This is a genomic window from Pseudomonas sp. MWU16-30322 (assembly GCF_020515535.1).
GTDB classification, from domain to species: Bacteria; Pseudomonadota; Gammaproteobacteria; order Pseudomonadales; family Pseudomonadaceae; genus Aquipseudomonas; species Aquipseudomonas fluorescens_H.
This window is the reverse complement of the sequence record NZ_JAIWYL010000012.1, coordinates 113776-166920: the sequence shown is the minus strand read 5'-3', so window position 1 is coordinate 166920 and position 53145 is coordinate 113776. Positions and strand designations below refer to the sequence as shown.

The window sequence follows — 53145 nt, the reverse complement described above, 5'->3', positions numbered from 1 at the left end:
CACCGAACCGGCATATCAGCCAAAAGCTAAGGGTATTTATCGATTGGATCGTGGCGTTGATGGCGCACCATGGTAATGGCCCGGAACTTGCTGAGCCGCGCTCCGGGACTGTCAAATAACTAACGAATAACGCCAACCATGACAGTCGCCAGCTGTGGATGCACCGCTATTCACTCAAGGAGCGTCACCCGTCATGAACATGTACATCGATATTGTCGGCGCGTGCAATTTAAGCTGCCCTTCGTGCCCGATGGGCAACTCGGAAAACGTCAACTTCAAGAAAGCCATGCAAGTCGACATGTTCCGCAAGATCGTCGAGAAGGCCCGCAACGAAGGGGTCGAGACGATCTTTCTGTACAACTGGACCGAGCCGTTGATCCACCCGCGAATCGGTGAGTTTGTCGAGATCATCAATGCCGCCGGTTTGCAGAGCGGTATCAGTTCCAACTTGAACCTGGCCAAGAACATGGAAACCGCCATGCTGGCCAACCCGTGGTTCTTCCGTATTTCGTTGTCCGGGTTTTACCAGGAGACTTACCAGCAGGGGCACGTGGGCGGCGACATTGAAGTGGTCAAGGCCAACATGATCAAACTTCATGAACTCAAGCAGCAACATGGCTTGAGTACGCGCATCGAGGTTTACTACCACCGTTATCTGGACAACATGGAAGAAGAGGGGCTGATGCGCGAATTCAGCCAGAGTCTGGGTTTCGAGTTCTCCACCGGGTATTCAGTGATGATGCCGCTGGAGAAAACGCTGGCGCTGATCGAGCGCGACCCTTCGGTGACAGATACCGATCATGAAACCCTGAAAAGGCTGGCGCTGCCGCCCTTCGACGATCTGGTCAATCTGGTCCGTCAGTATCCCAAGCAAGCGTGCTCGCTCAAGGATGACTGGCTGGTGCTCGACTGCAACGGCAATACTGTTTTGTGCTGTTCCGTTTTCAATCAGACCGAATACCAGGTCGGCAAGTATCTGGACATGCCTCTGGCGCAATTGACCGGCCTGAAGTCCACTCAGAAAAATTGCGTCGACATGTGCAATCGCTGCGCAAAAAACGGCTTGCACATCTACTCGACCCAATCCAACCGCGGACCGCTGGAGAGCCACGCCGTCAACCGCATTATCGACTTCCAGCGGCGCACGATCATGGGGTTGCCGGTCGAAAGCGAAAAGCTTGGGCGAACCGGCGAAGTCAGTGCGGAGAACTTCGACGAGGCGCAATACCTGCAGATGAACCAGGACGTAAAAAACGCGATTTCCACGGGTGCGTTCACCAGTGGATATCAGCATTACGTGCTGTTCGGTCGTCTGGAAGGCCGGCTCGGTGCGGGTTATCTCACGGTCGTCTGACTGTGCGGATCAGGTCCCGCCAGTTGGCTTGAAAGCCATTCACTGAAGCATCGCGCCATCGGGTCATTCTCGCTGTCGCGATGCGTCAGCAGCGCCCAGTTCGGGCCACGAATGGTTTGCTCCACCACGGGTTGCAGCAGCCCGTTTTCCTGCGCCTGACGGCTGAGCAACTGACTGACCAGCGCAATCCCCAACCCCGCCGCAGCGGCATCGAGCAACAAGCCCGGATCGGAAAAATTCAACCCCTGATCCTGCTGCCCGACATCGACGCCTGCCTCCACCGCCCAGTGGCTCCAATCCATTTCCCGCTCACCGTGCAGGGTGGTGCGCTGCGCGGCAGGTTGCGCCAAAACGCTGGGATGACACGCCGGAAACAGGCGGTCGGCATGCAGCACCTTGAAGCTGCATTCAGCCTGGGAGCTGATGTCGTCGCGCACCGCCAGATCGATGGTTTGCGTGGCCATGTCCGGCACTTCATCGGTGCTGAAAATCCACAGATCGACCTGCGGATGCTGGCGCCGAAAATCCGCCAGACGCGGCAGCAGCCAGTGCCGGGCAAACGCCGGCGTGGTGTTGAGCACCAGTTGGTTGGGCTTCTGATATTGCCCCAGACGCCGGATGCCGACCGCCAGTTGCTGCAGCATCGCCTGGGTGGTGCTGAGCAGATCGTGGCCGGCATCGGTCAGGGCGACGCTGCGACCGTTGCGAAAGAACAGTGGCTGTTCGAGGTACGCCTCGAGGCTGCGGATCTGCTGGCTGATCGCCGATTGAGTGAGGCTCAACTCATCGGCCGCCTTGTGAAAACTGCCGAGGCGCGCAGCCGCTTCGAAGCCGCGCAGCGAGCTGAGCGGCGGCCAGTGCTTGAGCATATCGATAAGTTCCTCTAATCAGTTGTGCGCTAAATCCATCGTTTGTTGGCGCGGTTTCAGCTAAGTAGCATTCACCTCAAGCCAAATCACGGCAATTTCCATTGAACACAATGGCTTAATCGAGAGGTGCTTGTCATGCCGCGCAACGAGAATAACAACAACGCTTGGATGATGCCTGCCGAATGGGTGACGCATGCCGCGACGTGGATGGTCTGGCCGCATAACCAGGCGCTGTGGGAGTCGGGATGGCGCGTGACCTTGCCGCTGGTGCAAGAGGATTTCGCCCGGGTCGCCAACGCCATCGCACGCTTCGAACTGGTGAAAATGGTCGTTGATCCGTCGGCGCTAGCGAGCGCCAAAGCCCTGTGCGGGCCGAACATCGAGCTGATTCCGCTGGCGGTCAACGACAGTTGGTGCCGCGACTCTGGCCCAAGCTTCGTCTGCCACCCGCAACAAGGGCTGGCCGGTGTCAGCTGGCGCTTCAATGCCTGGGGCGGCAAGTCGGCGCATGAGCTGGACGAAAGCCTCGCGCGGCGCGCACTCAATCATCTGGGGCTGGAATGCTTCGGTACACCGTTGAGCAACGAGGGCGGGGCGATTCATGTCGACGGCGAGGGCACGCTGATCACCACTGAGTCGGTGCTGCTCAACCCCAATCGCAACCCGGGGATCGGCAAGGTCGAGATGGAAGAAATCTTCAGCCGTCTATTGGGCGTGAAGAAAACCATCTGGTTGCCGGGCGATCCGGATTACGTCACCGGCGACATGACCGACGGCCACGTCGATGGCGTCTGCGCCTTCGCCCGTCCCGGCGTGCTGCTGGTGGATGCGACGCATGACCAGAGTTCGGTGTACGCCGAAGTGGTGCGGGAAAATCGCCGCGCATTGGAGTTGGCGACCGACGCCCAAGGGCGCAAGTTCGAGCTGATCGAACTGTTCGAAGCCAGCGAAGCGGTGGACAGCGACGCCGAAGTGTTCTGCGCCTCGTACACCAATTTCTACATCGCCAACGGCGCGATCATCATGCCGGCCTACGGCATCGAGGCCGACGAGGCGGCGGCCGAAGTGCTGGCGCAGGCGTTCCCCGGACGCGAAGTGGTGCCGGTGCGCATCAATCATCTGGCCCATGGCGGCGGCGGGGTGCATTGCATCACCCAGCAGCAGCCCGCCTGGCCGGTGGAGGGTTGAGCGATGAGCCATCTGACCATCGCCACCACCCAGATGCCGTGCACCTGGGATCTGCCGCGCAACCTCGATCAGGCCGAACAACTGGTGCGTGAGGCCGCCGCGAAGGGCGCGCAGGTGATCCTGTTGCAGGAGCTGTTCGCCACGCCGTATTTCTGCATCGAACAGAGCCACAAGCATCTGACGCTGGCCGAGGAATACCGCGACAGCCGCCTGCTGCAGCGTTTTGCCGCGCTGGCCAAAGAGCTGGGCGTGGTGCTGCCGCTGAGCTGGTTCGAGAGGGCCGGCAACGCCTTCTTCAATTCGTTGAGCGTGGCCGATGCCGACGGGCGTCTGTCGGGGGTGTATCGCAAGACCCACATCCCCAACGCCATCGGTTATCAGGAGAAGGAATATTTCAGCCCCGGCGACAGCGGTTTCCGCGTGTGGGACACCGCGTTCGGTCGCCTCGGCGTGGGTATCTGCTGGGATCAATGGTTTCCCGAGACTGCGCGTTGCCTGGCGTTGATGGGCGCTGAAGTGTTGCTGTTCCCCACGGCCATTGGCTCCGAGCCGGGATGCACGGGGCTGGATTCCCGCGATCACTGGCAGATGACCATGCGCGGTCATGCTGCCGCCAACCTGCTGCCGGTGGTAGCCGCCAACCGGGTCGGGCGAGAAGTGGCAACCACCGATTCGTCGCTGCAAATGAGCTTCTACGGCTCGTCATTTATCAGCGATCACAAAGGCCGATTGCTCGCCGAAGCCGGTCGCGACAGCAGCGGCGTGCTGGTGCGCCGCCTCGATCTCGACGCGATGCGCGAAGAACGCCTGAGCTGGGGCATCTACCGCGACCGGCGGCCGGACATGTACGGCGCGCTGCTCAGTCAGGACGGCCGCCACCTCCATGCACGCTGGAACACTCAAGGGGTTTGAACATGGCTACGCACCACAAAAGACTGCTGGGCGCGCTGGGTCTGGCGCTGACATGCGTGATCCCGTCGCTGCACGCCGAGGACAAAACCCTGCGGCTGTACAACTGGGCCGATTATTTTGCCGAAGACACCCTGAGCCGCTTTACTGCGGAAACCGGGATCAAGGTGATTTACGACGTCATGGACGGCAGTGAAACCCTCGAAGCGAAGATGCTCTCTGGCGGCAGCGGCTATGACCTGATCTTCCCCGGCGACACCGTGGCCGAGCGCCTGATGCGGGCCGGCAGCCTGTTGCCGCTGGATCAATCGAAGCTGACGGCGCTGGCCGACATCGAACCCGGTTTGCAGAAATTGCGCAGCCATTACGAACACTCAAGCAAAGCCACCGTGCCCTACACCTGGGGCACCATCGGCCTGACGTACAACGCGGCGCAGATCCAGCAGCGCATGGCCGACGCACCGGTCAACAGCCTGGACATGCTGTTCAAACCGGAACTGGCGGCGAAGTTTGCCGACTGTGGAATTTCGCTGATCGACTCGCCGGATGAAGTGCTGGCGGTGGTGCTCAATTATCTGGGCCGCGATCCGCGCAGCGCGAAACCGGCGGATCTGGCGGCGGCCAGTGAGGTGCTGATGAAGCTGCGGCCTTACGTGCGCAAGTTCCAGTCGCAGCCGGTGACCGATCTGGTCAACGGCAACCTGTGCCTGTCGCTGGGTTACAGCGGTGACATGACCCAGGCCCAGCGCACCTCGGACAGCGCCGGCAAGACCACCCGATTCGAATACCGCATCCCCCGCGAGGGCACCACGGTGTGGATGGACACGATGGCGATTCCGGTCGATGCGAAACACCCGGAATACGCCTACGCGTTCATCAACTTTGTGATGCGCCCGCAGAACATGGCGGCGATCAGTAACTTCACCGGTTACCCGACTTCCAACGTCAAGGCGCGGGCCGGCGTCGATGCGGCGATGCGCAACAACCCGGACATCTACCTCGATGAGGTGACCTACGCTCGATTGATCCCGGGCAAGGACATTCCTCAGGCCGATATGCGTGCACGGATGCGCACCTGGACCAAATTCAAAACCGCCACTCAGCCATGATTCAACCGCCGGCGCCCGGTCGCCGGCTCTTTTCAGGAAAACCAGATATGTCGACGCGTCGAGAGTTCATCAAACAGGTATCAGTCGCCGCAGGTGTCAGCGCTGCGGTCATGGGCCTTGGCCTGACGTCGGGCAAATTGCTGGCGGCCAGCGCGGGGGATTGGTTCATGCCGGACGAGGGCGACAAGCACGAGCGCGCCTTCATCGCTTTCGGCGCACAGGATGCGATCTGGGAAGATTTCACCGCGGATGTGCAGGCTGCGCTGGGCCGCATTGCCCGCACCATTGCCCGTTATGAACCGCTCACGGTGTTTTGTCGCAGCGGCGAACGCAGCCTTGCCGAAGAGTACTGCGGCACCCGCAACGTCACCTACGTGACCGCCGCGCTCGACGACATCTGGATGCGTGACATCGGCGCCAATTTTGTCATCGACGACAGGGGCGGACTCGGTGCCGTGGACTTCAATTTCAACGGTTGGGGCGATAAACAGCGGCACAGCAAGGATGCAAAAATCGCCGCGCGAGTGGCCGCCGACGCACAGGCGACGTACCTGCGCAGCGAGCTGGTGGGCGAGGGCGGCGGCATTGAAGTCGACGGTCACGGCACCGGGATCATGACCGAGAGCAGCTGGGTCAACAGCAACCGCAATCCGGGCTGGAGCAAGGCCGAGGTCGAGGCTGAATTGAAGGCGCGTCTGGGTCTGCGCAAAATCATCTGGCTGCCGGGGATCAAGGGCAAGGACATCACCGACGCTCATGTGGATTTCTATGCGCGGTTCATCAAGCCCGGTGTGGTGATCGCCAACCTCGACAGCGACCCTGAATCCTACGATCACCAGGTCACGCTGGCGCACCTGGAGATTCTCAAGAAAGCCACCGACGCTGATGGTCGCAAACTGCAGATCCACACGATTTCGCCGCCGCTCAAGCCGCGCAAAAGCAAGTTCAATCAGAACAACCCGGATTTCGCTGCCGGTTACATCAACTACTTCGTGATCAACGGCGCTCTCATCGCCCCGGAATTCGGCGACAAGGCAGCCGACCAGAAGGCTTACGACCTGCTGTCGAAGCTGTATCCGGAGCGCAAAGTCGAGTTGCTGAACATCGATGCGATTGCTGCCGGTGGCGGCGGGATTCACTGCGTGACCAGTCATCAGCCGCAAGCGTGATTGACTCTTTGGCCCGGCAAGCCAACTATCGGCGGATAACAACATGACCGATGGGCCAGACCTTGATCGAACGACGTCAATTCAGCGGAGGCATGAAGGGTAAAAACCTCCGCTATCTGAATGAGCAAGCCGCCGAGACCCGCATCACCCGCACCGGTTTCCTGTTGCTGGAGCACTTTTCACTGCCGGCCTTCACCCAGGCGCTGGATACCATCATCACCGCCAATCTGTTGCGCGCCGGACTGTTCAGCTCGCGCACGTTCGGTCTGGGCGAGGGAGAGGTGATCAGCGATCTGGGACTGGTGATTCGTCCGGACTCGCGGATTGACCCGGCCAGTCTTGCTCAGCTGGATCTGCTGGTGGTGTGTGGCGGCTACCGCACCGAGCTGAAGGCCAGCGAGGAGTTGATCAGCCTGTTGCGCTGCGCCGCAGAGCGCGGTGTCGGTCTGGCCGGATTGTGGAACGGTGCGTGGTTTCTCGGCCGCGCTGGGCTCCTTGATGGCTATCGTTGCGCTATCCACCCGGAACATCGTCCGGCGCTTACGGAGATTGCCAAAGCCACCCAGGTCAGCAGCGAGCCGTATGTGATTGATCGTGATCGACTCACCGCGTCGAGTCCGTCCGGGGCTTTCCATATGGCGCTGGACTGGATCAAGGGCCTGCACGGCAAGGCGCTGGTCGAAGGCATCGAGGATATTCTGGCGTTCGAGGAGTCGCGGTACCGGCGGATCAAACCGGACGAAAACCTCTGCGTCAGCGCGCCCTTGCGCGAGGTGGTCAAACTGATGGACGCCAACCTCGAAGAGCCGCTGGAGCTGGAGCAACTGGCGGTGTATGCCGGTCGCTCGCGGCGGCAGCTGGAGCGCTTGTTCAAGGAGCAACTGGGCACCACGCCGCAGCGCTATTACCTGGAATTGCGCATCACCGAAGCCCGGCGCCTGCTGCAGCACACCGAGCTGTCGCAGATGGAAGTGCTGGTGGCCTGTGGTTTCGTTTCGCCGAGCCATTTCAGCAAATGCTACAGCGCGTTCTTCGGCTACCGACCGTCCAGGGAAAAACGCCTGGTCAAATAACCCGTGCTGTTTCTACTGCCAGTCACAGACCTACCCCTGTGGGTGGTGTCAGGTCCACTGGCTTAGCGCAGACCAATGTGGGAGCGGGCTTGCTCGCGAAAGCGGTGTGTCAGTCAGCATATGAATTGGCTGACGCGGCCCCTTCGCGAGCAAGCCCGCTCCCACGGTTTTAATTGGGTGGTGTCAGAACCACTGGCTCAGCGCAGGCCAATGTGGGAGCGGGCTTGCTCGCGAAAGCGGTGTGTTAGTCAGCATATAAAGTGCCTGACAGGGCCTCTTCGCGAGCAAGCCCGCTCCCACAGGTTTAATTGGGTGGTGTCAGGTCCACTGGTTTAGCGCAGGCCAATCAAGCTATAGGCCAGTGACGCTTCATCGGGCCCGCAGCAACTTGCGGTAATCCACCGGTGAGATCCCGCGTGCCTGTCGGAAGGAGTGGCTAAAAGAACTGGCCTGCGAGTAACCCAGCATCAGGGCGATGTTCATGATGCTGGTCTCGGTCCGGCGCAGGTAATGGTCGGCCAGTTCCATGCGCATGGTTTCCAGTACCTGATTGAAGTTTTCCCCTTCGGCCGCCAGTTTGCGCTGCAAGGTGCGCGGTGAAATCGCCAACTGCCGGGCCAGGCTTTTCAAGCTGAAATCGCCGGTTGGCAATTGTTCGGTGAGCAATGCACGCAAGCGATCGGTTACGGAAAATGCCGGGTACGTCAGACACAACTGCCAGTCGGCTTCCAGCAGCATGCTGCGATGCATGCGCGGGTCGGCGCCCTGGATTCGCGTCGAGAGCGTCGACTCGGCAAACACCAGTGCATTGCTCCCGGCCTCGAACTGCACCGGACAGCCAAAAAAGTCTTCGTACAGCGCCGGCTCGCCGACCGCCGGATGCATCATCCGGACCTCCAGCATCGGCTGGTTACTCGCGATCAACCAGCGACCGAACGCTCCCCAGCCGACCATCAGGGCTTCCTGATGCAGGGCGCAGTAAGGCTCCAGTTCACTGATGCGCTGATCTTCGAGAGTCACGCGACCGTCGCCGATGACGATCCGGGTCTGGCTGGCAGGGCTGTCGTAAACGATCTTGCCGAAGCGCAGAATCATGTTCAGTGATTCGCCGAGCGTCGCGCTGGTCATCAGCACATAACCCAGCACACCGTAGGTGCCCGGGCGCGCGGCGGTGCCGACCAACAGACCGAAATGCGGCAGGTTGCTGCTGAGCGCCGCCAGTTCCAGCAAGGCACGCAGTTGGCGCATGGGAATGCGCACAATCGAGTCGGACAACTGCTCGCGTGAGAGTCCGGTCTGCTGCAACAGCCAATCGCCATCGCAACCGTATTGTTCGGCGACATCGAGGACGTGGTTAACAAAAGCAGCGCTGGAAGTGGCGGGTCGCATGGGGGGAGGGGAAGTCCGGTAATCCGGTGATCTTGCTTTTCCGAAAGGTGAAGAAAGCGACGTCGCCAAGGCGCGCGGCGTCAATAGACCCTACATGCGCCCGATCACCGGAATGCCGGTGCCGGTGACGGCCGACGCTTGTTCCGAGATCAGAAACAGAATGACCGCCGCCAGTTGCGCCGGTGTCACCCAGCGCTGATGTTCGGCGTCGGGCATGGCCTCACGATTTTGCGGGGTGTCGAGAATGCTCGGCAGCACGGCATTGACCGTGATGCTCATGTCCTTGAGCTCTTCGGCGAGGCTTTCGGTCAGGCGCAGTACGCTGGATTTCGACGCAGCGTAAGCGCCCATGCCCAGCCCGGCTTTGGCCGCCATGCTCGCACCGATGTTGACGATGCGTCCTGCCGAGGATTGCAGCAGCAATGGCAGCAGGGCTTTGCTGGCATTCAATGCGGTTCGAAGGTTCAGCGAGTAGAGCCGATCCCAGGCCTCTATCGCACCGCCCAGCAACGGCTCCCACGCATAGCCGCCGGCGCCGTTGACCAGCGCATCAAGGCGACCGAAATAGCGATTGATCTGGTGGGCGACTTCCTGGCAATCGGCAAAGGAAGTCAGATCAATCCCGGACAGGACCAGTCGATTGTGCGAACTGGGCAGCGTAATCATCGCCCGATCGATCAGCACCAGATCTGCGCCCTGGGCTGCGGCCATGTCCGCCAGGGTCTCGCCGAGATTCCCCAGGGCGCCGGTAATCGCCACAACGCGCCGTGAGAGTGACTGAGTCATCAAGAGTCCTTTCCTTTTTAAGGGCGCATACTCTAATGATATCGGTGACCCGTGGCATGCTTTTGGATGTCAACTTGTTGTGCAAAAGTGCCAAAATTTTATGCCTGGCAAAACGGGGTAAAAGGGTCGTGAAACAGGCGTCAGAAAGTTGGCTTTGGGGTTGCGCAGCCCTGTCAAATCCTGAAAGCCTGGCGACGGTTTGGACTGGCATTCTTGTCGTGGTTTTTGCGCTACATAATCTATCCGCCGCTGCTTGTATTCTTGTTCAAAACAAGGACAAATGGCCGCCGCCATTGCGTCGATCCACCAGTCGTTGAAACGGAAAACCGGACTTTCCCAAAGGTAGTAATGTGAAGCGTGATACCCACCTGGTTGTGCTTTTGTTGTTGGTGATCGGTTGTTCCCTCGCGTCACTGACGGTGTGGAAAGTGTTGGCCTCCCGAGAGCGGGCACTGGAGGAAGTCAACGTTCATGGCTTGAACCTGACCCAGGCGCTGGCGACTTACTCCGAAGGGATCGTCCGCCAGAGTTCGTTGCTGCTGCTTGGACTCGTCGAACGCCTGGAAACCGAAGGCAGTGGCCCTGCGCAGATCCAGCGTCTGAGCGCGCTGGTCAATCGTCAGGAGCCGCTGATGCCACAGCTCAGCGGCATTACCATCTACGACAATCAGGGCCGATGGTTGATGTCGTCCAACCGACCGATTCCGGCCGGGGCCAACAGCAGTGATCGTGTTTATTTCATCCATCACCGTGACGATCCAGGCCGCGAGACTTTTATCGGTCCGCCGATCCAGAGCCGCTCCAATCAGGAGTGGGTGATTACCGTCAGCCGCCGTTTCAATGATGCGCACGGCGAGTTTGCCGGGGTGGTGGCGGTGACCCTGGGCGTCGAAAACTTCCTGCGTCTGTTCGGCAAGATCGATGTGGGGCAGGAGGGCGCCATCGGCTTGTCCTACACCGACGGTACGTTGCTGGTGCGCTATCCCTTCCGTGAGCAGGACATGGGCCGCAACTTTTCCAAATCGCCGATCTATGAGAAGTATCTGGTCGATCGATCCGTCGGCACCGCGTCGTTTACTTCCAGCCTGGATGGCGTCGAGCGGCTCTATGCGTTCCGCAAGAGTGACCGGCTGCCGCTGATTACTACCGTCGCACTCGGCAAGCGCGAGGCCCTCGCTGCGTGGCGCATGGAAGCATGGCTCTCGGCAGTAGTCGTCATCGGGCTGCTGGGACTTACCGGGCTCATCGGCTGGTTCCTGATTCTGGATATCCGCAGGCGTACCAGGGCTGAAGATCAATTGCGCGGTACGCAGCAGCAATTGCTCGCCTCCAATCGCCAGCTTGAGTTGCTGGCGATGAAGGACGCGCTGACTGGTCTGGCCAACCGGCGCTGCTTCGATGAAAGCCTCGCCATGGAAGCACGGCGCGCGCAGCGTGACGGCACGACGCTGGCGTTGCTGATGATCGATATCGACTACTTCAAACTGTTCAACGACTCATTCGGGCATGTCGCCGGCGATGCCTGCCTGCAGAAGGTCGGCAGAATCCTTGAGGGATGTGTGCGGCGCCCGTCGGATCTGGTGGCACGTTACGGCGGCGAGGAGATGAGCGTGATCATGCCGGCCACCGACAGTGAGGGTGCCGCAGTGGTGGCTCAGTTGATCCTCGAGCGCTTGCAACAAGAGAACATCTCACATCCGTCCAGTCCGTTCGGACGGCTGAGTGTGAGTATCGGCATCGCTACGGCCACGGGGTCGCAACTGGAAAGCCTGCAAGGGGTGATCGAGGTCGCAGATCAGGCGTTGTACAACGCCAAGACGCTGGGGCGTGACCGGTTTGTGCAGGGACTCTGGTGATCTGCGTCGTTGCCGACCCGATGAACTCGTCGATCTGGATTTCGTCATGGTGCATGACTAAAACCGTTGGTCAGCTTCCAATGCAACCTGGCTGCCAAGCGACTACTTTTGTGGCTCGGTCGTTAAAGTGACAGGAGGTACCACACAGTATTTAAACGTTGATTCAGTTGGCCTCAATGACGTTGATTTCAGGAAGGATCTTGAATAAGGCGCGGTGCATCGCTCTGGCGAATGTGTATCCAGACTCCCGGTCTGTAACGCAGTGCCCGCCACCTTTTGCTTGTTAAGGAGAACACAGATGGCAATCAGCCGAGTACCCGAAACATCCGATAAAAGCGCGCTCGTCGAAGCAGAGGTATACCGTTGGTACAACCTCTTTTTCCCGTGGTCACGCGGTGTGGCTTCGCAATCCGAGGGCGCCATCAAACCCTTGTACGATGCGCTGGCGAGTGACTTCCGAGTGGTACTCACGGATGGTCAGATCATGGATCGGGCGGACTACTGGGAGCGACTTTGGGGGCTGTACGGGAAGCGTGTTGGCAGCCCCGAATCGCACATCATCAATCTTTCGATCACGCCTCTGCCGGGCGACCTCTTCCTCACGGTTTTCGATCTCGTCAAAGACGGAATCACCAAGAAGAAAGTCGATTCGGCGCTTATGCGTCTGGACCCCACGTCGCCATCGGGAATCTCGTGGGTTTATGTTCATGAAAGCGAGCATGAGAGTGCGGCTGCATAGTGGCTGAGGACGCACTAGCCATTTTGATTTGCCGCCATCCAGATGCGCCTGGCAGAAACAACAAAGCCCTGATTATTCAGGGCTTTGTCGTATATAGATGATGTATGCGATGGGGTTTTACGTTAAGTATTTCTAATCATCGATGAAATCTACTTCGTTTTACTTCTTTTAAATATGGATCTGTCCAATCATGTCCTATGCCGCCTCGATAAGGCAATACGGCCCCTCTCTTCGCCTCGAGCCATAGGTTTCCGGGTTCTCAAGAGTTTCATGTTTAGTTCAAGGTCTGCGCAGTCGAATGCTTCTGTTAATTCGATGGCTGTTACCTGCGTGGGTTTTGAGCAGGGAAATATATTATGGACGTTTGTCTCCAAGGGATTTTAGAGATTGAAGTTGTAAAGGTGTTGCAAAATGAAAACCGAAAAAGTGCTGGTCCTGAGAACATGCGCCAATAACATGGCCGACCACTGTGGTCTGATATGGCCCGTTTCAGGACCGGTGGAATGCAGGTTTTGGGAGCCGACGAGAAAACTTGAAAATGGGCTGACTGGCTTGCTTTGGGGCCAAGGTACAAACGCCCATTTGAGCATGCAGGCGGATGCGCGATGGGTTGTGTGCGAAGTGGCGGTACGCGACTTGATATTTCTCGAGGACGACGAAGGCGTCAAGTTTTCCCGTGCAGAAGTCGTTCACGTGGGGACGCGAAATAGCGCATTGGATTACATCGCCGATAATGCGGCTGATTATGAAGCGTCGACGAAGAACTTGATTGAGACTTTTGAGTTTCCTGAGGTGCAATCCGAGACAATCGAGACACTTCCCGGGCTCCCGGTTATTGCTGGCAGTCTTCCCGATGTCATCAGTCACCGTACAACTGTAAGGGCCACGCAAAAACTCGAAACAGCGGTTTACGGCAGTACGCTCACTGGCGCCAGTCAGAGCCAGCTGATTGCAGGCTACGGCAGCACTGAAACCGCCGGCGATAGCAGCACGCTTATTGCGGGATACGGCAGTACCGGGACTTCGGGGTCCGACAGTTCGATCATTGCAGGTTATGGCAGTACACAAACCGCCGGAGATGAAAGCTCGCTGATGGCGGGTTACGGCAGCACACAAACAGCCAAGGCAGGTAGCGATCTCACCGCCGGTTATGGCAGCACCGGCACCGCCGGCTCCGACAGTTCACTGATTGCCGGCTATGGCAGTACGCAGACTGCAGGTGGCGAAAGCTCTCTGACCGCTGGTTACGGCAGTACGCAAACGGCTCAGGTGGGTAGCGATCTCACCGCCGGTTATGGCAGCACCGGCACCGCTGGCTCCGACAGTTCACTGATCGCCGGCTATGGCAGCACCCAGACTGCCGGCGGAGAAAGCTCCCTGACTGCCGGTTATGGCAGTACGCAAACCGCCCAGGAGGGCAGTGATCTCACCGCCGGCTACGGCAGCACAAGTACCGCAGGTTCGGACAGTTCGCTCATAGCTGGCTATGGCAGTACACAGACTGCCGGTGGCGAAAGTTCTTTGACCGCTGGTTACGGCAGTACGCAAACCGCTCAGGTGGGTAGCGATCTCACCGCCGGCTACGGCAGCACCGGCACCGCCGGTTCCGACAGCTCGCTGATTGCCGGCTATGGCAGCACGCAAACGGCTGGCGGAGAAAGCTCCCTGACCGCCGGCTATGGCAGCACTCAGACAGCCCAAGAGAGCAGTGATCTCACCGCCGGTTACGGCAGCACCAGCACCGCCGGTTCCGACAGTTCGCTGATCGCGGGTTACGGCAGCACGCAGACGGCCGGCGGAGAAAGCTCCTTGACCGCCGGTTATGGCAGCACCCAGACAGCCCAAGAAGGCAGTGATCTCACCGCCGGTTACGGCAGCACAAGTACCGCAGGTTCGGACAGTTCGCTGATTGCCGGCTACGGCAGCACGCAAACGGCTGGCGGAGAAAGCTCGCTGACCGCGGGTTACGGCAGTACACAAACCGCGCAGATCGGCAGTGATCTCACCGCAGGCTACGGCAGCACGGGCACCGCCGGCTCCGACAGTTCACTGATCGCAGGCTACGGCAGCACGCAGACTGCTGGGCAGGAAAGCTCGCTGACCGCGGGTTACGGCAGTACGCAAACTGCCCAGGAAGGCAGTGACCTCACCGCCGGTTACGGCAGCACGGCCACCACTGGCCCCGGCAGCATGGTGACTGCCGGTTACGGCAGCTCGCAAACCGCCGGTCACGGAAGTGCGCTGATTGCAGGCTACGGCAGCACCCAGACTGCCGGTTACAAAAGCATTCTGACCTCGGGTTATGGCAGCACTCAGACCGCCCAGGAAAGCAGTGACCTGATTGCAGGCTACGGCAGTACGGAAACCGCGGGTTACGACAGCTCGTTGATCGCCGGTTACGGCAGTACTCAAACTGCCGGACACGGCAGCATTCTGACTGCCGGTTACGGCAGTACACAGACCGCACAGGAAGGCAGTTCGCTCACAGCCGGATATGGCAGCACGAGCACCGCCGGCCCTGACAGTTCGCTGATCGCGGGTTATGGAAGCACGCAGACCGCAGGACACGAAAGCACCCTGACCGCGGGCTACGGGAGTACCCAGACTGCTCAGGAAGACAGTTCACTTACTGCGGGATATGGCAGCACTTCGACCGCTGGATTCAACAGTTCGTTGATCGCAGGTTATGGCAGCACTCAAACAACGGGGTATGAAAGCACCCTGACTGCCGGATACGGCAGCACGCAAACCGCGCAGGACAATAGCTCACTGACCACTGGCTACGGCAGTACGTCGACGGCGGGCTATCAAAGCTCGCTGATTGCCGGTTACGGCAGCACCCAGACCGCAGGCTACGAATCCACGTTGACGGCGGGTTACGGCAGTTGCCAGACAGCTCAGGAGCAAAGCTGGTTAACGACCGGCTACGGAAGTACCTCGACCGCTGGCTACGAAAGCACACTGATCGCCGGTTATGGCAGTACGCAAACCGCTGGCTATGGCAGCACCCTTACCGCCGGCTACGGCAGTACGCAGACCGCCCAGGAAGAAAGTTCGCTGACCACCGGTTATGGCAGCACTTCAACGGCAGGCTATAGCAGCACGCTGGTTGCCGGTTATGGCAGCACGCAAACCGCCGGCTTCAACAGCAGCCTGACGGCGGGTTATGGCAGCACTTCGACCGCAGGGTACGAGAGCACCCTGATCGCCGGATATGGCAGCACCCAGACCGCGGGGTACGACAGTATCCTGACGGCGGGGTATGGCAGCACGCTCACTGCACTCGACAGCAGTACCCTGACCGCAGGCTACGGCAGTACGGAAATCGCAGGATTTGGCAGTTCGCTGATGGCCGGCTACGGCAGTTCGCAGACTGCCGGTTACGAGAGCACGCTGACCGCGGGTTATGGCAGCACCCAGATGGCGGCGCGCGACAGCACACTCACCGCCGGGTATGGCAGCACCGGGGTTGCAGGACAAGACAGCTCGCTGATCGCCGGTTACGGCAGCAGCTTGACCAGCGGCGTTCGCAGCTTTTTGACCGCCGGTTACGGCAGCACACTGATCAGTGGACTGCACAGTGTCCTGACTGCCGGGTATGGCAGCAGCCTGACCTCCGGAATGCGCAGCAGCTTGACGGCCGGATATGGCAGCAACCAGATCGCCAGTCATAAGAGTTCCCTGATCGCGGGCCATGAAAGCACGCAGATTGCCGGGCATAAAAGCATGTTGATCGCCGGCAAGGGCAGCTCGCAAACAGCGGGTTCTCGCAGCACGTTGATCGCCGGTGCCAACAGCATCCAGATGGCGGGTGATCGCAGCAAGCTGACTGCCGGTGCCGACAGCACCCAGACAGCCGGCGACCGCAGCAAACTCCTGGCCGGCAGCAACAGTTACCTGACGGCTGGCGATCGCAGCAAACTCACGGCCGGCGACGATTGTGTGCTAATGGCAGGAGATCGCAGCAAGCTGACCGCCGGCAAAAACTGCGTGTTGACCGCCGGTGCCGACAGCCGACTCATCGGGAGCCTCGGCTCAACGCTTTCAGGCGGGGAGAATTCAACCCTGGTCTTCCGCTCCTGGGATGGCAAGCGCTACACCAACGTGGTCGTCAAGACCGGGATCGACGGGGTAGAGGCTGACGTTCCGTATCAGATTGACGAGGACAGCAATGTGCTGGTCAGGGCTGAGGACAACGATGAAGGTGGGGTCGAGGCTTCGCGGATTCCAACATAAAATCCTGCTTGGTTGCGGGCGTGAAGATGTCAGGCCATTGGGTGATAAAGGGCCCGCTCCAGGCGGGCCATGACTTTTCGTACAGATACTGGCTGGCAGCAGGACGTTCAGTGCACCACTGACGGCTGGGTAGCGACCGAGACGGTGAAGATCACCACGAACAGCAAGACGAGTACCCAGAACATCACCACGACTGTCAGCATGACGGCCCTCAAGCTTCGGTAAAGCCAGCGCAACCAATGGCCCTCGGGCTTTGCTTCTGCGTGGGTTCTGAGCACGCTTTTCAAATAAAAGCCGAGGAGGGCAAGCAGCGCGCCGTCAATCAACAGCGCAGGCAGGCCGGCTTCTGGGAAAATGCTGTCCCATCGATAGAAAGGCGACCGGCTCAAGAACACTACATAACAAGTGAGGCCACCGTAGGGGATGGCTCTCCACCAATTACCGGCCAGTGCTCCAACCATCAGGCACATGACTACCATAAACGGGTTGAGGAGAATATCGACCATCCATTCCATGACGTTGGGGAAGTAGCCCGGTGAATGGATGCTGCGCCAAATATGTTCCAACATTGTTCAGATTCCTGCCTTCCTTGGAGTAAGTGCTGCTGCCGTGATTCGGTGTCCCTGCACGGTATCGGCATCTTGTCAGTTTACACACGCGACAAATGAAACAGCCCTGAATATTCAGGGCTGTTTTTTAGTTATTCGCTAACGCCTTAGCCGTTCTTGCTGTAGCCGCTGCCGGCCTCTGTCAGATTCGAGTAGAAGATGCAGCCGATCAGTCTCGCGAACAGGCCTAACGTGTCCGCCAGATCCGGGTCGTCGAAAATGACGGCCCTCGAGTCCAATGCACACAACGCGCCCCAAAGTTGTCCGTCAGGAAGAAAAATAGGCGCCCCTGCGTAGCTTTCAATCAAATATTGCTTCACCACAGGACGTGCGGAAAACCTGCCGTCGCGACTTATTTGTGGCACGAAAAGCACCTGCGGGTCTCTGCGAAACTCACTGCAAAGTGTGGTCTCGAGTTCCAGGGTGTCGCCGGTGTTGATCCCAAGCTCGATCGGATCGTAGGCGGAACAGACTATCCAGTCCGTCTCGGTGAATTTTGCGATCGCCGCGAAGCGCGTTCCGGTCATGCGTGTGACGAGCTGCAGAATATTGGTTGTAGCTTCAATTTCAGCGATAGAGGAACGTTCCTCTGCGCTTAGCAACGCTCTGTGAATGGTCTCACTGAGAGGCATGCATTGTTCTCCGGTAATGAATGATCGAGCTGGCGACTGCTAAACGCGCTTGAAACTGCCCGTTTTGATTCTAAACATAACGGAGTCGTTCACTTGAAAGGTTCCTGATGGCTGCCATAGCGAAGGATCATTGGCATCAGACGCCAGGGATCATCACCAGCGTTTTAGCTTTGATCAGGCGGGTAATGTTCGGTAATTTATTGGATATCACACTGAATATAAGGGTGAGGAAGTGGAAGGCGTAGTGTTGAACGAAAAGATGCGGCGTGAAGCTGATCGGCTTCTGGCGCAGGTTGTCCGGGCAGACTCGATGATCATCGCGGTGAAGGCAGGGGCTCGCGCAGATGGCTTCGTGCTTGGGTTGGAAACCAGTGGGGTTTTGCGTGCCGGCGATGCTGAAAAGCTGTACGTCATTTTTGAAGCGGCGTTGGTAGATCGTCTGAAAACGCTTTCACGCCCTTGAACGGCCCGTCAGCCTCAGCTTGAAGTGAAGGAAGCAGCGCCTGGATCAACGCAGTTGACGAACACATCTTAGAATTACAGAAACGACAAAGCCCTGAATAATCAGGGCTTTGTCGTACAGAGGAAGGGAGGGATCAGAGGTTTTTTGAAGCTACGGCTACTATCGATATGAGTCAGTTATTGCGGTGGGCCAGATGCTCAACGAGACAGATAATGTTGGACAAACGTTCAAGCGGGCGTTTTTCCGGGTAGATGGCGTGACGATGTATTTTTTTTGGGCTGTTTGGCTCGGGCTAACTATCTGGACGTTTTTTGACCCGGCTCCTTTGAGAATGGCCGCTTGGGCTCTTTTTTTGCTCGGCCTGATGTTGAACCCTTTCATCTACGTTCTACTGGGTGTCATGCGCTCACCTGGGCTGTTGACGGCGCTTATCATCATTTTCTTCAATGTTAAATTCCTCCTGATCTTCGTCTGACTTTGAAGGGGAGGGAGTTACGGGTCACTGCGGGAGTTTGCCGACGTGGTCTTCGAGGAACTGCTCGGTGAAGGGCTGACCAGACATTTCAGTCGCTGGTGGATGTGATGCATTCCACTGGTCGAAAGCCTTCTGCGTCGTAGCCGCTTCGATCTTCTCGTCGCACTGGTTGCACGCCGCCACACCGCCCGACGCACCGACATCGCGGTGACCTTGCTTGCATGGGTTCATGTGCCAATCATCATCCTGTTCCGGCTCGGTGCTGGCTGAAAGCTGGGCATCGATATCAGCCATAAGCTCCGCAGGAAGATCGAAATCCGCTTCACCCGGATCACATTGCTGCTCGCTAACGGCCATCACACAGCGCTGCAGCAGCCCTGCCTGATCATCAATCCGCTGATCCGCTGCGTTCAGGCGCAGTTGCAGAGCGTCACGTTCATCCTGCACGGGCTTGAAGTCCGGCCACATCACTAGCTCGTCGTCTTTCGGCTCCCAGGCTGAGGAGCATCTGAACAGGTAACCGTCGCCATTCACCCAATACGGATTACTTCGTTCATCCTGCAATCTCCATCGATATCAGATCATGGGCACTCACGACCGCCATTCCGAGCTCGCGGGCAATGTGAACCTCTAGCCGGGCGCCTTTCGAATTCTCACAGCCTGGCAGCACCGCCACCTGACCGCACAAGCCCAGCCGCGTCAGGTCGTAGGCCATGTAGTCCGCCCAGTCCGCACCGTCGACGGCGCCATGCTCTGCTGGGTTCTCGACCACGTAGCCGCGGGCGCGCAGCTCGGCGGCCATCTTGTTGAAGGCGGGGAAGTTGAAGTCTTCGAAGCCAGTCATGGGGCCGGGCAGGTACAGGCGGTTGGCGCGATCGACGACGAGCGTCACTCCAGTCACTGCTGGTGCTGGCGAAAGGTCGTGCCAGGTGTCTACCTCAACTCCGCTGCCGCAGCCCAAGGTGTTTGCCGTTTGGCAGCGCCGCCGCGACGGCACCGTGGCTGTTCGTCCACACAAAATACGATTGGCCGACCGTGGCCCCCGGTACATCGCCCTTGATGTAGGCAAGCCCGATGCAGGGCATTGGGTCGGCGGTGACGATCTTCAGCATCCGGACAGTGCACGGGACACGATTACCAAACGGGTAGCTGTTGCTGCGCTTGTGTAGTGCTGGGCAGTTAATAAGGTTTCCTGTGGGCATGGGGCGTCCTATGCCGGGGCATGCCCGGGCGGTGCAGGGTGATAGTCAAAGGTCTAATCAATGGACTTAGATCAGTTCAAACTGACATGATCTTTGTCTTTTAGATGAGGCCAGCAGTCGTGGAGAGAAGAACCATAGGGATAGTTTTGGCTCTTGGGCTTACCGGCCTCGTCGGGAAGGGGATGATCGATAGTAAAAATCGACCAGACTCCGAAAGAGTCTCCGCAAATGTGACGTATAGATCGCAGAGTTCAGAACAGTCCCTTGAGCAAATGTACCCGGCGCCATGGATCAAAGCTGAAGAATTCAGCATCTCGCGTGCGCTTAGCGAAGCAGGGATCAAGGGCTGCCATAGATACCGATATCGTGTGAGCAGCGGCAGCAATACGGAATTTTTGGTTTATTGCACCAGCGGTGGCGAAGCCACTAGAGCGTTTATGGTTTGGCCTAACATACAAAAAGTGCTTGGACCATATCCTCCCGATCCCTCTCTTCCATAATCCTCGCCGGCTGGCGTGATTCGTAGAAGTGGGGTATTAAAAGGTATTGTTTTGAACAAAATGGGGTGGTTGAATGGTAGAAGGGGATTGCAAACTATGCGGCGAACATCGGGAGTTGAAGTTGAGTCATTTCATTCCAAAGTTCGTTGGTAAATGGGTGAAGGACTCTTCAGCAACAGGGTATATACGGTTAAATCAAAATATAAATAAGAGGGCGCAGGACATAGCTAAAGATTATTGGCTTTGCGAGTCGTGCGAGCAATTGTTCTCGGGTTGGGAACGAGAGTTTGCAAACAAAATATTTTATCCATTTGTGAAGAATGAAGCGGATAGCGCTCGCTACGGCGAATGGTTGGCAAAATTTTGCGCATCTCTTAGCTGGCGAACATTGAGTTATATACGTTCAGTTAACCCACGATCAGATGAGAGCATTGACGAGATCGAAATGGCAATTTTGCAAGGGTTGTCATCGTTTATTCTTGGGAATAGTAGCAATCTCGGCACCTATGAACAGCATCTTTATCCGTTGGACGTGATCGAAAGTGCGAGCGCTGGGGTTGGTCTGCCAGAAAATATAAATCGTTACTTCCTTAGGACTATGCACATGGATGTGCTGGTTGGGGAAGGTCAAGTTATGGTTTATACCAAACTGCCGAAATTTATTCTTCTTGGACTCGCGAATCATAGCGAATCAAAGCAGATGAGATCTAGTCGCGTTTCTCTAAAAGAGGGAAGGCTTTTTCCGCAAAGTTACTATTGGCCGAAGGGTTTTGCGCAATATATTTTCGGCAAGGCAAAGGAGATCTCTCAGTTGTATAAGGAAATCAATCCAAATCAACAAGCGGTTATTGAAAAAGCTATAGCTAAAAACCCCGAGCGAGCAGCTGCTTCCGGAACCATTGCGGCGTTTCAACACGACCTAGAAATGTTCGGTAAAGCGGCATTTTTACCAAGAGATTCAGAGGATTCAGAATAGAGCTGGTATCTATTGTGCTGACAGTAAATTGCTTCAGACTCCGACTTTGGCGAACTCTTCAAGCTGCCGCGACCACTTTTCCTTAATCACCAATTCCGGTCGCGACATGCTGGCGAAGCGCGCCGATTCATCAGCTGGCGCGCCGGCCAGATTGATGATGAACGTCGACACCGTCTCCTGCCATTCCCTCGAAGCCGTGGCGCTCGCCGAGAACCAGCAAGGCGTCATCGAGCGCTTTCGAAACAATCAGCGAACGCTTCTCGGCGCCGATCCGCTCGAGCAGCGCCTTCTCCTTGGCGCGCTTGTCCTTCTGCAATTCTGCATTGCTCTTGGCCATGGCCCACCTCTTCAATTCCGCTGGCCGGCAAGTCCAGCCAGGTCTGTCGGCGGCGCTGGTGCACACGGTTGAAGATTTTGGTGGCACTCGGATCGGTCGTGTTGACCTGATCCCAGCTCCGCGTATTCGTGGACATGAGTAATCCTTGCCGCGCGGTGCGCAGCGATTGAATGCTTGGTTTATTGAGTGATGCGATCGGCGAGGGCGGTGAGCAGCATAATGAATATGAAAACGCCGAGGGAAGAGAACGCGCCGCGCCAGGTGATCAGGCGGCGCGCCCATTGGCGACCGGTCACGGCCGAACTCTCACTGCAATTCGCTTGCCCTTCATGGAAGGCGCCAGGCGCTGCGGGAGATTGGCGACCAGATCCTCGCGCTTGCAGCCGATCACCTCGTTGAAGGAGTGGAGGCAACTCATTCGCTACGCTGGGTCGATACTTGATCGCGCGGATGGGAAATCGGAGGGCGGGACTTCTGAGATCAGGCACTCTGAGGGCTTGATCGATCTTCGGGCCTTAGACTGCGAAGACCCGAAGATTGGAGCTTTTTTTAGATCCGATGGATCTGAGTGATGTGCGGCTTGCCATTAATTGGCGCGTAGATTTCTACGATCGCTTGCCAGCCGTTTGGCGAACCCGGAAGCGTAGCTTTCGACTTGTAGCGATAGTTGGTGCCATTAACGACTTGGCTGGAAACCTCTTCGGGCGTGTAGCTCACGCCAACGAAGCCGGCCAGTGCTTCTTTGAAGACTTCCTGATCCTTGGGAGTCAGTTTGTGGTAAGGGGTCCATCCACCAACAAGATGTTCTTGAGCTGTCATGAATTAAATCTCCCTATTTAAATTCCTACTCGTTTGGCTTTTCGGAGTACGCCCCGTTTATTCAATGGTTTCCGGAATCCATTTCCTGAATAGTTTTCCGTGCATCCCTGACTGCATTGAGATGATTGTCCAGGAAAACACCGATACGAGCTTACTGCCGGTGCCGGGGAGTGTAGGTGAAGAGGGGGGGAGGTCAAGGCGATTGCAGCGAAGAGGTCAGGGCGGCGTCTTGTAAAAAAGGCAATCGGAGCTGGCATATGTCGAATTGGTATTAGCGCTAACCGCGAGCGTCTATCAGGAAAGCCTTTCCTCCCAAAAGGAAGGGTTAGCGCATGACAGACAACTATCAAAACTGAATTGTCCCAGCTTTTGCAGACACTTTATGACCTCTTTTGGCAGATAACGGTCGTTCGTGAAGGCCCGGGAACGGTCAAAATCTTTGCGTCACAACAGACGGAAATGACTCAAAAAGCTCATCCTGGAAAACAACAAAAAGAGAGAGGGACTTTTGGCTTTTTTCAGCGTCTCGCAGACAGCTGTTGCGGCGCCAGAAATGCATCGTGGAAATAATTGCGAAACGCGTGCATCGCCGGGCTGAACTCCTGTTCACGGTGCCACGCCAGGCCGACGCTCATTGGAGTGACCTTGTCGGTGATGGTCAGGGTTTCGATGCGTTTTCCTTCCAGCGACCAGGGGCGGTGCACCAAGTCCGAAAGGATCGCCACGCCGCTGCCATTGGCGACCATGCTGCGCACCGCTTCCACCGAACTGGTGCGCACTCGCACGTTCGGCTGCTGGCGCGCGTTTTCCCAATAGCGCATGGCACTTTGTTCGGCCTCGTCGACGGTCAGCAGAATGAACGGCTCCTTCGCCACATCGGCAAGGCTGACCGCCGAACGTTCGCACAACGGGTGGTGGCTCGGCAGCCATAACCGGCGCTCGGAGTTGAAGAGTGTCTCGGAGACGATGTCCGGATGAGTGAGGTTGGCGGTGAGCACCACGGCCATGTCGAACCGGCCTTCGAGCAGGCCTTGTTCAATGGCTTGCCGTTCCTGTTCGTGGACTTCGATGATCACGTCGGGATGCCAGTGCTCCAGTCGCTGCAAATGGTGCGGCAGGAAGTAGCCGAACACGGTGTAGCTCGCCGCGAGGCGCAGCACGCCGCTCGCGCGGATGTCCGGCAACGGACTGTTCAGCGCGTCATCGACACTGCGCAAAATCACATAGGCCCGATTCAGAAAGTGCCGCCCGGCATCGGTCAGGCTCATGCCTTGCGCCGAGCGCTGGAAGAGCAGGGTGCCGAGTATACCTTCCAGTTCCTTGATCGCCGTGGTCACCGCCGATTGGGAAATGTTCAGATGAATTGCGGCCTGGGAAATTTGCCCGATCTCGGCGGTGGCGACGAAATAGCGCACTTGGCGCAAGGTCAGTGACATGAACACTCCGGTCGACGCGGTCGTCGTTTTCTTCAGGCTATCTGTTTTTCAGAAGATGGCCTATCTGTTAATAGATCTTCCCAAGGGGTGATCTGGAATTTACTTTGGCCTGCATGAAGTCACAAGCGTCAGGAGCAAGCGTCATGCAAGCAGTAGATTTCAACTCGGACATGGGCGAAGGCTTCGGCCCATGGACCATCGGCGATGGCGTCGACAACGAACTGATGGGTTTCATCAGCTCGGCAAACGTCGCCACCGGTTTTCATGCCGGCGATCCCGGCACCATGCGCCGCACCGTCGAACAGGCCAAGCGTCTGGGCGTGGCGGTCGGCGCGCATCCGGGGTTTCGTGATCTGGTCGGTTTCGGCCGTCGGCACATCAACGCTCCGGCCCAGGAACTGGTCGACGACATGCTTTACCAGTTGGGCGCCCTGCGTGAATTGGCTCGGGTTCAGGGCGTGGCGCTGCAACACATCAAACCCCACGGTGCGCTCTATATGCACCTGGCCCGGGACGAGGAGGCCGCGCGTCTGCTGGTGGAAAACCTGCAGCGTCTGGAACCGGAACTGCTGCTGTATTGCATGCCCGATTCGGTGATCTGGCGAGTCGCCACAGAACTCGGCCAACCGGTGATCCGCGAGTTCTACGCCGACCGCGAATACGACCTCAGCGGCTCCATCGTCTTCACCCGCAACGTGCGCGCCTACGACCCGGAGCAGGTCGCTACGCGGGTATTGCGTGCCTGTCAGCAAGGCGTGGTGCGCACGGTCGAGGGTGAAGACCTGCCGATCGAGTTCGATTCGATCTGTTTGCACAGCGACACCCCGGGTGCGCTGGCGCTGGTCGAGGCCACACGCCAAGCACTCGATAACGCCAGGATCAAGGTGCGCGCACCACGCTGAATTCTTGAGAAAACACCTGGCACACAGACGCCAGGGTTTGCCCAACGCTGCATTTTTTGCCTGCCTTTCTACAACTATTCCAAAAGGAACAGACATGGCCGAACACACTGTAATCACCCCGTTGCCAGGGACCTTCTATCGCAAAGCCACTCCGGACTCGGCGAACTACGTCGAGGTGGGCGCGCAGGTCAGCGCCGACACGGTGATTGGCCTGATCGAGGTCATGAAGCAGTTTTCCGAACTGACCGCCGGGACGGCCGGTCGCCTCAGCGCATTCCTGGTAGAAGACGGTGATCCGGTGGAGCCGGGTCAAGTCATCGCAACACTCGACGACGAGTGAGGACGCGATCATGACCCAAGGTATTCATAAATTACTGATCGCCAACCGTGGCGAGATCGCGGTGCGGATTATTCGCGCCGCCAAGGAATTGGGGATTCCCACTGTTGCCGCGTGCAGCGAGGCGGACGTCGATTCCCAGGCAGCGCGCATGGCCGATGAGGTTTACATCCTTGGCCCGGCCCGCGCCGATAAAAGTTACCTGAATGTCGAAGCATTGCTTGGCGCCTTGAAGGCCACGGGTGCCGATGCGGTTCACCCGGGTTACGGCTTTCTTTCGGAGAACGCGGATTTTGCCGAAGCTGTTGTGGCGACCGGGGCGATTTTTGTCGGGCCGAGCGCAGAGACGATCCGCCGAATGGGCGATAAAGCCGAAGCCCGACGCACCGCGCAAGCGGCGGGGGTGCCGGTGGTGCCGGGTTCACCGGGTGAACTGTTCGACGTCGAATCGGCACTCAAGGCTGCCGAAACCGTTGGTTTCCCGCTGTTGATCAAGGCCTCGGCCGGTGGCGGCGGGCGTGGTATTCGTCTGGCGGAAAACGTCGAGCAACTGCGCGAAGAGTTTCCCCGTTCCCAGCGCGAAGCCCAGGCCGCGTTCGGCAATGGTGCGGTGTATCTGGAACGGTTTATCGGCAGAGCGCGGCACATTGAAGTGCAGGTGCTGGGCGACGGTCAGCACGCTGTGCATCTGTTTGAACGCGAGTGCTCACTGCAGCGTCGCCGGCAGAAAATCTTCGAAGAAGCGCCGTCGCCGGTTCTCAGTCAGCAGCAACGCGAAACTCTTTGTGCCAGCGCCGTGCGCCTGACCGAAGCCCTGGGCTACAAAGGCGCCGGCACTCTTGAGTATCTGTATGACGACGCCTCCGGCGAATTCTTCTTTATCGAGATGAATACGCGGATCCAGGTCGAGCATCCGGTCAGCGAACTGATCACTGGCATCGATCTGGTTCAAGCCATGTTGCGCATTGCCGGCGGCGAGCCGCTGGGCTTCAAACAGAGTGACATTCAACTCAACGGTGCCGCGCTGCAGATGCGCCTGAACGCCGAAGACCCGGAGCGGGATTTCTTCCCCAGTCCCGGGCTGGTTGAGGAACTGATCTGGCCGCAGGGCGAAGGCATTCGCGTCGACACTCATCTGTATCAAGGCTACCGCGTGCCGCCTTACTATGACTCGCTGCTGGCCAAGCTGATCGTGCACGGTGCTGATCGCGCCGAAGCCTTAAGCCGGGCGAGGGCGGCGGTAGAGCAAACCACATTGTCCGGCATGGCCAGCACCTTGGCGTTGCACGGCGAATTGCTGGAACAACCGTGGCTGCACAGCGCCGACTTCCACACCGGCACCCTGGAAACCTGGCTGACTGCGCGCCGCAGTGGAGGTGAAGCATGAGCACGCCGATCCGTTACAGCTTCGGCGCCGACGAGCATCTGTTTGCCGAAGTCAGCGACAGCATGTCCCTCGATGCGTTCTTCAAGGGCCTGGCCGTCACCCGTGCGGTGGAACGGCTGGCGCTGGATGGCGTGCTGGATGTGTGTCTGGCCAATGCTTCGTTTCAGATCCGCTTTGACCCCGATCGTATTGCCCCGCACACCTTGCTGGAAGCGGTGAAGGGGGCTGAAGCCGAGGCGGTTGCCGAGCGCACTCTTCATACGCGGATCATCGAGATTCCGGTGCTGTACAACGACCCGTGGACCCACGAAACCCTGATGCGTTTTCGCGACCGCCATCAGGACCCCAGCGCCACCGACCTGGAATACGCCGCGCGCATTAACGGTCTGGCGGACGTCGATGCGTTCATCGCCGCTCACAGCGGTGCACCGTGGTTTGTCTCGATGGTCGGCTTCGTCGCCGGGCTGCCGTTCATGTTTCAGATGGTTGAACGTGAGCGTCAGTTGCAGGTGCCGAAGTACCTGCGACCACGCACCGATACGCCGAAATTGACCCTCGGTCATGGCGGCTGCTTCGGTTGCATTTATTCGGTGCGCGGTGCCGGCGGTTATCAGATGTTTGGCGTCACGCCGGCACCGATCTACGACCCGCAACAGAACCTCACCTACCTCAAGGAGCACATGGTGTTTTTCCGTCCGGGCGACATCGTGCAGTTCAAGCCGATCGATCGTGAGGCCTACGACCAAGCTGTGGCCGAAGTGGACGCCGGACGCTTTGATCTGCGGATTCGCCCGGTGGAGTTTTCGCTGGACGCGTTTCTTGCCGATCCGATCGGTTATCCCAAGTCGCTGCAGGAGGTGCTGGCATGATCAAGGTACTCAAACCCGGCCTGGCGACCTCGGTACAGGATCTGGGCCGCGAGGGGTATTACCACTTGGGTATTCCGCCCTCGGGCGCGCTCGATCAATACGCGCTCAGTGCAGCCAATCAACTGGTCGGCAACCCGGCAGGTTCTGCCGCGCTGGAATGCACGTTGCTCGGCCCGGAACTTGAATTTCAGCAGGACGCCTTGGTCGCGGTCTGCGGCGCGCACATGACGCCACGGGTCGAGGGTGTGGAAATGCACCACGACACGGCCTTCGAGGTGAAAGCAGGCCAAGTGCTGCGTTTCGACTTTCCCAAGGCCGGCGCCCGGGCTTATCTGGCGGTGGCGGGGGGGATTGATGTGCCGGTGGTGCTCGGCAGTCGCTCGACCTACGCGCTCGGTGCGCTCGGCGGTTTTCAAGGGCGCCGACTGGTCGCAGGCGACGAATTGCCGGTAGGCGCTGCCAGTGGCAGGGGCCGTGCCGGGGCGAGTCTGCCCATGGCGTTGCGCCAATCGCTGGGCGGCGAAATCACCCTGCGGGTAGTGCCGGGCCTGTATTACGAGCGCCTAAGCGAATCTGCGGCGAAGAGTTTCTTCGCCGAGCCATGGACGGTCGGCTCGGAAGCAGACCGTATCGGCTATCGCTTCAAGGGCGGCAGCGCGCTGAGCTTTCAGCCCCGCGAGCAGCCGTTCGGCGCCGGTTCCGATCCGTCGAACATCGTCGACAGTTGCTACCCGATCGGCTCCATCCAGGTCCCGGCCGGGCTTGAGCCGATTGTCCTGCACCGCGATGCAGTGTCCGGTGGCGGCTACGCGATGATCGGCACGGTGATCAGCGCCGACCTCGATCTGATTGGCCAGATGCAACCCAATCAGAAGGCCCGCTTTGTCGCGGTGACCCTCGAAGAAGCGCTGGAAGCACGACGCTCCTATAAGAAAAAACTCAGCTGCCTGAGCAAGCTGTTCCCTTCCTGATTCTGCCCGCCGCATCGCGCGGGCCATGCCAAACGGTAAGCCAACGCCGCACTTCGGTGCGGTGACGGCTGCCCGCGCTTCAACCTTTGACTGGTTCTGGAGTTCACGCATATGGCTGCTTTATCGCAATCGAGTCAAACCGGGCAAGATCCGGCCCATCATCCCGTACCGAACCAGGCGCGCATGGGGCGACTGTCGCTGACCATGGCCTGGTGGGCGGTGTGCAGCGCGATGTTTTACATCGTGGTCGGCGCGTCATTGGCACTGTCGTTCGGTGCGCGCAATGCGCTGATCGGCATGGTGTTGTCGGTGATCAGCTACGGTCTGATCAATAGTGTGCTAAGCCGTTTTGCGATTCGCAGCGGCTTGTCGGTGGCGTTGTTCTCACGGCTGTTGTTCGGCAGCACTGGCGCGTGTCTGGCAACGCTGATCTTCTTTTCCACGGCAATCTACTACGCGGTATTCGAAGGCTCGGTGATCGCCGTGGCGCTCAATCACCTGTATCCGCAATTGATCTATCCGCTGGCGGCACTGGCGGTGGTGCTCTACAGCGTGCCGATGATCCTCGGCAGCGTGCAACACTGGCTCGACAAGCTCAACGGCGTGTTGCTGCCGGTGTACCTCGGCGGTCTGCTGGTGGCGGTGGGGCTGTCCATCAGCCGTTATGGCTATCAGCCGCAATGGCTGGATTTCGGCCCGGCAACCCCCAGTGCATTCGGCTGGTGGCATTGCTTCGTCGCCTACATGGGCGTCTGGGTATTGATGCTGTTCACCTTCGACTACGCACGTTTCGGCAAATCTCAAGACGCCGAGTACCACGGCCGCTGGAACTTCGGCATGCCGTTCTATGCAGTGACATTCCTGCTCAACGGCGCGGCGGGGATCTATCTGGTCAGCAGTATTCCTCATGACGGCGCGCTGAACGAAGTGTCGGTGGTGATGGCGATCCTGCAGTTGATGGGTTTGTGGGGATTGTTGTTCGTCTGGGCCACGCAAACCCGGATCAACACGGCCAACTACTATCTGGCGACGTTGAACATGCAAGCGTTCTTCGGCCGTTTGGGCGTGCGTGGTTCGTACCTGATGTGGGCGTTGGTGGTCGGTGTGATCGTCTACGGCTTGATGCTCGCGGACGTGTTCGCCTACCTCCTCAAAGCATTGGCCTATCAGGGTATTTTTGTGGTGGCCTGGGTCGGTGTGGCGCTGGCACAGATTCTTTATGGACGCAGTGATGTGGCGGCGCTGGAGCGAGTGGCGGCATTCAATCCGGTGGGACTGACGGCGTGGTTCGGGGCGACAGCGCTGGGGCTGGCGTTGATGTTTGCCGGGGATGGGCTGAGCAGTTTTTCCGCGCCGGCGACGGTGGTCGTGGCGTTTGCCCTGCAAGCAGGCTTATCCCATCGAAGCCGGTTGCAGTTAAGGCTGGCAGAGTAGCGTCTTGCAGTTACCTATCCCTTTTCAGTGATGTCGAAAGAGCAGGGTTGCGGAAATGACCGAATAGATGCGGAAACGATCCAGAAAGAGATGAGCAAGATTTCTGAATGTCAGAAACGACAAAGCCCTGAATAATCAGGGCTTTGTCGTATCAAATATGGCGGAGGCGATGGGATTCGAACTCATGGACCTGTTACAGTCGACGGTTTTCAAGACCGATATTCAAAGCCTCTAAATACGCGGCTTCCAGAGAATTTTCGTTCCAATACTTTTATTTTTCGGCACCCCTGTAGACCGCATTCTACAAGGGGCGGGTTTTGAGTTTTGTAACGAGTTTTCGAGCTATTTCGAGGGCTTGGCAATAGCACCAATGCGGCGGTAGACACGCTCTGTAATGTCACCTTTGGTGTGACCCAGTAGCAGGCTCGCATCGGCTACGTCGATGATTTCCGATGCTGCTTTCGGCCGAATGTCGCGAAACTGGAAGCTACCGATTTTCTCAGCCAGTAGCGTGTCACCCAATTCCTCAGCCTGCTTCTTGGCCTTTTCTCGGGCCTTGTCCCAGCGGTCGCGCAGCATCTTCGCGGTCATGCGCTTGCCGCGCCCACTCACGATCAAATAGCTGCAAATGTGCTGGGCATTGCGCTCAGCCATTGCTGTAATCAGCAGCCCCAAACTGTTCAACTCACTGCCGTCAGTCATCTGGATGCGCAGCTTCTTATGCGTCTTGTTCTGCTGGACGGTGAGGTATCCGCCCTGGATATCATCGTCTCTCATGACCAGCACATCTGCCGGCCGCTGACCGGTCAGATAAGCCAGGTCCATTGCGTCTTTCAGCTCTTGAGCTGCCTTCCTGTAAACCGCCTCCCAAACCACGTCGTTCGCGTAGTAATCCCTCGGTGTCTCTTTGTTTTTGCGTACGCCCTGACAAGGATTTTGCTTTGTCGTCAGGCCCCACTCCCGAGCAATGTTGAAAATGTGGGAGAGAGTGGCAATTTCCCGGTTCGCCCGTACCTTTGCTGATCGGGCATCGCGGTAACCAGCGATCGTTGCCGGCGTGATCGAGTCAATCGGTGCGCTATCGAACATCGTCCGTAGCTGCTTGATTTCCGCCAGGTTGTCCTTTTGCGTGCGCGGGGCTTTCTTCGGCACGATGTCGCGGATGTACCTATCGAAAATCCCCTTCATCGTGCGCAGGTCGAGTGGTTTTTCCTTGGCTTCCAGCTCTGCCCATTTGATTCTGGCCTGGTCCAGGTCTTTGCCCAGCGGTATCGCTTTTCCGGTGAGGTCCAGATAAAAATAGGAGATCCAGACCTTTCCGCTTTTCCGTGTTCGCGTCCACTGGTACATCCGGGGTGGCAAGTTGCGTGTGTCGGCCTTGCGGGGTCGCATATCAGTTCACTCGCGAATAATCAGGTGTCCATACCGGTGCAGCCGGCGGCGGGTTCGGATCGGCAATTGTCGGGCTGATCATGCCCAGCTTCATGCGGGCATACATCCGACCCACCAGTGGGCGCTTGCCGCGGCTTTCGACGAACACCCACTGGCGATCTATCAGCCAGCGGCGCTGGTAGGCCCGGGCCTTGTAGCCGGTGAGCTCGGCCAGCTCCTCGTCGGAGAGAATTTCAGTTTCCATTGTGTTGCTCCATGCCGCGCGTGGCGGCAGAAGGTGGTGATGGGTTATGCGCCGACCTTGGCCAGCAGTGCGTCGGCGACTGCCATCGCGGCCTGTGCGTCGTCGACGTAGGCCGGATCAAACCCGCCTGCGAGGTGAATGGTTGCCTGGCAGGCGCGGAGGTTCTCGCGGTTGAGTTTCAGCGCCGCCACCAGCTCTTCGTGCAGCCCGCGTTCCTCTCGGCCGATATCCCAGAAGCGCTGGCCCCAATGTCCGGCCGGTGGCGCGTTGTTGTTCTGCGCGCCGAACGCCAGTGCACCGACTACAGCGTCCAGCAGGTCGCGCTTGTAGGCGTTGTCGCCGTCGATGCTCAGGCCACGCCGGCGCAGGGTGGAAACCACCTCGTTCAAGTCGAGTCCTTTGTCCTGCAGAACGATGTCGAGTTCTGGTTTCTCTGGGGTGTAGATGGTCAGACAGAGCTTTGCGCCTTCAGGAAGGCTGGCGCTGATCTTCTCCAGCGCATCGCTCGCAGTTTCGTGGAAGCGATTCAGTGCGGACATACAAATTCCTCGCCCGCCGTACACCGGCAGGCTGTTGAGTTGGGGGAGGGGTTAGGCGTTGTCTGCGATGTCGGCTTCGGCCATCTCGCAAAAAAACGAGCAGGACGGGATCTTCTCGTTACGCCGCACTGGGCCTTCGCCGAGGTCGCGCAGGGAAAACCGCACGTTGGTAGTCCGGTTGCGGAAAAGGTAGGAGCCTTCGCCCAAGTCGTCTTGGATCAGGCACAGCCCCTCAAATTGCTCCGGAAAATCTTCCCGAATAGCACGGAAATAACCTTCGCCACCCTTCACGCAGCCGATGCAGTTGGCGTTGTCGTAGCCCATGCGGTACATCAGCGGCAGCTCAATACCGGCGCGCTCGATCATTGCCTTGCAGTCTTCCTTGCCCAGGCCGCGATCAATCAGCGGTGCAATAACGGGCCGATCAGGGTTGCGCTCGCGGAAGTCAGCCAGGCGATCAGCCTCTTCGGCGGTATAGCCGAACACCATTACGTCACCTGGCTGCTTCCAGGTGTCGAGCAGCCTGCGCTTGAGCAACTTGGTGCATGGCGCGCCGTACTGGTTCTTCATGTACCGCTCGCGCCGGAACACCTCCTGAGCATCAGCGCCGTACTTCTCATCCCGCAGCACAGTCACCTGGCGGCCGAACCACGCTTCGCAGTCCAGGGCGAAGCGGCGGTTGTCGGGATGCTCATTTGCCAGGAATGCATTGACGATTTGCACGTCGTGAGTGGCGCCGTATTCGGCTAGGGCCAGCTTGGTGGCCACCGCCGAGGCAGCGCCGCAACTGAACTGACAGACAATCCTGTTGTTCATCGCCACGGCCCCCTGTAGATCAGGTGGGCCATGTAGAGCGGGGCGAAGATCATGACGTCACCTCGCGGCGCGCCCATTGCACGTATGGGCCGTCGTCCGTGTCGAAAATTCCGAGCAGGAACCAGCCATCGCCGGACGGCGTTTCGGGCTCCCAACCCAGGCAATGGCACGCATCGTCATCCCAGTAGGGATGAACTCCCAAATCGGAATCCATATGCCAACCGATGACCTTCAGGGCTTGAGCATCGAGCCACGCTTTCCATGCTTCGGCGTCTTCGTCGAAGTCCGGAATGTTCGGGTGATACCAGTACCCGTCTTCATCGCGCACGACTTCGACGGGGCCAATCAACTTTTCCTCAGGCATGACTTCGTCCTTGCCGCTATAGCGGCTGACTTTGAATGGGGAGGGAGTAGAGGTTTTTGAAGCTACGGCTACTATCGATAAGAGTCAGTTATTGCGGTGGCCCAGATGCTCAACGAGACAGATAAGGTTGGAGAGACGTTCAAGCGTGCGTTCTTCCGCGTCGATGGCGTGGCGATGTACTTCTTTTGGGCCGTCTGGATGGGGTTAGCAGTCTGGCAGCTATTTGATCCAAGCAAGCCAAAAGGCGTGTCTCTCATTTTTGTTGTGGGTGGCATGATGAACCCTTTTATTTTTCTTCTGTTCGGCGTGATGCGCACACCCGCTCCCTGGACTGCGTTACTTATCGTCGGGCTGAATGTTCGCTTCCTGATATTTGGCTGACTTTGAAGGGGGGTGGGAGTAATTTTTGCGGGCGGAGTACAGATGTACTCTTATCGGGATCCAACTGATTCGGTGGCGGGTGTGTCGCGTTCCAGCGCTCGAAGGCTTCTTGCGTGGTGGCTGCTTCAATCTTCTCGTTGCACTGATTGCACGCTGCCACACCGCCCGAGGCGCCGACATCGCGGTGACCTTGCTTGCACGGGTTCATGTGCCAATCATCATCCTGTCCCGACTCGGTGCTGGCGGAAAGCTGGGCATCGATATCAGCCATAAGCTCCGCAGGAAGGTCGAACTCCGCTTCGTCCGGATCACAATGCTGCTCTCGGACGGCCATCACACAGCGCCGCAGCAACCCTGCCTGCTCATCAATCCGCTGATCCGCTGCGCTCAGGCGCTGCTGCAGGGCGTCACGCTCAGCGGTGAGTCGCGCAACTTCACTCTCAGCTGTCGCCTGCTTGATGTCGCGCCGGTATTCGTCAAAACGCCGCTGTGTCTCTTCGTCGCCACTCAAGCACCCGCAACGATATGGGTGTGCTGTGTAGTCGACATGGCACAAACGGTCAGGGTAGGGCTTTGGCTCGGCGCCGGTCGCCAGTAACGGCAGCGGCTCGACCGATTTGTTTTCTGTGGGCATGGGGCGTCCTATGCCGGGGCATGCCCGGGCGGTGGAGGGTGGTGAGGGATCAGCTACAGTTGAATGGTCATTCACAAGGAGTGCAGAAAATGGCATGTCGAATTTGCAATGAACCGGCTGAGGACATTGCTCCACTTGGCGATTATCAGGATTGGAACTGCGACGGATGTGGCCGGTATCGGATATCTGGAACTCTTCTGGCTGAGCTGGATGCAAATAAACAGAGCCTCGAGGTGGAGGCGACACGGATTTGGATTGCAACCAATCGGGCAACAGGTGACGTACCAAACCTTTCAACGTTCGCAGCAAAACAACACAACCTGATAAGGGGTTAGGCGGCGCGTGCTTGGCGCTCTTCGGAGCGTCAGGAGCCGTTGGCCGGTGCCAGCGCTGCCATTGGCGACGGGCTGAGGCTGTTGCGGTTGGTAGGTGATGTCAATATGCTCCCACCTTCAAACAAGGAGGTGAGCAGTGAGTAAATACGCGCCCTTAGCAGACTATCTGAAAGCCCAGGCGCAGGACTCTGTCCAACTGGCATTTGGTCAGATCGATGCGCTAGTCAATGGCCTGCCGCCTAGTGCACGGAATCATGACGCTTGGTGGGCGAACTCGCGTACGGAGGATAGCCACACGTGGGCTCACTTATGGATCGCTGCTGGTTGGGAATGTGAATCCGTTAACAGGGCAAATGAAACCGCAGTTTTTCACCGAACCTCAAATCGCTCGGCAAAGCCCATGCGGCGCTACTGGTGGGTTAATCATAAGCAAACTCATCTAGATGAGTACGCTGGCGGATATATTTGGTCTCCAAAAGAAAAGCGTAATGGTGCGGCCAACCAGACGTATCTGAATCTCACTCTCGTGAGTCCCGGTGATGTAGTAATTTCGTATGCGGATGGGCTAATAAAGGCAGTAGGCGTTGCGTCGGATGCACACCGCGAAGAGCCTATCCCCGACAGTCATTGGCAGGCCGCTGAATACTGGCAAGCTCTTGGCTGGATGGTGCCTATCAAGTGGGCCAGGCTGGATCATCCAATTTCTCCAAAATTACACTTAGATGCTTTGGCGGACCTTCTGCCAGAGAAGCATTCCCCATTACAGAAAAATGGCGATGGAAATCAGGGGTGTTACCTCGCAAGTATTTCTCCGGCGTTAGGTGGAGTGATACTGGGTCTGGTAGCGGATCGCGATTTAAAAGCGTTGACAACAATTCGGGTTACACCTCCGTCACAAGTGGATGTGCCAGGGCAGGAGCACCGCCGTTTACCAGCAGAGCAATTACGCAGTGTAACCCCTGACTATATTTGGGAGGCGGTGCAAAGTCTGCTTCAGGGCGCGAACTCGGAGGAGTTTGGGCCGTCGATTGATTATGATTTGTTGGTTGATGAAGGGAAACGACTCGCACCGAAGCAGGTGTTTGGACTTGCTGCAACGGCCGCTCTAGGGTTCACTCTCAAGCCTCGCCACTTCACCGCGGGCAAGGGAACTGTTTGCTTCGAGCTGCTGGAAGCAGCGGGTTACAAAATCGTCCCGAAAGGCGAGCAAGTCGAGACGCTCGAAATACCAATAGACACTGAGGATAGGGAGTGGGCCGAGGGCCAAGTCAAGCTGGTGTACCACCTGAAACGTGAACGCTCACCGGGTCTTTCTAAAGCTAAGAAAGCTTCATTTATCAAGAAGCATGGCCGGCTATTCTGCGAGGAGTGTGGAACAGATCCTGTCGAAGCGTATGGCGATTTTGGGGTGGCTTGTATTGAAGTTCATCATGAAGCGATACAGGTCGCAGATATGGGCGAGCGGCACAAGACGACCCTTGATCAATTGCGATGCCTGTGCGCCAACTGTCATCGTGTTCTGCATCGCAAATTAAAGGCTCAAGTTGGTCACCCTATACCGGCTAACGCTGTGCCCGACGTTATGTCTACACCGCTTGGTTGATAGTCGGCTTCAGCTATCTCGCAAAAGAAAGAGCAAGCTGGTAACGCCTCGTTTCGGCGGGGTTTACCAGGCGGAAGGTCGCGTAAAGAATCGGATGTTGGTCTTGCGGTCGCGATGCAGGTACGAACCTGGGCCAAGTTCATCCTGGACACGGCAAAGCTCTTCAAATTGCTCTGGGAAGTCTTCGCGGATCGCTCGAAAGTAGCCTTCGCCACCTTTCACGCAGCCGATGCAGTTAGCGTTGTCGTAGCCCAGGCGGTACATCAGCGGCAGTTCTATGCCAGCGCGCAGTACCATTGCCTTGCAGTCCTCTTTCCCTAACCCTGCGTCAATCAACGGCGCTATGACCGGTCGGTCCGGATTTCGTTCTCGGAAGTCCTCAAGCCGGTCAACCTCTTCGGCGGTGTAGCCAAACACCATGACGTCTCCAGGCTGTTTCCAGGCGTCGAGCAGGCGCCGTTTCAACAACTTGGTGCAAGGAGCACCGTTCCGCCCCTTCATGAACCGCTCGCGGTGAATCACCTGGATGATGTCGGCGCCGTATTTCTCGTCCCGCAACTGGACAACCTCCTGGCCGAACCACTCCTGGCAGTCCAGCATGAACCGCCGGTTGTCTTCATGCTCGTTTGCTAAAAACGCATTGATGATCTGCACCTCGTGTGTCGCGCGTACTGTGCCAATGCCAGTTTGGTAGCCACCGCCGAGGCAGCGCCGCAGCTGAACTGGCAGACGATTCGGGGTTGTTTTGCGGACATTGGGGATCCTCGCCGGTATATTGGTATCTGGAATTTAGGGATAGATAGGATGTCGATTTGTATGGCTATTTCTGATATCGATTGGCAACTTACTAAGGATGTTGCATCAGTTCTTGGTTCGGTAGGTGCGCTGCTTGGTGTAGCCGCCGCTGCCTATTTCGGGCACCAAGGATTGGCTACTTGGAGGAAACAAATAAAAGGCGCTGGCGATCACGAGCTCGCGCGTCGTACCTTGATAGATCTATATCGATACCGGGATGCTCTTGATCTTGTTCGTTCCCCAACAATCTGGGCCAGCGAAACTAGACCCGACGATAACGAAAGTCCGCATGTCGATCCGCGCATAGAAAGGTTTAACGAGACCTGTCGCGCCTACACGCGGAGGTTAAGGGAGGTGCGTAATGTTCGAGCTCCGCTTAACGCAGCATTGCTTGAGATCGAAGCGGTGTGGGGAGGGAATCTGAAAGAGCTACTTAAACCTCTCTACAAACTCGAGAATGAACTTGATGCATATATTCGTGCATTTTTAAATGCGCAAAATCCTAACGTTTCAGATAGTTTCAGAGCGTCATATAATAAGATATTGGCAAAGCAGAGGGATATTATTTATTCAGATCCGGATTTCGAGTTTGATTTTTTCAAGTCGGAATTCAACTCGGCACTAGCCGTCATTGAAAAGTATCTGAAGTCAAAACTTATAAGGTGAGAGTTAGCGATCGCCTTTTTAGCTGGCGTGATTCGAATAAGTGGGTATTTGTGTTCGGCCCGGCATGGAGCAGGTTCAGGCGGTGATGCGCTCGCCGATCACGGTGGTGGTGAACTGAACGGTGTATTCGGTGACCAGCTCGAACTCGCCGCCGCAGGTATCACAGGACATGTTTTTGTCGCCGTAATCTTCCGTCTCGATGTGGATGACGGTTGCGCAATGCGGGCACTTGCATTCGTCTTGGAGGCGATAGTCCCACTCGTCGTATTCGCTTTCGGCGACCTTGGCCAAGGCCTGTGCTTTCGCAACTGCGTCTTCGGCGTCTTGGCAGGGTTTGCAGGTAAAGCCCTCCGGATGGCCCCACGGAGTTTCCGTCAGATTCGAACGGTGAGTGCTGCACAGCCTGCACACATTGTGCTTATCGCAGACGCTGTAGCTCCACTTTTCGCCAGTGCCGTTGCATTTGGCGCAACCGGACACCCAATACCAGGCGCCATCGATACGATCGGCATAAAGCCCTGTTTCGGGAGGGTCAAGCCTGACCTCCGGCAAGCCATTGGTGTGTGGCTTGCCATGCCTGGCTTCGTTCCAGATGTTCGTTTTCCCTGACCGCAGGCGTTCAGTCCACTCGCCGGGGATTTCCGGGATCAGGATCTTCGTGTTCTTGTCCATGGATTATCTCCAGTCAGGAGCCGCCCTCCGTGACCGGTGGTGGCAATTTGGTTTGGGTTGGGGTATTACGGGTGACCGGCACGGAGCCGGACAAGGAGTAAAAATGCGCGAGTCCAATGTTTCAGTTGATTCCTTGAATGCATATGGGATCAACATCTCTACCCGCCATGGCAAGGCATATGAGCTAGCTGAGATGCTCAACTTCTGCGTTGCGATCGCTAAAAAGGAACTACAAAGCCGAGTCGTCAGCTTGTTTTATGACTCGAACAGCTGCTGTTGCAATTTCGAACTCTGCCCTTCTGTAGAGCAGTTCGATGAAGTAGCCGATGAGATTTTGAACACTGCCTTAGAGACGATCGGTCAATTCGAATGGTTCGGCATCATCGAGCACGGAGCGCCGATGGAGATTGATCTGGAGGTATAAACTCATCGCCCGGATCTCGTTTCAGCTCAGCAAGGCTCTGGTTTCGGAATTCTCGCGCCACGTTTTCGCTAATCACGATTTCGTGTCGCGCTTTCAGCGCCTCCCGCGCACCGTCACGCCCAAGCGAATGAACGTAACGCAGGCAACCCTCAATCACTGAGGCCTGTTCGGTGTCTTCGCTCCAATCCATGAGCTCTTCCAGCGTCAGTCGAGTGCCAAGCCGGCAACGGTGCCGCAATTCTTTCTCGTCGAATTCGATCCGCTTCAGCGCGGCCTTCGCCGATCGTTCTTGTCCAGTCTTTGCCATGGCCTACCTCTTCAATTCCGCTGGCCGGCAAGTCCAGCCAGTTCAGTAACTTTAAGCTTCAACACTCCGTGATCCGTCTCGATAACGTAGGTTGAAGTGATGGCTAAATGCGATTACGATGCCGCCCCTTCACAAGGGAGTTGCGCAATGTTTCCAAGGTATTTTCGCTGGATCGCAGCATTTGGCATTCTCGCGGCATTGGCGGTGATGGTCATTACCGGGCTGCAGGTGTTTTCCGGCATGGCCTCAGCCGGAGATCTGATACGACCCATCATCGGCGTGGTTGCATTCGGCTGGATGTTCACTCAATCGACCAAGGCTTGAGGCAGATCACGCTGCCACCTTGACCAGCCTCACACCGGCCATGCTGAACTTGTCGCCTTGGGCTGCGACCATTGCGTCGAGTTTCTCCCAGTCCACGGTCAGAACCGAGATTGGAGCATGACCGCCAGCGATGGCATGGATCAGCGCTTCCAGATCGAACACCTGAGCTTGCAGGTTCACCTGCACCGCGGTTGAGGTTGCTGGTTTCGACGGAGACTGAACCGATGCGGCGGCTTTCACCGGTGCCGGGCTGTTGACTGGTGCTGGCTCAATTGGCGCGCTGGCTTTCGCTTCATCCTCGATGCGCTTCAACTCCTGCTGACGGATCTGCTCGCGCTGCGCTTCGGCTTTTTGCTCTTCGGCTTTCTGGTGTTCCGAAATCCGCAATCTGATCAGCGTGATCAGATCGTCGTTCGCTTTCATCACCAGCGGCTGAATATCGTTGAACAGGAAAGCGTAATCGGCCGCCAGCTCGGCCAAGCTGGCTAGGTTCAGGCGAATTGCGCCGGCGGCTTGGCTCGCGGCGATTTTCGCCCGGGCCAGCTCAGTATCGACGGCGTCCTGCAAGCTGGCGATCGTGCGCTTGTTCTTCATGGCGCCGGCGAAGTCTCCGGCGACCGCCGGCAGGGTGACTCGGCCCAATGTTTTGTTGATCGCTGCGACGTGCTCTGCCAGCGACTGCTCTGCTTTCTGCTTGATGTTGGTTTTCACCAGCAGTTCTTGAGCCTGCACCAGTTTGTTGACCTTCAGGCGAGTGTCCCGGGCGTGAGCACTGATCCGGGTCAGTGCAGAGAAAAGCTCGTCGATGCTCTGGGTCTGCGAAAGAGCCTGCTTCTTCGCAGCGTCGACTGCCTGCTCGACATCGCCGCACCATTTCACGGCCTTCTTGGCGTCGGCAAAGTCTTGGTCTGTCACCAGCGTGGTCTTCACCGAGTCGATGACCGCCAAAGCCGATTCCTCGAACACCTTGAGGTTGCTCTCGGTAACCATGCCAGTCAGTTCTATGCGCAGCGCTGGCAGCTCGTCCGGGGCCTTGCCGACGACAATAGAAGGCGCCTCGGCCAATTCAAAGTTGGCCAGGTCGGCCTCGAACTGTTTCCAGCCTTCCACCAACTGCGCGGCCCGTCCAGCGACAGGTCGGTATTCCATGTGCACGAAGTTTTCAGGGGTGCCGTCTGAGCAAACGAAAATCACGCGCTCGGCGCCGCTCACCAACAGCTGCTGTTCGAGTTGCCAGTAGTAGTGCGGCTCCAGCGCCTCGGCTTTCACCTGGGCCACAAGCGATTCGTTCCAGAGCTTGTGTTCGAAAAGGGTCTCGCCCAGCATCGTCGCGCCGTCCATGGAAGCGAGCATATTGCCGTCGGTGCCCACGACTGGATACAGCTCCTCGCCGATTATGACTTCAACCAGTGGCCGGGCAAGCGCTTCAGTTGCATGGCCTTTGTCGAAGATGTACTGCTGCGCCTGAGTGACCTCCGGCGCAATGCCGGTTTTCTTCATGGTCAGCAGGTCGGTGCGGGTCTGGTACTTCGAAGCGCCCATCATTGCGGGTGCCTCGGAGGCGGTGAAGTGCTGAGCGCGCAATGCGTGCCACTCGGCGGAGCCTTGAGCTACGTTGTGAATTTTCATGCTGCGTCTCCGTCGATTGGTTCCATTCGTTTGATTCGATCGATCTGCGAGTCGCTCAGCGTGTAGCGAGACTGAAGAAACGCGATCAGTGTTTCGGGATTGGTTTTCCCTTGGTCAATGCCGCCTTGCCATGTAGGGAGCATTGACTCGAACTTTTCGTCCGAGTAATCAGGATTTAGAGCAGGTTCCTTGACTGCCGACGGCTGCGGCGTCACATCGCGCGGAGCCTCGTCGAACGTCTTGCCTTCCATCTCGTCCGCTGTCGGCGCCGATCCGACCTCGGGGAACGCCTTGCGCAGCGCCTGTGCCTCGGCGCACTTGGCGAGCTGGGCGAATGCTCTGCGCTTCCACATCGAGTTCGGGGCGACAGTGTCCTTGCTGGCAGTGGCATAGTTCTCAAGCCAGCGCTCGCTGGCCGTGAACTCGGCGACAAGGCCGTTCGACATCTGGCGCTTTACCGTCACTCGGCACCACTCGGGATAGGTGACCTCGACGCCGCCCAGCTTGGCAGTGATCGGGGGGCCGTATTCGGGATCGCTGATTCCGGCGTATTGCCCGGTCCGAGCGGCCTGAATGCGGTACAGGCCGATGCCGGGCATGACGGTGTCGACCATCCCGCGACCTTTTTGATAGATCGGGACGATGTGTACCGGCTTGAGCATCGGGTCGAGCTGGGCCGCCTTGCAGTAGGCCAGCACCATCACAACCGAGTTGTGCGCCGCGCCTGGATACAGGCTTCCGCTTAGCACTTCGACGAGTGCATCCTCGGAAATGGCTGGCAGATGATCAGCCTGTTTCATTACTGCGGACATGGGGAATCCTTGCCGCGCCCAGCGCAGCTATTGAATGCTTTGTTTATTGAGTGATGCGGTCGGCGAAGGCGCTGAGCAGCATCAGGAAGGTGAAAACGCCGAGCGAAGAGAGCGAGCCGCGCCAGATGATCAGGCGGCGCGCCCATTGGCGACCGGTCACGGCCGAACTCTTACGGCGATGCGCTTACCCTTCATGGAAGGCGCCAAGCGCTGCGGGAGACTCGCGACCAGGTCCTCGCGCTTGCGACCGATGACCTCGTTAAAGGGAAGGCCGAAGCCGAGCAGGGCGATCTTGTGTTCGATGTCCTCAAGCTGCTCGTCGATCAGAGATTTAACCGGTGCCGTACTCATGCGTCCTCCTTGCGCCGCTGACAGGTGTCACGCAGGCGTTTGCAGTAGTGGTTGAATTCGTCGGTGGTGATTGCGCCGTCGGTGAAGAGGCGGGTGATCAGGCCCTGTACCAGCAGGCTGATGTCTTCTTCGCCGGCAGGCGCCGACACACCTTCTAGGGCTTGGTCGATCAGGATGTGAGGGCTCAAAACCCGCACTCCCGCTCTACGCGATCGCTTTCGCGCTTGGCATCTCGGTATTCGTTGGCGTGCACCGCGACCAAGTCGCCGGCTAACGTTCGAACTATCTGCGGATCACCGCCGACGGCTTCGATGGCCCACTTGTGCAGTACACCGCCATCCCCGCGACAGATCAGTTCGATCAGGATTTTCTCGATGTACCGATCGGGATCAGGGTTCGCGGCCATGTGATCCGCCAGCGCCTCCGATAAGTGGTCAGCGTTGACCAGGACCTTGCTGCGACCTACCGGATTTGGCGCCTCGACGTGGCGTCGATAAAGCAGATCGTCGACCGACTCGGTCAGCCATTCCTGACCTGCCTCCGTATCGAGGAAGTCGTCTTCCGGGATGGGCTTGCGTAGAGCTGACATGGTCGTCTCCAGAGTGACGGGGTGTTGATCCAACAAAACTCGGATGCACTCATCCGCTCCGCTGGTTGCCGTTGGGCGCGGAGGGGAGTGCATTCGAGATTGGTCGGGAGATTGATGCCTAGCTGCGCGGACTCATTGGGATACGACACGCAGAAAAAAGCCCGCGAGAGAGGCGGGCTTTGGGGATGGCTTCAGAGGCAGTCGGACTTGCCTATCTGAAACTCGACTATCGGTGAGCTGGTTGAATCTTTGTAGAGAAGGTCAATGGAAAGCCCCGATTTCACGAACTGCCCTAAACCTTTTTCATTACAGAATGCAGAGGCTGCAAGCGCTCTTGCGTCCTTGGTGAATTCATCAGAATCCATTTCGTCTTTCGTAACTTTTGTGAGTGTGTAAGAGATACGCATGACCTCATCGCTGTAGGTCACAGAATCGACGCGGGTTGAATCGTCGGATACTTTTCCGGACTGGACACTCATGATGAGCGCGAGCCCCTTGAGTTGGCGCTCCCGCTCCTGCTTTTTCTCTTCCGGGCCAGATTTTGCGTGCCATACCTGTACCAAGATAAAGAGCAAGGTCATTGCCGAAAAAAATATGATGATTCCGCGATTCTGTTTCAATTGAGATTACCGTAGCAAAAGGCCATTACTCATTTGACCATGCCGGTAGCACCATCTCAAGTTGGAGGAGTTGCGTCATTGATCCCCCCAAAAAGCCCGACTGCAGCTATCCGCTCCGGTGAGTGTCTCTTGGCATAGAGGGAATCGCGCGCCGGTGGGGCTGAAGGGAAAAGGCGTAGCGGGGTAGTGGAGCCGGCGGTGGATTGATAGTCCGAGCCGCCGGCAACAAGCATGGTTACTCTACGATGCAAATCCAGCGGTGATCTTCCCGGTATGGCGCGCGAGTGAAGTGAACATCTGAAACCAGATTCATGCCTCGCTCTTGGAGCGCTTCGGTCAGTTGTACGAGTGTCTCTGCTTGGATAGTCATTGCTGTCACCTCGTCAGATTTTCTGCGTTCAATGTTCTTGACCGGGCGGACAACTGGCTAATTCAATTTTTCTACTCGGTCGATTTGTTCAATCCACACCGCAGAGCTCTCCCTGACTGTCCCCTTCATTCAAGACTCAGGGCAAGGAGGGCTCTGCGCTGTGGACTGATGCCGCCTCATCGAAGCGGCATCAGTAAATCTGTGGTCTTTCTCCGCCCCATGCGCGGCGCCGCGGTTTCCCCACCTGGCCGGCGTCACACATTTCGTGTTCGGTGTTCTTCGCGGGCTGGCTTGCATGGTTTGGCGTCCTCCCATATGGGGAGTCCGGCAGGTTCCAGAGCCTGCATGGACTGGTGCTACTCTGTGGATTCCAAGGGAGGGTGATTGATGGATTTCGATCTGCTTACGCATGAGCTGAAAAAGGCATTTGCTCAACTCGACGTAACTGAAAAGCAGGAAGCGGCGAAAGCTGAAAAGCTCCAGCGAAAAGCCGAACGTGCTGTCCGGCGCAAAGCTGCGCGGAGAAAGCCGGTAACCGTCAAAACAACTCAAAGGCCGCCTGCAACAGCAGCGTGCCGCGATTGCGGCAAGCCCGCGAAGGCAGATGATGAGCTTTACTTCATTCCGGTGCAGTGCAACCACTGCCAAGATCTCTCAAGGTCAATCGACTTGGGAATCCATCAAAGAAGCCCCGTTGATTTTTCATTTGTGCACATTGTTCCGGGAGGGGCCCCGGGACTAGGAAGGCGTAAATGACAACCAAGAACGATCCAGACGAATCCCCCCAAGAAAGGCTCGAGCGGTTCCGTAGTAATCTGGAAAAACTAAAAAAGCGTTTTGACGAAATGCCGCCAGGGCGCGGAGCAGGAATGCCCGGCGAGATCAGAGCTCTTGAGCAGCGGATCAAAAGGGAAGAAATGCATATCCTCTCCGGCTATTACGAGCACAAGGGGCGGCCCGTCGGCGGCGGATCACCCGGTGGCGGGCGTCGTAAGTAGTTAGCTTTCCACAAAGCCCTTTTCAAGGCTCTCTGGAGAGCTTCCTGCCCGCTTTATTGCGGGCAGGTGGTCTCTATTTCTTGCACAGGCCAACGGTCGCTTTCCCGTCCGTGACTTTCCAGGCGCCCGTGAGGGCCAAGCCGCTGTACTGATCACCACGCAGCCTCTCCAGCTACGCCCTCCGAATGAGGCTTCCTGTGCCCAGCGCCGACATGAGGTCGAATCGCTGCGTACCGTTGCGCGGTACGTCCGCTGGCTATGCATCGGCCAGCTCGGCGTCCATCAGATTGTTAAAGAGCGGCGGGTCTCTTGAGGCCCTTCGCAGTGGCCGTGTGTCGCTGCGATGCACAAACAATACCGATGGCATTATTTATCGTCAATACCGATGGCAATATTATTTTTGATGCGCAGAAAAAAACCCGCTCGTTGGCGGGTCTTGCTGCGATTTATGATCTAGCCATTGTCAGCCTTCTTGGGCCGTTCTGACGCAATGTATTTCTTCATCGACGCGATCGTGGTGTCTGCAAATCCTTGATCTTTTCCGAATGCTTGCTTCACCGAGTCATCAGCCGCAATGAACTGCTCAATTTTGCCTATGCTTTCTTTGATGACTTCGATTTGCTTTTGCATGACCGCAACTAGCTCATCAGAGGCTCGACTGTATCGTTTTAGTCTCCAGTCGATCTCCTCCGGAGTGTCGGCTTCGTTGAGCTCTTTTTGCGACTGATCTAACTGCTTCCTTGCATCACCAGCTTCCATCAGTAGGCGAGTGTCAGCCTGGTCGGACCGGACGATAACTTTGCATTGCTCCAAGAACTTGACTGCAACATCTCGATCAGAAGGGTGGTAGTGCCAAGAGTGCGCTTCAAGTTTTGAAATGCTGGCATCCAGCTGCTCTATTGCCGCTGCACTACTCTTGAGGTATTCCCCAAATGTGATCCCGTTCTCTTTGCGGGCTTTTAGCTGGCGCTCTGTTTGAGTGACAGAGGCTTGGACCGTTTCGATGGCGAGTGCTCTCTCCTCGCTGCTCCTATACTGAGTCCAACCGAGCCATCCACCTCCTGCCACCAAAACAGCAAACAGGAACGCCCAGACAGTTTTCATGAAAAGTCCTTTTTACTTTATCGTGATCCGATTTTTTGGTTCTTCTACAGCACTGATCTAGGCCATTTTGCGTCAACAACTCGACCCACTACCGTCCAGGTATTATCCACTTCTATTGTAGGAAAAGCCGGGTTCAATGGCTTCAAGTACGCTTTGCCGGAATCTCTAACCAGCTGCTTGAACGTCGCTTCATTGGTGTCGATGAGTTTTGCTACCACGTACTGCCCGCTTTCGACGTCACTCCCTGGTGCAACAAGGATAATCATCCCCTCACTGAAGCTCATACCGTTCGTAGAGGTCATCGACGGGCCGCGAACCTTGAGCCAAAAACCATTCGGTCCAGCCCAGGCATCTGACGGATGAGTCGCCTCGAAGTCGCCAATACTGAACAGATCCATTGCCTCGCACGCAACTCCAGCCTGCACCCAACTAATCTCCGGATATTCGTAATAACGCGCTGGTCCAGTAGCCAGCTCTACGTTCGCATCGAATGCATGGGGCGTAGAAATGCTAACACCGCTCGCCATGTCGGCTATTTCCTTGGCAAGCCGAGGGCTGAAGTCAGCAACATCGATCCCCAAAATTTTGGCAAACGCGGCCGCCACAGGCGCATTCAGTGGATTCACACCGTTCATGTAATGACTGACTGAGCTCTGGTTCATCTCCAGGGCGTGGGCCAGCTTTTCCTGCGTCAATCCCAGCGCGTGCTTCTTTGAGGTGAATAGCGCTTTGAGTTTTTCGCATTCAGCTTTGCGGGACGGATCGAGTGCTTTTTTGGTCATCCCAGAATCTTATTCCTTACGGTAATACTCACCAAATGCCAATGGCATTTACTTTTAAAAATGCCATAGGTAATATTTGTGTGTGAGAACCACGGAGATTATTCCCATGAACCGAATTCACATCACTGATTTTGCTCGCTGGCTCGGACAGAGCGAGGCTGCCGCTCTGTTGGGGATGACGCAGGGCGCCATTAGTAAAGCCATTCGTATTGGCCGTGACATCTATGTCACGCCTCACCCTAATGGGATTTGTACAGCCGAGGAGGTGAGGGCATTTCCTTCGCAGAGTCAGCGCTTAGCTAGCTGATCGACCTTCTGGTCCGCAGTTCCATTGAGCAAATCATCGCCTCTGCATCGGCAGAGCGCTACGTAAAGAAATTTGAGGTGTTACATGCAGGCATTGATGAAGGCGATCTATGACGTGGTTGATGATCACGGCACTAAGAAAATCGCCGAAGGCGCGGACTTCAAATCACGGACGTTGCTTTCCCAGAAGGCGAACCCGGACTACGACAGCCACCGAATGAACGTGGAAGAACTTCACCGAATCATGAAGTTCACCCAAGACTTTCGTCCGCTTGCAGCATGGGCGGAGGCTTTCGGTTTCGATCTGGTTCCAAAGGAAAAGCCGGAAGGCATCAATCTCAACGCCGCGCTTCTGCGGCTGCATGCTGATCTTGCCGACGTCACCCGACTTGCGTTCGATGCACAGGCCGATGGGCGAGTCTGCTCGGTCGAAAAAAAGAGCCTGCTTAAGGAGGCTGAGGAAGTGATCGTCAGTCTGGAAGTATTCAAGCAGTCCGTGAAGGCAGCCTGAGTTTCAGACACAAAAAAGCCGACGGAGAAGGTCGGCTGATTCGCAAAACTAGAGAGGCCCGATTATGCAGAGCCAACCAATTTCGAGCAATACCCCGAACAATGTCGCGACACAGTTTCAGAATTCGCAAAACGTGTCACGCATCTCTTTCACGCCTAGCGTCAGGAACACCTGACATGCAGTTCACCGTCACGATCAATCAGGTGAAGGCGTTGGAATGGGGGCTGAATTCTCAGCAAGCATTGCTGTTCGCCTTCGTCTACGGCTGCCCGAGCTGGACCAAGCCAATCAAGACTGACGACGGGATCTTCTTCGCGCTGAGCAAGGCCAAGATCATCGAGGAGCTGCCGCTGCTCACTGACAAGCCAGACACTGCTTACCGCATGCTGAAGGCCTTGGAAGAGGCCGGTCTGATTGAGCTTTCCAGCACTTCGAACATCACGCTGTTCCGCCTGACCGAGAAGGCGATCAAGTGGAATCCGGATCGCATGGGGCACTTCAGTTCATATCAGCCGCCGGTGCAGCCACCTCGCCGTCGAACGAAGAAGAAGCCGATCCCCTCAGGTTTGCGTGCTCGCGTATTTGCTCGAGATGGGCATGTCTGCCTGCGCTGTGGCTGTTCGGTACGACTCCGCTTGAGAGCTGACCATGTCATTCCAGAGAGCCTGGGTGGCGAAGCATCCATGGAAAATCTTCAAACACTGTGCATGTCCTGCAATAGCTGGAAGGGTGTTCAGACCATCGATTTTCGCGGTATCGCCGGAGGTGCCGCATGAGCATGGGCCTTATGGTCGCCGCTATGAAGCTTCGCGTCGGTAACCCACTGCGTAAGCTGGTCCTCATCAAGCTGGCAGACAATGCGAGTGATATGGGGGAGTGCTGGCCCTCCTATCAACATATTGCCGATCAATGCGAGATCAGCAAGCGTTCCGTTATGAACCACATCAGCGCGCTGTGTGAGTCAGGGCTGTTGCGCAAGGAAATTAGGAAGGGTGGGCCGAAGGGCAACTCGTCGAACGTTTACTTCCTGACCCTTGATGGTGGTGCACATCCTGCACCAGGGGTAGTGCAGCAGATTCACCAGGGTGGTGCAGCAGGTTCACCCCCTAGTGAAGCTCCTGCACTAGGGGGTAGTGCAGGAGCTGCACCCAGAACCAGTCACTCTTCTGAACCAGTCAATGAACCGGTCATTGAACCAATTGCACCCCCGGCTTCCGCCGATGTTGTGCCGGCTCAGTCCCGCAACCTAGTGCTGGTGGTTGATCGCACCGATACGCCACGGGTCGAGATTCCCGCTGACATGCCGGGCCCGAAAGACCAGTCCTGCAGAACCTTCAAGGTCTGGGCGAACTACGCCATGGCCTACCGCAAGCGCTACAGCACTTGGCCGGTGTGGAACGCCAAGGTCGGTGGCCAGCTCGGCCAACTGGTCGACCGCCTCGGCGCTGATGTCGCTCATCACGTCGCCGCGCACTACCTGAAAACCAGCGATGCCGCCGTCCTGCGCAAGTGCCACAGCCTCAACGAACTGCTGGCAAATGCCGAGAGCTACCACACCCAGTGGGTGACCGGTCAGCGCATCAACGGGACAACCGCACGCCAGATGGAACGCACTGAGGCGAACGTCTCCGCCGCCGAACAGGCCGCGCAAATGGTTTTGGCGAAGCGCAAAGCAGGGGAGCGCAATGAGTACCTTTGAAATGAACGATCACCAGGTTGCCGGCCTCGCCGCCGCGATCTGCGCCACCGCCGAGGCCATGGGTCAGGAAATAAACCCAGGCACTGCGGCGATGATGGCTGAAGACCTTTGCGCTTACTCGGTGCCCGCCGTGAAAGCTGCGCTGAAGGCCTGCCGCTTCGAGGTGAGGGGCAAGCTGGCGATGGCCGACATTCTCCAGCGAGTGCAGGCCGCTGACGGCCGCCCGGGCAAGGACGAAGCATGGGCGATCGCCATGACCACCAACGATGAATTTGAAACCGTGGTGCTGACCGACGAAATCCAGCTCGCGCTGGCTGCGGCGAAACCTGTCCTCGACGCCGGCGACAAGGTCGGTGCGCGCATGGCGTTTAACAGCGCTTACGAGCGCCTGGTGGGGCAAGCCCGGGAGGACGGCAAGGAGGTGAACTGGCATGTGTCTGTCGGTTTCGACGCCAACCGCCGCACACAGGCAATCACCAAAGCTGTGCAAATGCAGCGAATCCCACAGGAGCGCGCTCAGCAGTACCTAGCCGACTTGAGTGTCGCGCCGGTCACTGAAGACGGTCGGGCCGTCGTTGCGCTGCTCACCGGTGAGATCGCTCGCCCTTCCCCAAAACTGCGCGAGAAGCTCGCCGCGGTGAAGGACTCGATGCTGGCGATGCGCAAAGCCACGGACGAGGAAAAAATAGAACTGCGAATTTTGGAAGCCAATGAACTGGCTGATCGCCGGGCGCTGCTGATTCGGCAGGCCGAACAATTGAAAGCAGGGAGCGCGGCTCAATGACCGATACCACTGAACAGAAAAAGCAAGCTGAGGCCAGCTTCAAAAACTTCCACCGCAGCCTCTGTGAGCGCTTCGGTTACTACCACGACGAGATCGACTGGCAGCGTGATCAGGTTTCGCTGGAAGAACACATCGCTACCCAGCTCAGCCATATTACTGCCGAGAACGCTGCGCTGCGCGGACAAGTCGAGGCGTTGCAGCGCGCTGCTGGCCAGCTCCAAGAACAAGTCGAGGCTCTGGGCGTGAAGGTGGCGCCATGAATCCCGAATACACGATCCGCGATCAGCGCGACATCAATCGACTCGCCGGAGTCCTGCACGCCATCGACCTGACCAAGCCAAAGGTGGTGGTGATCCGCGACGAGAAGCGCCCGGACGTCTGCAACCGCAAGATGTGGGCAATGCTCAAGGACGTATCCGAGCAGGTTATCTGGTACGGCAAAAAGCTCAGCGACGAGGACTGGAAGTGCCTTTTCAGTGCCTCGCTTGAAAAGCAGCGCGCGGAGCCCGGCCTCGACGGTGGGTTCGTTGTGATGGCCGTATCGACCCGCAAGCAGTCGCAGAAGTGGTTCAGCGATCTGTTCGAGCTGATGCATGCCTTCGGCGCCGAGCATGGAGTGCGCTGGACTGAGCAGGACAAGTGGGGAGGGCGCTACTGATGCGGACTGCCATCAAGGAAAAGAAGGCGCCCAAGCCGAAGAAATGCCGCGTTGCCTCCTGCGGGGCCTCATTCGTACCCGCGCGCTTGGGTCAGGCCGTTTGCAGCCCAGCCTGCGCGCTGAAGGACGCGCCCCGGAATGAGCAGAAGGCGAAGAAGGCAATCGCTCAGCGCGACCGCCGCGAGATCAAAGTCCGCAAAGAAAAACTGAAGACCAGGGCTGACCACCTGCGCGAAGCCCAGGCGGCGGTGAACGAATACGTCCGCCTGCGTGACGCGCACCTACCGTGCATCAGCTGCGACTCAATGCCGAACGACAACGACCTGATCACCGGCAGCCGCTGGGACGCCGGCCATTACCGATCCGTGGGTGCCTGTCCGGAGCTGCGCTTCGAGCCGTTGAACATCCACCGCCAGTGCGTGAAGTGCAACCGCAACCTGTCCGGCAACGCGGTCGAGTACCGAATCCGGTTGGTGCAGCGCATCGGCGCCGACAAGGTGACCTGGCTCGAAGGGCCTCATCAGGCCTGCAAGCACACCGTTGAAGAAATCAAAACCATCAAGGCCGAATACCGGGCCAAGACCCGAGAACTGAAAAAGGGGCAGGCAGCATGAAATTGATCAACGCACGTCAAGCGTGGACAGACGCACAGCATGAGTCGAACGCCTCAATCAGTGCGGCAGCGGCTGACCGGGCAAAATCCGCAACCGTCGTCCGGAAGGAAAAGGCCGCGCTTCGAGAGGTCATTTTTGCCGCCCAGGGCGATGACAAAGAAGAGCGCATCATGGCCGTGCGCCAGAAGATCCACATTGCCGAGACGCGCCGCACGCCTATTGGCCGTTCAACGCATCGAGCTGCGCACCTGGTGACCATGGGGAAGGTGCAGAAGGCGATCGAGTCGCTGCCGTTCCAGGTACAACAGTTGGGGCACTACCTCTACCACCCATGCATGACCGTCGTTCACATGCTCAACGCCGAGAAGCTGATCTGGAACGATATGGACTTTTCTGCGCTGACGGATGCCAAGGCATCGAAGGTGCATTGCCTGATCACCTGCGCTCTGCAGTCCTACAAGGCTGAGGCGAACGGCGGTGATGCGTGGGGCCCTGCTCGAGTGTCTGACGCCATGATGAAGCTGTACGGCATCGCTATTCAGCCCAAGCACTGGGATCGCGATTGGCTGGATATTTGGAATTTCCTGCGAAAGTCCATCGAGGAAGTGGATATTCAGGCTCAACAACCTATCTGGCAGGTAATTCACGCAGAAAATTCAGAGGATGCGGCATAAAGGTGTTGCCATGGTGGGGAATTTGATGTACTTTTCCCACACTGCGCAACTTACATTCAGCGCACGACAACTCCTAACCCGGCAAATCGCCGGGTTTTTTATTCAGCCTTGAAAATACGCGTATTGCCCATATTAAAGTGCCACTAAAAACTATCGGCGATTTCTAATATGCGCTTGACACTGCAAATGCTTTTTCAGCAAGACCACACCACCTTTCTCCCAGATGATGAAAAAGCGTTCCTCGTTCGCGTTCAGCTATCTGGGAGTGACGAATACGAGGGCTTCCATGAAGTAATGGAGTCGGCGGGATTTTTGCGGACGATAAAGGACATGGGTGGGAAGTTGAGAAAGCTTCCGGAAGCGACTTATGTCATTACGGGTCAGACCGAGAAGTGCACGCCTCAAGACATTCATAGCAAGGTCGTTCGTGCCGTGAATAAGCATAAATCTGACTCTAACCAGCCCAGTGTGACGGCTCAAATAATCGCCGTTTCGGTCTCCGATGCATGGTTCGAGCTTGAGGAAATGCCAGACGTGCAAGAAGAGTGACGTCAGCTAGACTCTGAATAACCCCCCCCGCTCTGTGCGGGGTTTTTTATCGCTTGAAAACCTCTGGAGCCAGGACAGTCATCGGGTAGGCCCGGACGTCGATAGCCGGATAGTGCGACGTACGGAATCAACGCCGGCAGCCCGTGCACCCTGACCTCAAACTTGCTTTCGGGGTGGCGCGAGACTGGATCAGCGAGATCGATGCATAGGGGCGTCGACGTTGAGAAGGCCTTTGGCAGACAGCTCGGAAAGACGAGCGCACCTATTCAGGGCCTCTGCACTTGCAGGGGCCTTTTCGTTTCTTCATGCCCACGGAGTCGAGCGCATGGACTTTTTGCACCGCCTGCTCGACAGATTGGATCTGCTGATCGCCGGCCTGTTCGGCGTCATCGTCGCCAGTTGGTGGCACAAGGACGATCTGACCGATTGGCGCGCCTGGCTGATCTTCCTCACCACTGGAGTGGCCTGCGCCCTATACCTGACCGGTATGGTCAGTGCATACCTTGGCGTGACCGAGCCGAACATCGTTGCCGGTGTCGGCTTCCTGTTGGGCACCTTCGGCGGATCGCTGCTC

Annotated in this window: 65 protein-coding genes, 1 tRNA gene and 1 pseudogene (2 of these 67 cut by a window edge); 38 read left to right on the top strand and 29 right to left on the bottom strand. The window is 57.5% G+C overall.

Annotated elements, in window-relative coordinates; all coding sequences use genetic code 11:
* Together LCH64_RS23930 and LCH64_RS23925 are read left to right on the top strand one after the other, a co-directional pair.
* A protein-coding gene (locus LCH64_RS23930; protein ID WP_226501475.1) for a LysR family transcriptional regulator crosses the window boundary here: on the top strand, positions 1-119 show its 3' end. The gene continues 826 nt to the left of window position 1, outside the view; 119 of the gene's 945 nt are visible here — the last part of the coding sequence; its start codon lies beyond the left edge, outside the window; it ends in the stop codon at positions 117-119.
* 74 nt (positions 120-193) lie between these two features.
* Positions 194-1354: a radical SAM protein gene (locus LCH64_RS23925; protein WP_226501474.1), complete on the top strand. Its 1161-nt coding sequence runs from the start codon at positions 194-196 to the stop codon at positions 1352-1354.
* Here the strand turns inward: LCH64_RS23925 and LCH64_RS23920 are convergent.
* Positions 1336-2223: a LysR substrate-binding domain-containing protein gene (locus LCH64_RS23920; protein ID WP_226501473.1), complete on the bottom strand. Its 888-nt coding sequence runs from the start codon at positions 2221-2223 to the stop codon at positions 1336-1338. The two genes, LCH64_RS23925 and LCH64_RS23920, sit on opposite strands and share 19 nt — an antisense overlap.
* A gap of 135 nt (positions 2224-2358) precedes the next feature.
* Here LCH64_RS23920 and LCH64_RS23915 point away from each other — a divergent pair, with 135 nt between their 5' ends.
* Genes LCH64_RS23915 through LCH64_RS23895 form a run of 5 tightly spaced genes read left to right on the top strand, consistent with a single transcriptional unit; the run spans position 2359 to position 7671 of the window.
* Positions 2359-3411, top strand: a complete 1053-nt coding sequence (locus LCH64_RS23915; RefSeq protein WP_226501472.1) for an agmatine deiminase family protein — start codon at positions 2359-2361, stop codon at positions 3409-3411.
* 3 nt (positions 3412-3414) lie between these two features.
* A complete protein-coding gene (gene aguB / locus LCH64_RS23910) occupies positions 3415-4323 on the top strand; it encodes an N-carbamoylputrescine amidase (protein ID WP_226501471.1) in 909 nt (302 codons plus the stop codon).
* 2 nt (positions 4324-4325) lie between these two features.
* Complete coding sequence (locus tag LCH64_RS23905; protein WP_226501470.1) at positions 4326-5429, top strand: extracellular solute-binding protein; 1104 nt, start codon at positions 4326-4328, stop codon at positions 5427-5429.
* A gap of 47 nt (positions 5430-5476) precedes the next feature.
* Complete coding sequence (locus LCH64_RS23900; RefSeq protein ID WP_226501469.1) at positions 5477-6598, top strand: agmatine deiminase family protein; 1122 nt, start codon at positions 5477-5479, stop codon at positions 6596-6598.
* Positions 6599-6648: 50 nt separating this feature from the next.
* Positions 6649-7671 (top strand): GlxA family transcriptional regulator, encoded by a 1023-nt coding sequence (locus LCH64_RS23895; protein ID WP_103520607.1) that lies wholly within the window; start codon positions 6649-6651, stop codon positions 7669-7671.
* Positions 7672-8040: 369 nt separating this feature from the next.
* Here the strand turns inward: LCH64_RS23895 and LCH64_RS23890 are convergent, their stop codons facing one another.
* Both LCH64_RS23890 and LCH64_RS23885 read right to left on the bottom strand, forming a co-directional pair.
* Positions 8041-9060: an AraC family transcriptional regulator gene (locus LCH64_RS23890; protein ID WP_226501468.1), complete on the bottom strand. Its 1020-nt coding sequence runs from the start codon at positions 9058-9060 to the stop codon at positions 8041-8043.
* Between the two features lie 90 nt (positions 9061-9150).
* Positions 9151-9846: an SDR family NAD(P)-dependent oxidoreductase gene (locus LCH64_RS23885; protein ID WP_003224415.1), complete on the bottom strand. Its 696-nt coding sequence runs from the start codon at positions 9844-9846 to the stop codon at positions 9151-9153.
* A 350-nt stretch (positions 9847-10196) separates the two neighbouring features.
* On the opposite strand from LCH64_RS23885, the gene LCH64_RS23880 reads away from it, so the two are divergent.
* The 3 genes from LCH64_RS23880 to LCH64_RS23870 all read left to right on the top strand — a co-directional run bounded on the left by LCH64_RS23880 (position 10197) and on the right by LCH64_RS23870 (position 16677).
* A complete protein-coding gene (locus tag LCH64_RS23880; protein ID WP_226501467.1) occupies positions 10197-11702 on the top strand; it encodes a sensor domain-containing diguanylate cyclase in 1506 nt (501 codons plus the stop codon).
* A gap of 298 nt (positions 11703-12000) precedes the next feature.
* Positions 12001-12441: a hypothetical protein gene (locus LCH64_RS23875; RefSeq protein ID WP_003224418.1), complete on the top strand. Its 441-nt coding sequence runs from the start codon at positions 12001-12003 to the stop codon at positions 12439-12441.
* A 411-nt stretch (positions 12442-12852) separates the two neighbouring features.
* Positions 12853-16677, top strand: a complete 3825-nt coding sequence (locus tag LCH64_RS23870) for an Ice nucleation protein (RefSeq protein WP_226501466.1) — start codon at positions 12853-12855, stop codon at positions 16675-16677.
* Between the two features lie 107 nt (positions 16678-16784).
* Here LCH64_RS23870 and LCH64_RS23865 read toward each other — a convergent pair whose 3' ends face one another.
* A complete protein-coding gene (locus tag LCH64_RS23865) occupies positions 16785-17246 on the bottom strand; it encodes a hypothetical protein (RefSeq protein WP_226501465.1) in 462 nt (153 codons plus the stop codon).
* A gap of 146 nt (positions 17247-17392) precedes the next feature.
* Positions 17393-17917, bottom strand: coding sequence for a GAF domain-containing protein (locus LCH64_RS23860; RefSeq protein ID WP_226501464.1), 525 nt, complete (start codon positions 17915-17917; stop codon positions 17393-17395).
* Positions 17918-18149: 232 nt separating this feature from the next.
* Here LCH64_RS23860 and LCH64_RS23855 point away from each other — a divergent pair, with 232 nt between their 5' ends.
* Together LCH64_RS23855 and LCH64_RS23850 are read left to right on the top strand one after the other, a co-directional pair.
* Positions 18150-18380, top strand: coding sequence for a hypothetical protein (locus LCH64_RS23855; protein WP_226501463.1), 231 nt, complete (start codon positions 18150-18152; stop codon positions 18378-18380).
* 193 nt (positions 18381-18573) lie between these two features.
* Positions 18574-18855 carry a hypothetical protein gene (locus LCH64_RS23850; protein ID WP_226501462.1) on the top strand — a complete coding sequence of 94 codons (282 nt, stop codon included), beginning with the start codon at positions 18574-18576 and terminating at the stop codon, positions 18853-18855.
* Between the two features lie 24 nt (positions 18856-18879).
* On the opposite strand, the gene LCH64_RS23845 is transcribed toward LCH64_RS23850, so the two are convergent.
* From LCH64_RS23845 to LCH64_RS23835, 3 genes are all read right to left on the bottom strand, one after another.
* The gene (locus tag LCH64_RS23845; RefSeq protein WP_226501461.1) at positions 18880-19323 is read right to left on the bottom strand and encodes a hypothetical protein; all 444 of its coding nucleotides are present in this window, start codon (positions 19321-19323) and stop codon (positions 18880-18882) included.
* Between the two features lie 85 nt (positions 19324-19408).
* Positions 19409-19747 (bottom strand): DUF4406 domain-containing protein, encoded by a 339-nt coding sequence (locus LCH64_RS23840; RefSeq protein ID WP_226501460.1) that lies wholly within the window; start codon positions 19745-19747, stop codon positions 19409-19411.
* 46 nt (positions 19748-19793) lie between these two features.
* Entirely contained in the window at positions 19794-19967 is a 174-nt protein-coding gene (locus LCH64_RS23835; RefSeq protein ID WP_226501459.1) for a hypothetical protein, read from the bottom strand.
* A 711-nt stretch (positions 19968-20678) separates the two neighbouring features.
* Here LCH64_RS23835 and LCH64_RS23830 point away from each other — a divergent pair.
* A complete protein-coding gene (locus LCH64_RS23830; protein ID WP_226501458.1) occupies positions 20679-21533 on the top strand; it encodes a hypothetical protein in 855 nt (284 codons plus the stop codon).
* A gap of 130 nt (positions 21534-21663) precedes the next feature.
* Here the strand turns inward: LCH64_RS23830 and LCH64_RS23825 are convergent, their stop codons facing one another.
* The 3 genes from LCH64_RS23825 to LCH64_RS23815 form a co-directional block, all read right to left on the bottom strand.
* Entirely contained in the window at positions 21664-21870 is a 207-nt protein-coding gene (locus tag LCH64_RS23825) for a hypothetical protein (RefSeq protein ID WP_226501457.1), read from the bottom strand.
* Positions 21871-22419: 549 nt separating this feature from the next.
* Positions 22420-22689, bottom strand: a complete 270-nt coding sequence (locus LCH64_RS23820) for a hypothetical protein (protein ID WP_103483306.1) — start codon at positions 22687-22689, stop codon at positions 22420-22422.
* A gap of 518 nt (positions 22690-23207) precedes the next feature.
* A complete protein-coding gene (locus tag LCH64_RS23815) occupies positions 23208-24125 on the bottom strand; it encodes a LysR family transcriptional regulator (protein ID WP_226501456.1) in 918 nt (305 codons plus the stop codon).
* 143 nt (positions 24126-24268) lie between these two features.
* Between LCH64_RS23815 and LCH64_RS23810 the strand changes: the two genes are divergently transcribed.
* The 6 genes from LCH64_RS23810 to LCH64_RS23785 all read left to right on the top strand — a co-directional run bounded on the left by LCH64_RS23810 (position 24269) and on the right by LCH64_RS23785 (position 30025).
* Complete coding sequence (locus tag LCH64_RS23810) at positions 24269-25027, top strand: 5-oxoprolinase subunit PxpA (RefSeq protein WP_226501455.1); 759 nt, start codon at positions 24269-24271, stop codon at positions 25025-25027.
* A gap of 94 nt (positions 25028-25121) precedes the next feature.
* Positions 25122-25367 carry an acetyl-CoA carboxylase gene (locus LCH64_RS23805; RefSeq protein ID WP_095191478.1) on the top strand — a complete coding sequence of 82 codons (246 nt, stop codon included), beginning with the start codon at positions 25122-25124 and terminating at the stop codon, positions 25365-25367.
* 10 nt (positions 25368-25377) lie between these two features.
* Positions 25378-26751 (top strand): acetyl-CoA carboxylase biotin carboxylase subunit, encoded by a 1374-nt coding sequence (locus tag LCH64_RS23800; RefSeq protein ID WP_226501454.1) that lies wholly within the window; start codon positions 25378-25380, stop codon positions 26749-26751.
* Positions 26748-27620, top strand: a complete 873-nt coding sequence (locus LCH64_RS23795) for an allophanate hydrolase subunit 1 (RefSeq protein WP_226501453.1) — start codon at positions 26748-26750, stop codon at positions 27618-27620. Before LCH64_RS23800 ends, LCH64_RS23795 begins: the two co-directional genes overlap by 4 nt.
* The gene (locus LCH64_RS23790; RefSeq protein WP_226501452.1) at positions 27617-28591 is read left to right on the top strand and encodes a biotin-dependent carboxyltransferase family protein; all 975 of its coding nucleotides are present in this window, start codon (positions 27617-27619) and stop codon (positions 28589-28591) included. Before LCH64_RS23795 ends, LCH64_RS23790 begins: the two co-directional genes overlap by 4 nt.
* Positions 28592-28702: 111 nt before the next feature.
* The gene (locus tag LCH64_RS23785) at positions 28703-30025 is read left to right on the top strand and encodes an allantoin permease (protein ID WP_226501451.1); all 1323 of its coding nucleotides are present in this window, start codon (positions 28703-28705) and stop codon (positions 30023-30025) included.
* Positions 30026-30183: 158 nt separating this feature from the next.
* Here LCH64_RS23785 and LCH64_RS23780 read toward each other — a convergent pair.
* The 6 genes from LCH64_RS23780 to LCH64_RS23755 form a co-directional block, all read right to left on the bottom strand.
* Positions 30184-30273 (bottom strand) — tRNA-Ser (locus LCH64_RS23780).
* 94 nt (positions 30274-30367) lie between these two features.
* On the bottom strand, positions 30368-31417 hold the full coding sequence (locus tag LCH64_RS23775) for a tyrosine-type recombinase/integrase (protein ID WP_226501450.1): 1050 nt from the start codon (positions 31415-31417) through the stop codon (positions 30368-30370).
* A gap of 1 nt (position 31418) precedes the next feature.
* Positions 31419-31661, bottom strand: coding sequence for a DUF4224 domain-containing protein (locus LCH64_RS23770; RefSeq protein ID WP_095135434.1), 243 nt, complete (start codon positions 31659-31661; stop codon positions 31419-31421).
* 44 nt (positions 31662-31705) lie between these two features.
* Complete coding sequence (locus LCH64_RS23765; RefSeq protein ID WP_226501449.1) at positions 31706-32200, bottom strand: hypothetical protein; 495 nt, start codon at positions 32198-32200, stop codon at positions 31706-31708.
* Positions 32201-32251: 51 nt separating this feature from the next.
* Positions 32252-33016, bottom strand: a complete 765-nt coding sequence (locus LCH64_RS23760; RefSeq protein ID WP_204895606.1) for a hypothetical protein — start codon at positions 33014-33016, stop codon at positions 32252-32254.
* A 49-nt stretch (positions 33017-33065) separates the two neighbouring features.
* Positions 33066-33380, bottom strand: coding sequence for a hypothetical protein (locus LCH64_RS23755; RefSeq protein ID WP_226501448.1), 315 nt, complete (start codon positions 33378-33380; stop codon positions 33066-33068).
* A gap of 105 nt (positions 33381-33485) precedes the next feature.
* Between LCH64_RS23755 and LCH64_RS23750 the strand changes: the two genes are divergently transcribed.
* The gene (locus tag LCH64_RS23750) at positions 33486-33761 is read left to right on the top strand and encodes a hypothetical protein (protein ID WP_226501447.1); all 276 of its coding nucleotides are present in this window, start codon (positions 33486-33488) and stop codon (positions 33759-33761) included.
* Here the strand turns inward: LCH64_RS23750 and LCH64_RS23745 are convergent.
* Positions 33721-34395, bottom strand: a complete 675-nt coding sequence (locus tag LCH64_RS23745) for a hypothetical protein (RefSeq protein WP_226501446.1) — start codon at positions 34393-34395, stop codon at positions 33721-33723. The genes LCH64_RS23750 and LCH64_RS23745 overlap by 41 nt on opposite strands.
* Positions 34396-34866: 471 nt before the next feature.
* Between LCH64_RS23745 and LCH64_RS23740 the strand changes: the two genes are divergently transcribed.
* Positions 34867-36333 (top strand): hypothetical protein, encoded by a 1467-nt coding sequence (locus LCH64_RS23740; RefSeq protein ID WP_226501445.1) that lies wholly within the window; start codon positions 34867-34869, stop codon positions 36331-36333.
* Between the two features lie 63 nt (positions 36334-36396).
* On the opposite strand, the gene LCH64_RS23735 is transcribed toward LCH64_RS23740, so the two are convergent.
* Positions 36397-36987, bottom strand: a complete 591-nt coding sequence (locus LCH64_RS23735) for a hypothetical protein (protein ID WP_226501444.1) — start codon at positions 36985-36987, stop codon at positions 36397-36399.
* 162 nt (positions 36988-37149) lie between these two features.
* Here LCH64_RS23735 and LCH64_RS23730 point away from each other — a divergent pair, with 162 nt between their 5' ends.
* Positions 37150-37794 carry a hypothetical protein gene (locus LCH64_RS23730; RefSeq protein ID WP_226501443.1) on the top strand — a complete coding sequence of 215 codons (645 nt, stop codon included), beginning with the start codon at positions 37150-37152 and terminating at the stop codon, positions 37792-37794.
* A 75-nt stretch (positions 37795-37869) separates the two neighbouring features.
* Here the strand turns inward: LCH64_RS23730 and LCH64_RS23725 are convergent, their stop codons facing one another.
* Positions 37870-38466, bottom strand: a complete 597-nt coding sequence (locus tag LCH64_RS23725; protein WP_226501442.1) for a hypothetical protein — start codon at positions 38464-38466, stop codon at positions 37870-37872.
* Between LCH64_RS23725 and LCH64_RS23720 the strand changes: the two genes are divergently transcribed.
* Positions 38465-38890: a hypothetical protein gene (locus LCH64_RS23720; protein ID WP_226501441.1), complete on the top strand. Its 426-nt coding sequence runs from the start codon at positions 38465-38467 to the stop codon at positions 38888-38890. The genes LCH64_RS23725 and LCH64_RS23720 overlap by 2 nt on opposite strands.
* Here the strand turns inward: LCH64_RS23720 and LCH64_RS23715 are convergent.
* On the bottom strand, positions 38847-39197 hold the full coding sequence (locus LCH64_RS23715) for a hypothetical protein (RefSeq protein ID WP_226501440.1): 351 nt from the start codon (positions 39195-39197) through the stop codon (positions 38847-38849). The genes LCH64_RS23720 and LCH64_RS23715 overlap by 44 nt on opposite strands.
* Positions 39198-39296: 99 nt before the next feature.
* Between LCH64_RS23715 and LCH64_RS23710 the strand changes: the two genes are divergently transcribed.
* Positions 39297-39521, top strand: a complete 225-nt coding sequence (locus tag LCH64_RS23710; RefSeq protein WP_226501439.1) for a hypothetical protein — start codon at positions 39297-39299, stop codon at positions 39519-39521.
* Between the two features lie 6 nt (positions 39522-39527).
* Here LCH64_RS23710 and LCH64_RS23705 read toward each other — a convergent pair whose 3' ends face one another.
* The 6 genes from LCH64_RS23705 to LCH64_RS23680 form a co-directional block, all read right to left on the bottom strand.
* A complete protein-coding gene (locus LCH64_RS23705) occupies positions 39528-41150 on the bottom strand; it encodes a YqaJ viral recombinase family protein (RefSeq protein WP_226501438.1) in 1623 nt (540 codons plus the stop codon).
* Positions 41147-41950: a phage recombination protein Bet gene (bet, locus tag LCH64_RS23700; RefSeq protein WP_226501523.1), complete on the bottom strand. Its 804-nt coding sequence runs from the start codon at positions 41948-41950 to the stop codon at positions 41147-41149. The genes LCH64_RS23705 and bet overlap by 4 nt, the downstream gene beginning before the upstream one ends.
* A 168-nt stretch (positions 41951-42118) precedes the next feature.
* The gene (locus LCH64_RS23695; RefSeq protein ID WP_095135460.1) at positions 42119-42313 is read right to left on the bottom strand and encodes a hypothetical protein; all 195 of its coding nucleotides are present in this window, start codon (positions 42311-42313) and stop codon (positions 42119-42121) included.
* Positions 42310-42501: a hypothetical protein gene (locus LCH64_RS23690; RefSeq protein ID WP_003225301.1), complete on the bottom strand. Its 192-nt coding sequence runs from the start codon at positions 42499-42501 to the stop codon at positions 42310-42312. Before LCH64_RS23690 ends, LCH64_RS23695 begins: the two co-directional genes overlap by 4 nt.
* Positions 42498-42902, bottom strand: coding sequence for a hypothetical protein (locus tag LCH64_RS23685; RefSeq protein ID WP_226501437.1), 405 nt, complete (start codon positions 42900-42902; stop codon positions 42498-42500). Before LCH64_RS23685 ends, LCH64_RS23690 begins: the two co-directional genes overlap by 4 nt.
* A 191-nt stretch (positions 42903-43093) precedes the next feature.
* Positions 43094-43522, bottom strand: a complete 429-nt coding sequence (locus tag LCH64_RS23680) for a hypothetical protein (RefSeq protein WP_226501436.1) — start codon at positions 43520-43522, stop codon at positions 43094-43096.
* A 757-nt stretch (positions 43523-44279) separates the two neighbouring features.
* On the opposite strand from LCH64_RS23680, the gene LCH64_RS23675 reads away from it, so the two are divergent.
* Positions 44280-44648 carry a hypothetical protein gene (locus LCH64_RS23675; RefSeq protein WP_226501435.1) on the top strand — a complete coding sequence of 123 codons (369 nt, stop codon included), beginning with the start codon at positions 44280-44282 and terminating at the stop codon, positions 44646-44648.
* On the top strand, positions 44645-44890 hold the full coding sequence (locus LCH64_RS23670) for a hypothetical protein (protein WP_226501434.1): 246 nt from the start codon (positions 44645-44647) through the stop codon (positions 44888-44890). The genes LCH64_RS23675 and LCH64_RS23670 overlap by 4 nt, the downstream gene beginning before the upstream one ends.
* A 453-nt stretch (positions 44891-45343) precedes the next feature.
* On the opposite strand, the gene LCH64_RS23665 is transcribed toward LCH64_RS23670, so the two are convergent.
* Entirely contained in the window at positions 45344-45994 is a 651-nt protein-coding gene (locus LCH64_RS23665) for a hypothetical protein (protein ID WP_226501433.1), read from the bottom strand.
* Positions 45995-46038: 44 nt separating this feature from the next.
* A complete protein-coding gene (locus tag LCH64_RS23660; RefSeq protein WP_226501432.1) occupies positions 46039-46776 on the bottom strand; it encodes a S24 family peptidase in 738 nt (245 codons plus the stop codon).
* 106 nt (positions 46777-46882) lie between these two features.
* Here LCH64_RS23660 and LCH64_RS23655 point away from each other — a divergent pair, with 106 nt between their 5' ends.
* The 12 genes and pseudogenes from LCH64_RS23655 to LCH64_RS23600 form a co-directional block, all read left to right on the top strand.
* Positions 46883-47083, top strand: coding sequence for a Cro/CI family transcriptional regulator (locus LCH64_RS23655; RefSeq protein WP_226501431.1), 201 nt, complete (start codon positions 46883-46885; stop codon positions 47081-47083).
* 84 nt (positions 47084-47167) lie between these two features.
* The gene (locus tag LCH64_RS23650) at positions 47168-47593 is read left to right on the top strand and encodes a phage regulatory CII family protein (protein ID WP_226501430.1); all 426 of its coding nucleotides are present in this window, start codon (positions 47168-47170) and stop codon (positions 47591-47593) included.
* A gap of 176 nt (positions 47594-47769) precedes the next feature.
* A pseudogene (locus LCH64_RS23645) lies at positions 47770-48072 on the top strand (phage replication protein); the annotation flags it as partial.
* A 9-nt stretch (positions 48073-48081) separates the two neighbouring features.
* Positions 48082-48369, top strand: coding sequence for an HNH endonuclease (locus tag LCH64_RS23640; RefSeq protein ID WP_226501522.1), 288 nt, complete (start codon positions 48082-48084; stop codon positions 48367-48369).
* Positions 48366-49292 (top strand): helix-turn-helix domain-containing protein, encoded by a 927-nt coding sequence (locus tag LCH64_RS23635; protein ID WP_226501429.1) that lies wholly within the window; start codon positions 48366-48368, stop codon positions 49290-49292. Before LCH64_RS23640 ends, LCH64_RS23635 begins: the two co-directional genes overlap by 4 nt.
* On the top strand, positions 49279-50076 hold the full coding sequence (locus tag LCH64_RS23630) for a hypothetical protein (RefSeq protein ID WP_226501428.1): 798 nt from the start codon (positions 49279-49281) through the stop codon (positions 50074-50076). Before LCH64_RS23635 ends, LCH64_RS23630 begins: the two co-directional genes overlap by 14 nt.
* Entirely contained in the window at positions 50073-50336 is a 264-nt protein-coding gene (locus LCH64_RS23625) for a hypothetical protein (RefSeq protein WP_226501427.1), read from the top strand. Before LCH64_RS23630 ends, LCH64_RS23625 begins: the two co-directional genes overlap by 4 nt.
* A complete protein-coding gene (locus LCH64_RS23620; RefSeq protein WP_226501426.1) occupies positions 50333-50734 on the top strand; it encodes a recombination protein NinB in 402 nt (133 codons plus the stop codon). Before LCH64_RS23625 ends, LCH64_RS23620 begins: the two co-directional genes overlap by 4 nt.
* Positions 50734-51348, top strand: a complete 615-nt coding sequence (locus LCH64_RS23615; RefSeq protein ID WP_226501425.1) for a recombination protein NinG — start codon at positions 50734-50736, stop codon at positions 51346-51348. Before LCH64_RS23620 ends, LCH64_RS23615 begins: the two co-directional genes overlap by 1 nt.
* On the top strand, positions 51345-52022 hold the full coding sequence (locus LCH64_RS23610; RefSeq protein ID WP_226501424.1) for a hypothetical protein: 678 nt from the start codon (positions 51345-51347) through the stop codon (positions 52020-52022). The genes LCH64_RS23615 and LCH64_RS23610 overlap by 4 nt, the downstream gene beginning before the upstream one ends.
* 168 nt (positions 52023-52190) lie before the next feature.
* On the top strand, positions 52191-52571 hold the full coding sequence (locus LCH64_RS23605) for a hypothetical protein (protein WP_226501423.1): 381 nt from the start codon (positions 52191-52193) through the stop codon (positions 52569-52571).
* Between the two features lie 325 nt (positions 52572-52896).
* Positions 52897-53145 carry the 5' portion of a hypothetical protein gene (locus LCH64_RS23600; RefSeq protein ID WP_047297555.1) on the top strand. It continues 81 nt past the right edge of the window, so the window shows 249 of its 330 coding nt (coding positions 1-249); its start codon is at positions 52897-52899; its stop codon lies beyond the right edge, outside the window.

Bases quoted from the DNA above. Each gene is read 5' to 3' on its own strand.
- LCH64_RS23675 (WP_226501435.1), top strand. From the start codon at position 44,280: ATGGATTTCGATCTGCTTACGCATGAGCTGAAAAAGGCATTTGCTCAA.
- LCH64_RS23785 (WP_226501451.1), top strand. From the start codon at position 28,703: ATGGCTGCTTTATCGCAATCGAGTCAAACCGGGCAAGATCCGGCCCAT.
- LCH64_RS23650 (WP_226501430.1), top strand. From the start codon at position 47,168: ATGCAGGCATTGATGAAGGCGATCTATGACGTGGTTGATGATCACGGC.
- LCH64_RS23810 (WP_226501455.1), top strand. From the start codon at position 24,269: ATGCAAGCAGTAGATTTCAACTCGGACATGGGCGAAGGCTTCGGCCCA.
- LCH64_RS23725 (WP_226501442.1), bottom strand. From the start codon at position 38,466: ATGGACAAGAACACGAAGATCCTGATCCCGGAAATCCCCGGCGAGTGG.
- LCH64_RS23685 (WP_226501437.1), bottom strand. From the start codon at position 42,902: ATGTCAGCTCTACGCAAGCCCATCCCGGAAGACGACTTCCTCGATACG.
- LCH64_RS23800 (WP_226501454.1), top strand. From the start codon at position 25,378: ATGACCCAAGGTATTCATAAATTACTGATCGCCAACCGTGGCGAGATC.
- LCH64_RS23655 (WP_226501431.1), top strand. From the start codon at position 46,883: ATGAACCGAATTCACATCACTGATTTTGCTCGCTGGCTCGGACAGAGC.
- LCH64_RS23605 (WP_226501423.1), top strand. From the start codon at position 52,191: ATGCGCTTGACACTGCAAATGCTTTTTCAGCAAGACCACACCACCTTT.
- LCH64_RS23845 (WP_226501461.1), bottom strand. From the start codon at position 19,323: ATGTGGCCGGACTTCAAGCCCGTGCAGGATGAACGTGACGCTCTGCAA.
- LCH64_RS23900 (WP_226501469.1), top strand. From the start codon at position 5,477: ATGTCGACGCGTCGAGAGTTCATCAAACAGGTATCAGTCGCCGCAGGT.
- LCH64_RS23875 (WP_003224418.1), top strand. From the start codon at position 12,001: ATGGCAATCAGCCGAGTACCCGAAACATCCGATAAAAGCGCGCTCGTC.
- LCH64_RS23760 (WP_204895606.1), bottom strand. From the start codon at position 33,016: ATGAACAACAGGATTGTCTGTCAGTTCAGTTGCGGCGCTGCCTCGGCG.
- LCH64_RS23920 (WP_226501473.1), bottom strand. From the start codon at position 2,223: ATGCTCAAGCACTGGCCGCCGCTCAGCTCGCTGCGCGGCTTCGAAGCG.
- LCH64_RS23835 (WP_226501459.1), bottom strand. From the start codon at position 19,967: ATGCTGAAGATCGTCACCGCCGACCCAATGCCCTGCATCGGGCTTGCC.
- LCH64_RS23715 (WP_226501440.1), bottom strand. From the start codon at position 39,197: ATGGCAAAGACTGGACAAGAACGATCGGCGAAGGCCGCGCTGAAGCGG.
- LCH64_RS23775 (WP_226501450.1), bottom strand. From the start codon at position 31,417: ATGCGACCCCGCAAGGCCGACACACGCAACTTGCCACCCCGGATGTAC.
- LCH64_RS23765 (WP_226501449.1), bottom strand. From the start codon at position 32,200: ATGTCCGCACTGAATCGCTTCCACGAAACTGCGAGCGATGCGCTGGAG.
- LCH64_RS23670 (WP_226501434.1), top strand. From the start codon at position 44,645: ATGACAACCAAGAACGATCCAGACGAATCCCCCCAAGAAAGGCTCGAG.
- LCH64_RS23825 (WP_226501457.1), bottom strand. From the start codon at position 21,870: ATGGCCAAGAGCAATGCAGAATTGCAGAAGGACAAGCGCGCCAAGGAG.
- LCH64_RS23660 (WP_226501432.1), bottom strand. From the start codon at position 46,776: ATGACCAAAAAAGCACTCGATCCGTCCCGCAAAGCTGAATGCGAAAAA.
- LCH64_RS23745 (WP_226501446.1), bottom strand. From the start codon at position 34,395: ATGCCCACAGAAAACAAATCGGTCGAGCCGCTGCCGTTACTGGCGACC.
- LCH64_RS23915 (WP_226501472.1), top strand. From the start codon at position 2,359: ATGCCGCGCAACGAGAATAACAACAACGCTTGGATGATGCCTGCCGAA.
- LCH64_RS23620 (WP_226501426.1), top strand. From the start codon at position 50,333: ATGAATCCCGAATACACGATCCGCGATCAGCGCGACATCAATCGACTC.
- LCH64_RS23720 (WP_226501441.1), top strand. From the start codon at position 38,465: ATGGATTATCTCCAGTCAGGAGCCGCCCTCCGTGACCGGTGGTGGCAA.
- LCH64_RS23635 (WP_226501429.1), top strand. From the start codon at position 48,366: ATGAGCATGGGCCTTATGGTCGCCGCTATGAAGCTTCGCGTCGGTAAC.
- LCH64_RS23860 (WP_226501464.1), bottom strand. From the start codon at position 17,917: ATGCCTCTCAGTGAGACCATTCACAGAGCGTTGCTAAGCGCAGAGGAA.
- LCH64_RS23640 (WP_226501522.1), top strand. From the start codon at position 48,082: ATGGGGCACTTCAGTTCATATCAGCCGCCGGTGCAGCCACCTCGCCGT.
- LCH64_RS23665 (WP_226501433.1), bottom strand. From the start codon at position 45,994: ATGAAAACTGTCTGGGCGTTCCTGTTTGCTGTTTTGGTGGCAGGAGGT.
- LCH64_RS23730 (WP_226501443.1), top strand. From the start codon at position 37,150: ATGGCTATTTCTGATATCGATTGGCAACTTACTAAGGATGTTGCATCA.
- LCH64_RS23630 (WP_226501428.1), top strand. From the start codon at position 49,279: ATGAGTACCTTTGAAATGAACGATCACCAGGTTGCCGGCCTCGCCGCC.
- LCH64_RS23815 (WP_226501456.1), bottom strand. From the start codon at position 24,125: ATGTCACTGACCTTGCGCCAAGTGCGCTATTTCGTCGCCACCGCCGAG.
- LCH64_RS23890 (WP_226501468.1), bottom strand. From the start codon at position 9,060: ATGCGACCCGCCACTTCCAGCGCTGCTTTTGTTAACCACGTCCTCGAT.
- aguB (WP_226501471.1), top strand. From the start codon at position 3,415: ATGAGCCATCTGACCATCGCCACCACCCAGATGCCGTGCACCTGGGAT.
- LCH64_RS23895 (WP_103520607.1), top strand. From the start codon at position 6,649: ATGGGCCAGACCTTGATCGAACGACGTCAATTCAGCGGAGGCATGAAG.
- LCH64_RS23790 (WP_226501452.1), top strand. From the start codon at position 27,617: ATGATCAAGGTACTCAAACCCGGCCTGGCGACCTCGGTACAGGATCTG.
- LCH64_RS23850 (WP_226501462.1), top strand. From the start codon at position 18,574: ATGCTCAACGAGACAGATAATGTTGGACAAACGTTCAAGCGGGCGTTT.
- LCH64_RS23795 (WP_226501453.1), top strand. From the start codon at position 26,748: ATGAGCACGCCGATCCGTTACAGCTTCGGCGCCGACGAGCATCTGTTT.
- LCH64_RS23865 (WP_226501465.1), bottom strand. From the start codon at position 17,246: ATGTTGGAACATATTTGGCGCAGCATCCATTCACCGGGCTACTTCCCC.
- LCH64_RS23905 (WP_226501470.1), top strand. From the start codon at position 4,326: ATGGCTACGCACCACAAAAGACTGCTGGGCGCGCTGGGTCTGGCGCTG.
- LCH64_RS23885 (WP_003224415.1), bottom strand. From the start codon at position 9,846: ATGACTCAGTCACTCTCACGGCGCGTTGTGGCGATTACCGGCGCCCTG.
- LCH64_RS23705 (WP_226501438.1), bottom strand. From the start codon at position 41,150: ATGAAAATTCACAACGTAGCTCAAGGCTCCGCCGAGTGGCACGCATTG.
- LCH64_RS23710 (WP_226501439.1), top strand. From the start codon at position 39,297: ATGGCTAAATGCGATTACGATGCCGCCCCTTCACAAGGGAGTTGCGCA.
- LCH64_RS23925 (WP_226501474.1), top strand. From the start codon at position 194: ATGAACATGTACATCGATATTGTCGGCGCGTGCAATTTAAGCTGCCCT.
- LCH64_RS23610 (WP_226501424.1), top strand. From the start codon at position 51,345: ATGAAATTGATCAACGCACGTCAAGCGTGGACAGACGCACAGCATGAG.
- LCH64_RS23615 (WP_226501425.1), top strand. From the start codon at position 50,734: ATGCGGACTGCCATCAAGGAAAAGAAGGCGCCCAAGCCGAAGAAATGC.
- LCH64_RS23750 (WP_226501447.1), top strand. From the start codon at position 33,486: ATGCTCAACGAGACAGATAAGGTTGGAGAGACGTTCAAGCGTGCGTTC.
- LCH64_RS23820 (WP_103483306.1), bottom strand. From the start codon at position 22,689: ATGACAGCTCAAGAACATCTTGTTGGTGGATGGACCCCTTACCACAAA.
- LCH64_RS23625 (WP_226501427.1), top strand. From the start codon at position 50,073: ATGACCGATACCACTGAACAGAAAAAGCAAGCTGAGGCCAGCTTCAAA.
- bet (WP_226501523.1), bottom strand. From the start codon at position 41,950: ATGAAACAGGCTGATCATCTGCCAGCCATTTCCGAGGATGCACTCGTC.
- LCH64_RS23695 (WP_095135460.1), bottom strand. From the start codon at position 42,313: ATGAGTACGGCACCGGTTAAATCTCTGATCGACGAGCAGCTTGAGGAC.
- LCH64_RS23870 (WP_226501466.1), top strand. From the start codon at position 12,853: ATGAAAACCGAAAAAGTGCTGGTCCTGAGAACATGCGCCAATAACATG.
- LCH64_RS23755 (WP_226501448.1), bottom strand. From the start codon at position 33,380: ATGCCTGAGGAAAAGTTGATTGGCCCCGTCGAAGTCGTGCGCGATGAA.
- LCH64_RS23805 (WP_095191478.1), top strand. From the start codon at position 25,122: ATGGCCGAACACACTGTAATCACCCCGTTGCCAGGGACCTTCTATCGC.
- LCH64_RS23770 (WP_095135434.1), bottom strand. From the start codon at position 31,661: ATGGAAACTGAAATTCTCTCCGACGAGGAGCTGGCCGAGCTCACCGGC.